The sequence below is a fragment of the uncultured Aquimarina sp. genome (genome assembly GCF_947495315.1).
GTDB lineage: Bacteria > Bacteroidota > Bacteroidia > Flavobacteriales > Flavobacteriaceae > Aquimarina.
Map to the genome: position 1 here is coordinate 1 of NZ_CANLYD010000015.1, position 57671 is coordinate 57671.

Annotated in this window: 53 protein-coding genes (1 of these 53 running past the window's edge); 27 read left to right on the plus strand and 26 right to left on the minus strand. The window is 32.9% G+C overall.

Going from position 1 to position 57671, the window contains the following annotated elements:
- The 5 genes from Q0910_RS21615 to Q0910_RS21635 form a co-directional block, all read left to right on the plus strand.
- Positions 1-522: RHS repeat domain-containing protein (locus Q0910_RS21615; RefSeq protein WP_299221338.1), on the plus strand; the 522-nt coding region annotated here is incomplete at its 5' end.
- 13 nt (positions 523-535) lie between these two features.
- Entirely contained in the window at positions 536-4714 is a 4179-nt protein-coding gene (locus Q0910_RS21620) for a DUF6443 domain-containing protein (RefSeq protein WP_299221341.1), read from the plus strand.
- Positions 4715-4718: 4 nt separating this feature from the next.
- Complete coding sequence (locus Q0910_RS21625; protein WP_299221343.1) at positions 4719-5033, plus strand: hypothetical protein; 315 nt, start codon at positions 4719-4721, stop codon at positions 5031-5033.
- Between the two features lie 325 nt (positions 5034-5358).
- Positions 5359-5922, plus strand: a complete 564-nt coding sequence (locus tag Q0910_RS21630) for a transposase (protein WP_299221345.1) — start codon at positions 5359-5361, stop codon at positions 5920-5922.
- A 129-nt stretch (positions 5923-6051) separates the two neighbouring features.
- Entirely contained in the window at positions 6052-6423 is a 372-nt protein-coding gene (locus Q0910_RS21635) for a hypothetical protein (RefSeq protein WP_299221347.1), read from the plus strand.
- Between the two features lie 279 nt (positions 6424-6702).
- Here Q0910_RS21635 and Q0910_RS21640 read toward each other — a convergent pair whose 3' ends face one another.
- The 3 genes from Q0910_RS21640 to Q0910_RS21650 form a co-directional block, all read right to left on the minus strand.
- Positions 6703-8862, minus strand: a complete 2160-nt coding sequence (locus tag Q0910_RS21640) for a prolyl oligopeptidase family serine peptidase (RefSeq protein ID WP_299221350.1) — start codon at positions 8860-8862, stop codon at positions 6703-6705.
- A gap of 54 nt (positions 8863-8916) precedes the next feature.
- Entirely contained in the window at positions 8917-9096 is a 180-nt protein-coding gene (locus Q0910_RS21645; RefSeq protein WP_299221353.1) for a hypothetical protein, read from the minus strand.
- 176 nt (positions 9097-9272) lie between these two features.
- Positions 9273-10988 (minus strand): helix-turn-helix domain-containing protein, encoded by a 1716-nt coding sequence (locus Q0910_RS21650; RefSeq protein WP_299221355.1) that lies wholly within the window; start codon positions 10986-10988, stop codon positions 9273-9275.
- A 526-nt stretch (positions 10989-11514) separates the two neighbouring features.
- Between Q0910_RS21650 and Q0910_RS21655 the strand changes: the two genes are divergently transcribed.
- The 17 genes from Q0910_RS21655 (at position 11515) to Q0910_RS21735 (ending at position 20613) form a co-directional block, all read left to right on the plus strand.
- Entirely contained in the window at positions 11515-12684 is a 1170-nt protein-coding gene (locus tag Q0910_RS21655; RefSeq protein ID WP_299221357.1) for an HlyD family efflux transporter periplasmic adaptor subunit, read from the plus strand.
- A gap of 95 nt (positions 12685-12779) precedes the next feature.
- The gene (locus Q0910_RS21660; protein ID WP_299221360.1) at positions 12780-14963 is read left to right on the plus strand and encodes a peptidase domain-containing ABC transporter; all 2184 of its coding nucleotides are present in this window, start codon (positions 12780-12782) and stop codon (positions 14961-14963) included.
- A gap of 61 nt (positions 14964-15024) precedes the next feature.
- Positions 15025-15357, plus strand: a complete 333-nt coding sequence (locus Q0910_RS21665; RefSeq protein ID WP_299221363.1) for a hypothetical protein — start codon at positions 15025-15027, stop codon at positions 15355-15357.
- Between the two features lie 17 nt (positions 15358-15374).
- Positions 15375-15536 (plus strand): hypothetical protein, encoded by a 162-nt coding sequence (locus tag Q0910_RS21670; RefSeq protein WP_299221366.1) that lies wholly within the window; start codon positions 15375-15377, stop codon positions 15534-15536.
- Positions 15537-15885: 349 nt separating this feature from the next.
- Complete coding sequence (locus tag Q0910_RS21675; protein ID WP_299221369.1) at positions 15886-16071, plus strand: hypothetical protein; 186 nt, start codon at positions 15886-15888, stop codon at positions 16069-16071.
- 39 nt (positions 16072-16110) lie between these two features.
- Complete coding sequence (locus Q0910_RS21680; protein ID WP_299221372.1) at positions 16111-16266, plus strand: hypothetical protein; 156 nt, start codon at positions 16111-16113, stop codon at positions 16264-16266.
- Between the two features lie 37 nt (positions 16267-16303).
- The gene (locus Q0910_RS21685) at positions 16304-16459 is read left to right on the plus strand and encodes a hypothetical protein (protein WP_299221372.1); all 156 of its coding nucleotides are present in this window, start codon (positions 16304-16306) and stop codon (positions 16457-16459) included.
- Positions 16460-16496: 37 nt separating this feature from the next.
- A complete protein-coding gene (locus tag Q0910_RS21690; RefSeq protein WP_299221372.1) occupies positions 16497-16652 on the plus strand; it encodes a hypothetical protein in 156 nt (51 codons plus the stop codon).
- A 37-nt stretch (positions 16653-16689) separates the two neighbouring features.
- Positions 16690-16845 carry a hypothetical protein gene (locus Q0910_RS21695; protein WP_299221372.1) on the plus strand — a complete coding sequence of 52 codons (156 nt, stop codon included), beginning with the start codon at positions 16690-16692 and terminating at the stop codon, positions 16843-16845.
- Between the two features lie 37 nt (positions 16846-16882).
- Entirely contained in the window at positions 16883-17038 is a 156-nt protein-coding gene (locus Q0910_RS21700) for a hypothetical protein (protein ID WP_299221372.1), read from the plus strand.
- Between the two features lie 37 nt (positions 17039-17075).
- Positions 17076-17231, plus strand: a complete 156-nt coding sequence (locus Q0910_RS21705; RefSeq protein ID WP_299221372.1) for a hypothetical protein — start codon at positions 17076-17078, stop codon at positions 17229-17231.
- Positions 17232-17413: 182 nt separating this feature from the next.
- Positions 17414-18622 carry a hypothetical protein gene (locus tag Q0910_RS21710; protein ID WP_299221375.1) on the plus strand — a complete coding sequence of 403 codons (1209 nt, stop codon included), beginning with the start codon at positions 17414-17416 and terminating at the stop codon, positions 18620-18622.
- A gap of 213 nt (positions 18623-18835) precedes the next feature.
- Entirely contained in the window at positions 18836-19000 is a 165-nt protein-coding gene (locus tag Q0910_RS21715; protein ID WP_299221377.1) for a hypothetical protein, read from the plus strand.
- A 118-nt stretch (positions 19001-19118) separates the two neighbouring features.
- Positions 19119-19307 carry a hypothetical protein gene (locus tag Q0910_RS21720; protein ID WP_299221382.1) on the plus strand — a complete coding sequence of 63 codons (189 nt, stop codon included), beginning with the start codon at positions 19119-19121 and terminating at the stop codon, positions 19305-19307.
- A 32-nt stretch (positions 19308-19339) separates the two neighbouring features.
- Positions 19340-19516, plus strand: coding sequence for a hypothetical protein (locus Q0910_RS21725; RefSeq protein ID WP_299221385.1), 177 nt, complete (start codon positions 19340-19342; stop codon positions 19514-19516).
- A gap of 148 nt (positions 19517-19664) precedes the next feature.
- A complete protein-coding gene (locus Q0910_RS21730) occupies positions 19665-20105 on the plus strand; it encodes a hypothetical protein (RefSeq protein ID WP_299221388.1) in 441 nt (146 codons plus the stop codon).
- Positions 20106-20130: 25 nt separating this feature from the next.
- Entirely contained in the window at positions 20131-20613 is a 483-nt protein-coding gene (locus Q0910_RS21735; protein WP_299221392.1) for a regulatory protein RecX, read from the plus strand.
- A gap of 72 nt (positions 20614-20685) precedes the next feature.
- On the opposite strand, the gene Q0910_RS21740 is transcribed toward Q0910_RS21735, so the two are convergent.
- Both Q0910_RS21740 and Q0910_RS21745 read right to left on the minus strand, forming a co-directional pair.
- Positions 20686-20916: a class I lanthipeptide gene (locus tag Q0910_RS21740; RefSeq protein ID WP_299221394.1), complete on the minus strand. Its 231-nt coding sequence runs from the start codon at positions 20914-20916 to the stop codon at positions 20686-20688.
- Positions 20917-21055: 139 nt separating this feature from the next.
- The gene (locus Q0910_RS21745) at positions 21056-22753 is read right to left on the minus strand and encodes a helix-turn-helix domain-containing protein (protein ID WP_299221397.1); all 1698 of its coding nucleotides are present in this window, start codon (positions 22751-22753) and stop codon (positions 21056-21058) included.
- Positions 22754-23079: 326 nt separating this feature from the next.
- Between Q0910_RS21745 and Q0910_RS21750 the strand changes: the two genes are divergently transcribed.
- A complete protein-coding gene (locus tag Q0910_RS21750; RefSeq protein WP_299221400.1) occupies positions 23080-23271 on the plus strand; it encodes a hypothetical protein in 192 nt (63 codons plus the stop codon).
- Positions 23272-23624: 353 nt separating this feature from the next.
- Here the strand turns inward: Q0910_RS21750 and Q0910_RS21755 are convergent, their stop codons facing one another.
- From Q0910_RS21755 to Q0910_RS21775, 5 genes are all read right to left on the minus strand, one after another.
- On the minus strand, positions 23625-25010 hold the full coding sequence (locus tag Q0910_RS21755) for a S41 family peptidase (protein WP_299221403.1): 1386 nt from the start codon (positions 25008-25010) through the stop codon (positions 23625-23627).
- Positions 25011-25179: 169 nt separating this feature from the next.
- Entirely contained in the window at positions 25180-26319 is a 1140-nt protein-coding gene (locus Q0910_RS21760; RefSeq protein WP_299221405.1) for a helix-turn-helix domain-containing protein, read from the minus strand.
- A gap of 77 nt (positions 26320-26396) precedes the next feature.
- On the minus strand, positions 26397-27257 hold the full coding sequence (locus Q0910_RS21765) for a cupin-like domain-containing protein (RefSeq protein WP_299221408.1): 861 nt from the start codon (positions 27255-27257) through the stop codon (positions 26397-26399).
- Positions 27258-27402: 145 nt separating this feature from the next.
- A complete protein-coding gene (gene bioB, locus Q0910_RS21770) occupies positions 27403-28509 on the minus strand; it encodes a biotin synthase BioB (protein ID WP_299221410.1) in 1107 nt (368 codons plus the stop codon).
- Between the two features lie 101 nt (positions 28510-28610).
- Positions 28611-29783: a beta-ketoacyl synthase N-terminal-like domain-containing protein gene (locus Q0910_RS21775; protein ID WP_299221413.1), complete on the minus strand. Its 1173-nt coding sequence runs from the start codon at positions 29781-29783 to the stop codon at positions 28611-28613.
- A gap of 187 nt (positions 29784-29970) precedes the next feature.
- On the opposite strand from Q0910_RS21775, the gene Q0910_RS21780 reads away from it, so the two are divergent.
- Entirely contained in the window at positions 29971-30408 is a 438-nt protein-coding gene (locus Q0910_RS21780; protein ID WP_299221416.1) for a cytochrome c oxidase assembly factor Coa1 family protein, read from the plus strand.
- 26 nt (positions 30409-30434) lie between these two features.
- Positions 30435-31457 (plus strand): hypothetical protein, encoded by a 1023-nt coding sequence (locus Q0910_RS21785; RefSeq protein WP_299221419.1) that lies wholly within the window; start codon positions 30435-30437, stop codon positions 31455-31457.
- Positions 31458-31522: 65 nt separating this feature from the next.
- Here the strand turns inward: Q0910_RS21785 and Q0910_RS21790 are convergent, their stop codons facing one another.
- The 9 genes from Q0910_RS21790 to Q0910_RS21830 form a co-directional block, all read right to left on the minus strand.
- Positions 31523-32293: a hypothetical protein gene (locus tag Q0910_RS21790; protein ID WP_299221422.1), complete on the minus strand. Its 771-nt coding sequence runs from the start codon at positions 32291-32293 to the stop codon at positions 31523-31525.
- Positions 32294-32427: 134 nt separating this feature from the next.
- The gene (gene bioA, locus Q0910_RS21795; RefSeq protein WP_299221424.1) at positions 32428-33693 is read right to left on the minus strand and encodes an adenosylmethionine--8-amino-7-oxononanoate transaminase; all 1266 of its coding nucleotides are present in this window, start codon (positions 33691-33693) and stop codon (positions 32428-32430) included.
- Positions 33690-34331 (minus strand): dethiobiotin synthase, encoded by a 642-nt coding sequence (gene bioD / locus Q0910_RS21800; protein ID WP_299221427.1) that lies wholly within the window; start codon positions 34329-34331, stop codon positions 33690-33692. Before bioD ends, bioA begins: the two co-directional genes overlap by 4 nt.
- A gap of 14 nt (positions 34332-34345) precedes the next feature.
- Positions 34346-35500 carry a pyridoxal phosphate-dependent aminotransferase family protein gene (locus Q0910_RS21805; protein ID WP_299221429.1) on the minus strand — a complete coding sequence of 385 codons (1155 nt, stop codon included), beginning with the start codon at positions 35498-35500 and terminating at the stop codon, positions 34346-34348.
- Positions 35501-35638: 138 nt separating this feature from the next.
- Positions 35639-36088, minus strand: a complete 450-nt coding sequence (locus tag Q0910_RS21810) for a KTSC domain-containing protein (RefSeq protein ID WP_299221431.1) — start codon at positions 36086-36088, stop codon at positions 35639-35641.
- A 116-nt stretch (positions 36089-36204) separates the two neighbouring features.
- Complete coding sequence (locus tag Q0910_RS21815) at positions 36205-37545, minus strand: DEAD/DEAH box helicase (protein WP_299221433.1); 1341 nt, start codon at positions 37543-37545, stop codon at positions 36205-36207.
- A gap of 39 nt (positions 37546-37584) precedes the next feature.
- On the minus strand, positions 37585-39075 hold the full coding sequence (locus Q0910_RS21820) for a reverse transcriptase family protein (RefSeq protein WP_299221434.1): 1491 nt from the start codon (positions 39073-39075) through the stop codon (positions 37585-37587).
- A 264-nt stretch (positions 39076-39339) separates the two neighbouring features.
- The gene (locus Q0910_RS21825; RefSeq protein ID WP_299221437.1) at positions 39340-40971 is read right to left on the minus strand and encodes an SWIM zinc finger family protein; all 1632 of its coding nucleotides are present in this window, start codon (positions 40969-40971) and stop codon (positions 39340-39342) included.
- A gap of 3 nt (positions 40972-40974) precedes the next feature.
- Positions 40975-44055 carry a WGR domain-containing protein gene (locus Q0910_RS21830; protein WP_299221440.1) on the minus strand — a complete coding sequence of 1027 codons (3081 nt, stop codon included), beginning with the start codon at positions 44053-44055 and terminating at the stop codon, positions 40975-40977.
- A 189-nt stretch (positions 44056-44244) separates the two neighbouring features.
- Here Q0910_RS21830 and Q0910_RS21835 point away from each other — a divergent pair, with 189 nt between their 5' ends.
- Positions 44245-44793, plus strand: coding sequence for a GNAT family N-acetyltransferase (locus tag Q0910_RS21835; protein WP_299221443.1), 549 nt, complete (start codon positions 44245-44247; stop codon positions 44791-44793).
- On the opposite strand, the gene Q0910_RS21840 is transcribed toward Q0910_RS21835, so the two are convergent.
- From Q0910_RS21840 to atpD, 4 genes are all read right to left on the minus strand, one after another.
- Entirely contained in the window at positions 44774-47623 is a 2850-nt protein-coding gene (locus Q0910_RS21840) for a prolyl oligopeptidase family serine peptidase (protein ID WP_299221445.1), read from the minus strand. The genes Q0910_RS21835 and Q0910_RS21840 overlap by 20 nt on opposite strands.
- A 175-nt stretch (positions 47624-47798) precedes the next feature.
- On the minus strand, positions 47799-48815 hold the full coding sequence (locus Q0910_RS21845; protein ID WP_299221447.1) for a hypothetical protein: 1017 nt from the start codon (positions 48813-48815) through the stop codon (positions 47799-47801).
- 250 nt (positions 48816-49065) lie between these two features.
- Positions 49066-49341, minus strand: coding sequence for a F0F1 ATP synthase subunit epsilon (locus Q0910_RS21850; protein WP_299221451.1), 276 nt, complete (start codon positions 49339-49341; stop codon positions 49066-49068).
- Positions 49342-49435: 94 nt separating this feature from the next.
- A complete protein-coding gene (gene atpD / locus Q0910_RS21855) occupies positions 49436-50944 on the minus strand; it encodes a F0F1 ATP synthase subunit beta (protein ID WP_299221453.1) in 1509 nt (502 codons plus the stop codon).
- A gap of 262 nt (positions 50945-51206) precedes the next feature.
- Here atpD and Q0910_RS21860 point away from each other — a divergent pair, with 262 nt between their 5' ends.
- Positions 51207-52481: a sterol desaturase family protein gene (locus tag Q0910_RS21860; RefSeq protein WP_299221455.1), complete on the plus strand. Its 1275-nt coding sequence runs from the start codon at positions 51207-51209 to the stop codon at positions 52479-52481.
- 55 nt (positions 52482-52536) lie between these two features.
- Here Q0910_RS21860 and Q0910_RS21865 read toward each other — a convergent pair whose 3' ends face one another.
- From Q0910_RS21865 to Q0910_RS21875, 3 genes are all read right to left on the minus strand, one after another.
- The gene (locus tag Q0910_RS21865) at positions 52537-54138 is read right to left on the minus strand and encodes a G-D-S-L family lipolytic protein (RefSeq protein ID WP_299221457.1); all 1602 of its coding nucleotides are present in this window, start codon (positions 54136-54138) and stop codon (positions 52537-52539) included.
- 3 nt (positions 54139-54141) lie between these two features.
- On the minus strand, positions 54142-56907 hold the full coding sequence (locus Q0910_RS21870) for a TonB-dependent receptor (protein WP_299221459.1): 2766 nt from the start codon (positions 56905-56907) through the stop codon (positions 54142-54144).
- Between the two features lie 279 nt (positions 56908-57186).
- Positions 57187-57671 carry the final stretch of a TonB-dependent receptor gene (locus tag Q0910_RS21875; protein WP_299221461.1) on the minus strand. 2239 nt of this gene lie beyond the right edge of the window, so only the last 485 of its 2724 coding nucleotides appear in the window; its start codon lies beyond the right edge, outside the window; it ends in the stop codon at positions 57187-57189.

The following is a 57671-nucleotide window of genomic DNA, read 5'->3' on the forward strand; positions in this document are numbered from 1 at the left end:
AGAACAGATTATAAATTATGGGGTAGTGAAAAACATGTATCTCCGGAATACATACACACGAGTAAAGGCAATGCAGCCCTGGAACCTCGTATGCGATACCATCAGTATGATACCAAAGGGAATCCGCTGGAAGTATCACAAACCAATGGAGCATCTAGTATTTATATCTGGGGATATGAAGGGAAATATCCTGTAGCCAAGATAGAAAATGCTACCTATAGTCAGATCACTTCTCGTTTAGCAACGATACAATCGCAATCCAACCAGGATGATGACAACACAATTGGATATGCAGGTAGAGAAGGTGCTCTGAGAGAAACCTTGGATCAGCTGAGAGAGGCAGTACCCAATGCACTGATTACTTCCTATACTTATGATCCGATGATTGGGGTCACCAGTATCACAGATCCAAAAGGATATACCATGTATTATGAGTACGATGGATTTAATCGATTAGTAAACGTAAAAGACGGAGATGGAAATATTCTATCGGAAAATGAATACCACTATAAAAACAACTAATACAGTGATGAAGATGAAAAATTTATTTTTAGTGATTACTGTACTAGTCAGTACAATAGTCAGTGCACAGACACAGTCAGAGAATTATATAAAGACTACCGCATATCAAAAAGAGGTAAAAGAAGGAGAACAGGATCAGGTACTGGAGAGCGATAAAATTGTATCGATAAACTATGCTGATGGACTGGGTAGAGCTAAGCAGTCCATAGCCGTTAGAGCAGGAGGACAAGACCAAAGCACTAATATTTTTGATTGGACTGATGATTGGACTATTGGAAATGGATCTACTCCCTTGTTTAATAGTACTGGAAGAACAGTAGATAATACCCGTGAATTTGGAACGAATCCATTTGGTGAGCAATCCTTACTATGGCGTTGCGGAAATAATGAAGATATACAAACCAATGCAGGGTGGAATTCGGATCATTTCACGATAGACAAATCCGTAGGGTATATGTATACCGTATGGATCAAACGTACAGGAACTGTTTCAGGAACAGCATACCACGGGATTTGGGATGTGAATTTTGTAAATGGAGCGAACAATGGAAATCCATATTTCTTACATGAAAAATTGCCTAATGCAAATACTTGGTATTTATTAGTTGGAATGATATATCCTCACGATTATGTAGGAGGGAATCCGTATGTTAGTGGTGTTTATGATATCAATGGGAACAAAGTAGCAAATGGAACCGATTTTAAATGGAAAAGTACCGCTAGTTCTATTAGGATAAGAGATTTTTATTATGATGGCACTGCTACAAACTCCTTTGCGTATTATTGGAATCCAAGGATGAGTATATTTGATGGTAATTTACAACCTATTAGTCAGCTGATTCAGCAATCCAAACCCAAAGACATCATCACCCATTATGAGTATGATCATCTTGGCAGACAGTCTAAAGAATATTTGCCGTACGCTTCTGAAGAGACACAGAATGGAGCGATATATGTCGATCCTTTGACAGAATTAAATAACTTTTATAATACCGCAAAGTATCAAAATACTACCAATCCCTATTCAGAGACTATTTTCGAGGAATCTCCATTAAATAGACCTTTAAAACAGGCTGCATCGGGATCAGATTGGATAGCAAAAGCTACAGGAGACGATCATACCATAAAACTAGATAGAAGAGCAAATACCACCGCTGATGGCATAGTCTATTTTAAAGTAAATTTTACAAATGGTAATACCGAAGCTCCTTCTTTAGTGAAAGTTAGTAATTATGCAAAAAATGAACTTTTGGTAAATATCACCAAAGATGAAAACTGGAAAAGCAGTGATGGTGATAATCACACTACCAGAGAATATACCGATAAATCTGGCAGAGTCATTCTAAAAAGAACGTACAATGCAGGTGTAGCTCATGATACCTATTATGTATATGATGATTTTGGAAATCTTACCTATGTAATCCCTCCTAAGATCACAGTGAGTAATGGGGTATCTACTACAGAACTCAATGAATTGGGATACCAATATAAATATGATAGCAGAAATCGATTAGTAGAAAAGAAGATACCAGGCAAAGGATGGGAGTATATCGTATATAATAAATTGGACCAGCCAGTGATGACACAGGATGCCAATCAGCGGCCAAAACGAGAATGGCTCTTTACCAAATATGATGCTTTGGGTAGAATAGTATTTACAGGACTACATATACATCCAAATTCAATTTCTAGAGCAGGAATGCAAAGCACAGCATATTCATCGAATTATAATCAATATGAGGTAAAACGAACTTCTCCACTTACAATAGCAGGAACTTCTGTTTATTATTCTAATGAAACTATTCCCGGAGGGATTAGTAAAATATTTACCATCAACTATTACGACAATTATACCTTTGATCAAGATGGAATGAATAAGCCTACTTCAGTGTATGGCATGGCTACTACTAATAACGTAAAGAGCTTACCAACGGGATCTAAAGTCCGAGTGTTAGGAACCAATAATTGGATTACTACCGTAAATGGGTATGATACCAAAGGGCAAGCAATCTGGACAGGAAGCCGTAACGACTATTTGGATACTACGGATAAGGTAGAAATACAACTTGATTTTACAGGAAAACCAGAGATCATGAAAACTACGCATACCAAAGGCAGCAACGCTGCAATAGTGACTATTGACACCTTTACCTACGATCATATGGGGAGATTAGTAACCCAAAAACAGCAAATCAATAACTTTGCAGAAGAGTTAATTGCGCATAATGTCTATGATGATTTAGGACAGTTAGAAAGTAAAAAAGTGGGCAATGCAGAACAAGCACCACTGCAGACGGTAGATTATAAATACAATGTGCGTGGTTGGCTTACCGATATCAATGATGTTAATACGATTGGAGATGACTTGTTTACGTTTAAAATCAACTATGATAATCCGACAATAGCTGGATCAAAGGCGCTATATAATGGTAATATTAGTGAAACCCATTGGAAAACAGCCAATGATCATACACTAAGAAACTATAAATATTCTTATGATGCTTTAAATCGTATTACTAATGCAACTAACGATAATAATCGTTATAACCTATATGATCTTACATATGATAAGAATGGTAATATCTTATCTCTAAAAAGAAAAGGAAACACCAATGCGGCAGCTACTAGCTTTGGCACTATGGATAACCTTATTTATACTTATACAGGTGGGGGTAACAAACTAAAAAGAGTTAAAGATTATACTACAAACCCTCAAGGGTTTAAAGACGGAATAGAAACCACGGAAGAATATATCTATGATCAGAACGGTAATATGACTGTGGATCGTAATAAAGGAATATCTAGTATTAGTTATAATCATTTAAACTTACCCAGCAGTGTTGCCATTTCTAATAGTGAAGGAACAGGAAATATTACTTATATTTACGATGCCACTGGAGCGAAACAAAAGAAAGTTGTCTCTGGAGGAAGTTCTTTAACAACAGAATACGCTGGCAATCAGGTGTATGAAAATGGAAAGCTTAAGTTCTTTAACCACGCAGAAGGATACATAGAACCTAATGGAGAAGGTGAGTTTGATTATGTATATCAATATAAAGACCATTTAGGGAATATCAGACTCTCATACTCAGATAAAGACAAGGATGGAAAAATCGATGTTTTACGAAATAACGTAGACGTTGATGGAGATAGTGACTATGCGCACGAAATCTTAGAGGAAAACTCGTATTATCCCTTTGGTATGAAACACAAAGGATATAATAGTCTTATTACGAGTACAAATCCTGCTCTTAAGTATAAGTTTAATGGTACAGAATTAAATGAGAGTTTAGGGCTTGACCTTTATGAGATGCCTCTCCGACAATATGATCCCACAATTGCTAGATGGACAGGTATCGATCCTGTTACGCATCACTCAATGTCTACCTATACTGGCTTTGATAATAATCCTGTATTCTGGGCGGATCCTAGTGGTGCAGATGCTTGGACTTATGTAGGTGATGGGAAATACAAGAATAATAGAACAAGCGAAACAACCGATGATTGGGAAAGAGCTGTTGGTGAAACTGAAAGTGGAAATAGTAACCAAGATAATTCTGGAGAATGTTGTAAGGATTTTTTAAAAAATGCCTTAGCTGGTTGGGATAGGCTTTTAAATGGCGGTGTGTCATCAGAGGTTCCTGTTGGAAGTCCTAAAATTTATCCTAAAGATAGAAATCCTGTTGGTAAAAATAGAACAGGTAATTATTTTGGAGATGCATTACTGAGGATAGCAGGAGGAGATATTATAATGGACGCTTTCAATGGTAATCAAAGAGCAAAAAACCAAGTAGTCCTCTCTGCTCCACTTGCCTTTTTACCATCAGGAAGAGGAAGCTTTAATACTAGGCTTTTACAAGGTGAAACGGCTACTTTATTTAGGAACTTCGGATGGGGAGAATTAAATTCAATAAAGAATGCTGGTGGTAATTTTTCAATTAGTTCTCGACATTTTCAAGGTAAGCAATTTTGGGTTGGAGAATCTGGACTAAATTTTTGGACAAGTACTAGTTTTGCAAAACCTTTCACAGCTAAAGTTACAGTACCAAAATCTTTTGTTACTCCAGGTAATAGCAATTACATATTCTTAGAGAGTACTATGACTATAGATGGTTATCCTGGAGGAACAGTTTTACCACAGAATTTAGATAGGTTTAATTCAAAAGCAACTATCGACTGGATTAAATATTAATTAAATGAATGAAATAATTTTAATTGTTGACATTATTTTTTTGGATAGAGCTAAAGAAGCTTTTAATTTTCCAATTTCTAATTCAATAAGAACTTCTTTTTGGATTGAAGATGCAGAAAATTCAACGTTTTCAGAGCTAATAGTAGAAAATGAAAACTTCTATTTAGATCAATATTATCACAATGTGAAAATCAAAATTGTTGAAAGAGAATTTTTATCTGAAAAGCTTCATAAAGGAGTTAAATTTAAAATCGGGATATTCCCAAATGCTATAGCAGAAGGACAAATAGACAGTATTGATATTGTAGGTAGTCCCTAGCTAGCGCCCGAATCTTTCGGGTGCTGTCAAAGCTTGGTAAGCAAGAGTAAATAATAAAAAGTAAAGACCAGTTACAATGTAAGTTGTAGCTGGTCTTTTTACTTTTTGTTACACAAAAGCAAAAAAATAGCTGTTTAAGACGAAGCAGGCATTATAAAAGAAAAAAAATCTAGGCAAATATTAGTTATATTTACGACGCCACCGGAGTCAAACTTAAAAAAGATCATCCCAGCGCCCAAATCCTTTCGGGTGCCAAGCAATAGTAAGTATATTCAAATTAGCCAAAAAAAGATAATGTATATCTTTTTGGTTACTTTTATGTCTTATGAGTAGGAAATACAAATTTCATAACAAATCAGGCTTGTATTTTGTGAGTTTTGCTACTGTGTATTGGATAGACATATTCACGAGACAAGTATATTTGGATGTCCTAGCAGAAAGCATTAGATACTGCAGAAAAGAAAAAGGAATGGAATTATATGCCTATTGTTTTATGCCTAGTCATATTCATATGGTTTTTAGGTCAACAAAAGAACAGCCTATGGAGTTGTTAAGAGACTTTAAGCGCTATACAGCTAACAAGGTTATAGAAGCAATAGTTAACAATCAACAAGAGAGTAGAAAAGAATGGCTTTTATGGATGTTTGAAAGAGCTGCCAAGAAACAGTCAAATGTAACCAAGTATCAATTTTGGCAACATCATAATAAGCCTGTAGAGTTGTGGAGTGAAAAAGTAATTCAGCAAAAAATAAATTATATCCATAACAATCCTGTTGAAAGTGGTTTTGTTACGGATCCTATACATTGGAAATATTCCAGTACCAGAAATTTCCAAGATGATCATACTATTTTAGAAATAGATGAAACGGGATTTAAAGAACTTGGGTAGTATATAAAATTTGCCATGTTCCGCACCCGAAAGGATTCGGGCGCTAGCGTGGGACACATGGAAATATTCAAAAGGAAGAGAAGAAAAATATAATTGACAGAATAAGAACTAGAATACAAAATTATAGAAATGGAAATCAATAAAATAAAACAATTTTTATTTGTAACATTAATATTTATAATATTAATGACATCTTGTAATAAAGATATTGAGAATGTTAGATTAGAAGGATATGTTTATGATATAGAAACCAAAACACCTCTATCAGGTATAACTTTGAAAATAGAAAACGCCTACTATGAGGGAGGCGATTACGATAGTTATAATCATTATAATTCTTATCAAATAATTACGGATGAGAAAGGATATTTTAAAGTTGATTTTAAGAAAAGTGCTTACATTCAGATTGATGTTGTCCAGGATGGATATGAAAAGTTTTTTCGAGCAATAGAAGTATATACCAATGACTTAAAAGAAGACGTTTTTTTAGAGAAAAATTAAAATATACCTGATCTCCCTCACCCCCGCTAGTCTGTGACTTCGTACCGTCAAAGATTGACAGGTAAGAGTAAATAATAAAAAGAGAAAGCAAAAAGCTACTACAATATGATAGTAGTTTACCTCCGCTCGGGCATAGTATACTACTGCTAGTTTGCAACTAATAGCATCAAAGCTTGGCCGGGTAACAGTAAAAATATAAATAGATAAAACCCAGTTACATTGATTTGTAGCTGGGTTTTGTTTGTTATTCGTACAATTTACAACAACACTATTTTTCAATTAGTTTTCTGGCTGATACTCTGGATGACCCGTTTGCCATAAAGCAAAAGATAAGATATTAGCAAACCTTGTAAATTCTATTAGTTTTGTATCATCTTGCGCATGACCTGCTTCTGAGTTAGCTAATAAAAAATTAGGCTTTTCCGAAGTATTTGCAGCTTGAATACGAGCACCAAACTTTACAGAAAACCAAGCGGGAACCCTTGGATCATTTAAACCTACAGTCAATAAGGTAGCCGGATAGTCTTCTTTATCTTTTATATGATGGTATGCATCCATTTCTAATAAATTTTTAAACCCTAATGAGTCTTTAATGGTACCAAATTCCTTAACATTATTCGCGCCATTAGCTCTCATTTCTGATCTAAGCATATTTAAAGAGCCAAATTCCACAATCGCCGTTCCAAATAAGTCCGGTCGTTCTGTAATAGCTCGACCAATCATAATACCGCCCGCACTACCACTCCATATAGCTAATTGATCTGGATTGGTATATTTACGATCAATCAAAAATTCCGCACAGTCAATGAAATCATTCCAGGTATTTGGTTTCGTAGCTTTATAACCTCCTTTATGCCAAGCATCTCCTTTTTCTCCTCCTCCTCGTACGTGAGCAATCGCATATACGCCACCTTCCATGACCCATAACAATCGTCTCAATGAAAATCCTGGTTTCATAGATATTCCATAAGAACCATAGCCATCCATCATCACACGATTTTTAGCATTCTTTACAAGATCCTTGTTATATATCAATGATAAAGGTATTTTTTCTCCATCTCGTGCTGTTACCTCTATCTCTTCTACGACTATATTATCTAATTTATCGTTATGCACATCCTCTTGTAAGCTTTGATTAATAAGCCCCTCTGACGTATAAAGGTATCTTTTATTATTGGTGATCCAACCTCTCGCATTGATCCATAATTCTGGATGTGTGACACCTAAAGAACTGATACTAATATTGCCATATACCTGAGGAAGTTGAACTGCTTCTATAGTTGCATTATCCAGTTTATATAAATCAGCTTTCACTCCATTAGTATTGGTCACAAAGTATAAACCCTCGCTGGTTAACTCAAAATCCGTAATAACTTTATCCTTATATTCCTCCACCAATACCTGCGGATTTTTAAAGTCGGGATTAATCAACGATGTCATACAGATCTTAAAATTAGGCGCATCTTTAGCAGTTCTATACACAACAGAATCTCCACTAATCTTAATACTTTTTACTTTATCAGATTTTGTAAACAATGGTTTCCATTCTTTAGAGCTAATATTATTTATTGACTTGTAATAAGCGTCGTAATAACTATAGGCTCCAGTCAATTTTCCCAATATGTATTGAGCATCTGGGTTTTCTATAGAAATTACTGGAAAATCTTCTTCGTTTATTGCTAATTCGGAATTAAGCTCTTTTGATAATATAACTTTTAGTATCTCTGGTTTATCTCCCAATCGATATACAACAGATTGCATATTTTTAAGAAAGCCTTTAGCCTTAGGATCGGTCACAGGATGATAGACATATACAAAGCCTTTATTATCCGGTAACCATTGTATTCCTCCGGCCGCAGAAGGCCAGGCATTTTCTAATATCTCTGGATGTACTTTACCAGAACTAACATCAACTATAAGTAATTCTGAAATTTCTTTCCCTTTAGAAGTTAAACTGACTACGACCTTCGATCCATCCCAATTAGGTCTAATGTAATTGATTACATATTCAATTCCAGAATCTGATCTAAAATCCTTTGGGTCATATAGTAACTGTTCCTTTTCGGAAAAAGATTCTTTATAATAAAGTCTTGGAACATTTTCATTTGATAATCTTTTTAAATAAAAATGTCTAGTATTCTCCAATACTCTAAGTTTAGAAATTACGAATTTCTTTTTTTGATCAGCATTGATTTGTTCCTTAATTAAAAACTGACGTCTATCAATCGAATTTAATAAGTTAGTGGCGATCAAATTTTGTTTATCTACCCAAGATTTTACCTCGGGATTGTTTAAATCCTCAGCATAACGATATGGATCATAAATTTTATGTCCATAGAGTTCTTCCATAGTAACTTTCGGAGTCAAATTATGGGTTTTCTGATTACATCCAACCATAACAAACGTGAGAAATAATAACCTAAACAATTTCTGATTCATATAAAATTTTTAATACGACTTTCTAAACTTAGAATTCCAGATTTAAAAATAGTATTAACCTCCTACAGTCCAAGTATCAGAAGCATCACCATCATCGTCATCATCATCATTCATTGGGTTAATATCCCCTATCATGTCTATGTAACTACCTCCTCGTATAGAAGACAAATTATTAAGTTTTGCAATGTTCATTTTTTCTAGTGTAAGCTTTCCTTTGATGTGTGATTTTTTCATGTGTATTCTTTTTAAAAGTGATTGTGGAACAAATGTATTTATTTAGAGCAGAAAAAAACTACTTCCTATCCGTTTGCTTGTCTGTTTTCAGGAATACAGAGTCTGTTTTTAAGGAATAGCTTTTTTAATTCATTGTTTAACAGACTTTTATTTCTCAGTCTCAAAAACAAGTCTAATCACTTATGAACTTCTTTTTTTTCTAATTGTTTAAGAAAAAAGGAAGGATAGATACCCGTAGTTTTATAAAAGGATTTAGAAAAAGCCTCTGTCGTATTAAAACCAATTTCATTTGCTATCGCCTTAATTGTATACTTCCTAAACTTAGTATCAGATTTTAGTCTTTCAACTACAAAATGAATCCTAAGGTCATTAATATAGTTACTAAAACTTTTTTGTTTATAGAAATTGATAGTCTTGGAGAGGTATTTAGAATTTGTCTTTAAATCTTTCGATAAAGAACTCACTGTAATATTAGGTTGTAAAAATTCCTGTTTCTCTTCAAAAATGCTTAGTTTTTTAAGAATATCAATAATAATTTCTTCGGAAATTCCTATATCCTGGACTTCTTTTTTAGGTTCAGGTTTTATAGCAACTTCTTCTATTTCTTTCGTTTGTTCAAACACTTCTTGAAACCTACGCTGATACGTTTTTTTCTTTTTATTATTAAAGTATAAAAATAATAGTAAGGCAAAAGAAAGAACCCCTAAAACAACAATGATAATATTCCTGTTTTGACTGTTCTGTTTTAGCGAATCTATAATAGCTTGTTTTTCTGATAACAGATTAGGAGTAGAATAATTCCTATTAATCTTTTGATAAACATTTTTAAAATTATTATCTAATATGCTATCGACCTTCAATAATCTATTTATATAAAAAAGCTGTTTTTCGACATCACCATTACTTTTGTAATATTTGATTAAGTCACTATAGGGATCTAATATATCAGGATAAAAATGCTTTCTGGCAAATACTGTAGAATCAACTTTACGATAATATTCGATAGCCTTTTTAATATTATTTTTTGCAAAAAAGACTTTCCCCAGATAAAGATCACTCCTAATTAAAGTTCCATCGCTCTTAATTTTATTGTAAAATAAATTCTGAAACTTATTTAAAGTATCGATGCTTGATTTATATTCTCTCTTGTAATAATCTGTTATACCAGAGGAAACTAACAATCTATCATATAAGATACTGTCTTTCGAATCCAATGATAGTCTAATTGCTTCATAATTAATATATGACGCAGAATCATATTTTTTGTTCTTATTATAGGAATCGCCAAGAGCGAAAAGAGATTTTATATATTCAACTTTATTTCTCTCATCATTTTGATAAAGCTTTTCATAGTAGTCCTTGTATGTTTTGAAAATTTTAAGAGCATCGCCATACTCTCCCAAATTATTCTTTAATAAGGCGATATAATAATCTATCTTAAACTTCTGATCTATATTATTATTTTTATGGGCAAGTCTGTTAGCTACTACTAATTCATCCATTGCCTTTTCATAACGACTTAAGGACCCTAAAACTCCTGCTTTATATAAGTGAGCCTCCGCAGGATATGTGTAATCTTCCAATTCTCTGGTTAGATCAATAATACTGTCAGTATATTTAAGTTTCTCTGATTTATCAACAATTTTAGCGAGCATATAGTATCCATCCGCTTGCTTGATGATGTTATTCTCTGTTTTTGCTTTAACAAGAAAGGCAGTTGCGTATCGTTTAGATATATCAATATCTTTTTTGTATTGATCGAATCCTTTAGACAATTCTAAATAACTCTTGGTAGTCAACGAGTCTTTAGATAATTCATCGTTTTGAGCATTTACATTCTGAAAAAAAACGAATACTATATATAAAACTATACTGAAGTAACTTTTTATCATTAAGTGAACGATATTTTCTTTATTAAAAAACTATTAGTAACACTTGCCAAACACCCTATAGCTCTTAGGTTTTATATAAAGATACCATCCATTATATACACCAACATACGTATGTATGCTATAAAGTAGTTGCAATATCAGTATATTTTTTCCCTTCTATTTTCTAAAAGGGGTTTACATACTGAGTTTGTAAGTTTTTTTGTTAGAAGGGGTATTAGTCTACATTTTTAGTAGGGTGCAAATATACTACTTTCCTTTTTCTGTAAAGTTTTCTTATCCTTTTTTTTAAATAACAATTAACCAGTTGTTTACATTAAAAAAACCTAGTCTGGATTCCGCGAATAGCGGGTCTGTTTTCCCGAATACAGATGTAGTTACCTTGTTATTAAGCTTTTACCGAAGTTATATTTGAGACATCAATAATTCATTTATTATGATCACACTACTCATAAAACTCGTTCATCATCTCGTAGAATTTATGATATACCTATATCAATTGATTTATTAATCTGCAAACACACAAAATATGAAACAACTATTTCCCAAAGAAATAATCGAAAATACAGTAGAAGTACACCAGTTTAAACATCAGAACAGCAGTAAAATAATTTATGGGTTAATTTTGGTTGCTATCCTGATCGTGCTGATTCTGTTACCTTTTATAAAAGTGGATATCTATACTACAGCTCGTGGCATGCTTAAGCCTAGTAAAGAACGTATTGCGATCACTCCACTACAATCTGGTAAGGTAGTATTTGTAAATCTACTAGATAACCAAATAGTAAAAAAAGGAGATACCCTATTAATGACCAATAAAAAAATCCTGGATCAGAAAATACAGTTTTCTACCTCTAAAATTGAAGAAATCCAACAGTTCATAGCCGATTGCGAATATATAATCAATACTTCTAATCCGCTTTTCCTAAAAATAAAATCAGCTCGCTATCAAAAAGAATACTTGTATTACACACAAAAAATAGGGGAATTACAAACACGTTACGAGAAAACCTTGATAGATTTTGAACGAGATCAGAAACTATATAAAAAAGGAGTAATTGCCAAAATTGAATTCGAGAATAGCGATTTTGAACATCAACTATCTATAACCAATCTAAAGCAATACAGAAAACAGCAAAAAAACACCTGGCAGACCATGCTTACGGATTATTCTGCTCAGATACGAGAGTTAGAAAGTAGTGTATCGCAAATAGTCCAAAACCAAAAAGAATATATGATCACCGCTCCTATTGACGGTATATTAAAGAGTGTAAAAGGTATAGAACCCGGAAGCATGATCATAAGTGGTGCTCCTATTGCCGAAATATCTCCAGATACGGGGTTAATTGTAGAATGCTATCTCTCTCCATCTGATATTGGACTGATAAGCAAAGCAAAGAATGTAAGTTTTCAGGTAGATGCATTTAACTACAATCAATGGGGATTGGCTACCGGAAAAATCCTGGACATCAGCAAAGATGTGGATATGGTCAATAATCAACCTGTTTTTAAAGTTCGCTGTGCGATAGATCAAAAACATCTGGAACTTAAAAATGGTTTTAAAGGAAATTTTAATAAAGGAATGACCTTAAGCGCCCGATTTCAGCTAACAGAACGAACTCTATTTGATCTACTCTACGATAAGGTAGATGATTGGTTGAATCCATCCAGTCCAACCATCGCACAAATTGAACAATAAAATAAAAAGCAGTAAGTAAAAAGGTATTGGCTATTACACATTTGATACGTAAGGCTTCCAATATCTTAATACTAACTACTAAAAATCTATATAAAATGGCTAAAATTAAAATCAAACAACACGATATTACAGATTGCGGAGCTGCTTGTCTGGCCTCTATATCTGCTCACTATAAATTAAAGCTTCCAATCGCTAGAATACGACAGTATGCAAGTACCGATCAAAAAGGGACGAATATACTGGGACTTATGGAAGCCGCTCAGAAAATTGGATTTACCGCAAAAGGTGTTCGGGGAGATTTTGAAAGTTTATCAAAAATTCCTAAACCGACAATCGCCCACGTGATTGTAAGAGGAAAACTGCAGCATTTTGTGGTGATCTATGAAGTAGCCAAAAAACACGTTCTTGTGATGGATCCTGGAAATGGGAGAATGCATAAAAAATCACACGAGGAATTCAAAAAAGAATGGACAGGTGTATTAGTACTTATATCTCCAAATGAAAATTTTGAAAAAGGAAATGAAAAAATCTCTTCCTATAAACGATTTTGGTATTTATTAAAACCTCATAAACTAGTAGTTTTCCAAGCATTAGTAGGTGCAGTTGTATATACGCTACTAGGGTTTTCTACTTCTATCTTTATACAAAAAATAACAGATTATGTCTTGGTAGGCGGAAATACCAAACTACTAAATCTTCTAGGTGTTATTATGCTAGGGTTATTGGCTCTGAAGTTTATTATTGGTGTTTTTAAGGATGTATTTCTAATTAAAACGGGCCAGCAAATCGATACCAGATTGATTCTAGGATATTATAAACACTTACTAAAACTACCGCAACAGTTCTTTGACACTATGAGAGTTGGCGAAATCACCTCTAGAATTGGAGATGCTGTCAAAATCAGAAATTTTATCAACGGTGTAGCGCTATCGCTTACTGTTAATGTAATGATACTCTTTTTCTCATTTGGATTAATGTTTTTCTATTACTGGAAACTTGCTTTAATCATGTTATGTGTAATACCATTATATGGGGGTATTTACTATATCATGAATAAATTAAATAGGAAAGTTGAACGTAAAGTGATGGAAAAAGGAGCGGATCTGCAAAGCCAACTAGTAGAATCTATAACCTCTGTTGGAACCATTAAACGTTTTGGTCTGGAAGAGTTTGCAAATATCAAAACCGAAACACGATTTATTGGTTTACTACAAACAGGATATAAATCTGCATTGAACTCTGTGTTCTCTAAAACATCAACAGGAATCATTGCTCAATTATTTGTCATTATTTTACTATGGTCAGGTTCCTTTTTTGTAATCGAAAGAGAAATTACCGCAGGAGAACTGATGTCTTTCTACGCTATTGTTGGATATTTTACCGGACCCGTGGCAAGCTTAGTTGGAGCTAACAAACAAATACAAAATGCACTGATCGCAGCGGATCGTCTTTTTGAAATCATGGATTTAGAGCGAGAGGAGACAGAAAATAAAATGAAACTAAACAGAGAAGCTGTAGGAAACATTTCTTTTACAGACGTTGCTTTTCGATATGGAAGCAGAAAAGAAGTTTTCAAAAAGTTTAACCTTACCATCAACAAAGGAGAATTGACAGCTATCGTAGGTGAAAGTGGTTCCGGGAAATCAACACTAATGTCGTTACTACAAAACATTTATCCAATCCGCAGTGGTATTATCAGTATTGGAGATAAAGATTTACGTTATATCGATAATAGTAGTCTCAGAGAAATAGTAGGTGTTGTACCCCAACAAATAGATCTTTTTGCCGGTAATGTTATAGAGAATATTGCTGTTGGTCAATTCAATCCTAATATGGAAGAGATTATTACTATCTGTAAAGATATTGGTATTTTAAAATTTATTGAAGATTTACCAAATGGTTTTAATACCTATCTAGGAGAAAACGGAGCATCCTTATCCGGCGGACAGAAACAGCGAATTGCTATTGCCAGAGCGCTGTATAAAAAACCTGAAATATTAGTACTTGATGAAGCAACATCTTCTCTAGATAGTGCCTCCGAAAACTATATACAAAAAACTATACAGAACCTTAGAATTGAAAACAAAACCATTATAGTCATTGCACACCGTTTAAGCACCGTAATCGAGGCCGATAAAATCGTAGTACTAGAAAAAGGAGAGGTATTAGAAGAAGGAAATCATCAAGACCTATATCGACGCAAAGAAAAGTATTATCAACTATGGCAGCAACAAATGCCAGCATTAGATTATATCAATAAAATAGATGCAGTAGCGTAATTATAGAAGGCTTTCCTAAATATAGAACTGCAACAAACTTTTAATAAAAAACACTCGAATCATGACAAAAATAGAACGACAAATAGAATTAATAGAACGATTAGATCGATTAATACGATTACAAGCAACTGGAAACCCACGACAGCTGGCCAGGAGACTTGATATATCAAAAGCTTCATTGTTTAGAGTTTTTGAAGTGATGAAACGACTAAATGCACCTATAGTTTTTGATATTGGACTACAAAGTTACATATATGAAGAACAGGTAAGTTTTAAGTTTGGTTTTTATACAAGAGATCTTCAAGGAGAAGAAGTCTTGGAAATCAGCGGAGGAAGTTTTCAAAGAGTTTTAATGGAACCTGGTTTTAACTATCCATATCTAAAAACGGTATAATTAATTCTAAAGAACTCATGAAGAAAAATGAAAAGGAAGTTAGATTACTTGATCAACAAATCGATCAACTTGTAAATGATCCGGAACTCCAATCAGTAATTTCTGATGTGATGATGTATTCAGAAGATTATGATATCGATATAAATGATACTACTGATGAAATATCTAATAGGTTTTAAAAAAATATTGAGTTTGATTCGTAAAATGGGAGTTTGTTTTGTACAGCTCCTTTTTTTTATGCCTCAAAAATATCCTCTATCGCATTATAAAAATTTAATCCTTTAAGTATTTCTCTTACCCATAAGATACTTTCGAAAATTCCTTGATGCATTAATACACCTATATCTAACAGTTCTAAAAATCAGTTTCGATCTCACAAAACATATAGGATTAACAAATTTTAACATTTTTAAATATACACTCTCAATTAATGAGATTCCCCAAACCTACTTTTACATTGTCAAAACGAAACAGGTGCACCAAAACAATTTGACAGCTCATACAAATATTAATCATAAAATTTTAAAGATGAAAAATTTAGAAAATTTTGGAGTTCAGGAATTAAACAATCTTGAGTTACATTCAATTGAAGGTGGAAATTGGTTAACTGATGCCGCTGACGCTATATCCGATGCTGCTGATGCTGTAGTAGAAGCTGTTGGAGATGCAGTAGATGCTGTAGAAGGTTTCTTTGACGGATTAACCGGAAACTAGAATATCACATTAAATAATAACTTATAAAATTAAAAAATCATGAAAGAATTAAATCTAAACGAATTAGTACAGATCAACGGTGGAAGTGAAGAAACTTATAACGCAGGACACGCTGCAGGAGAGGCTATACACGATGCGGTTGTAGACGCAGTAGACGCTGTAGTAGGTTTCTTTGACGGATTATTCGGAAACTAAAATATCACATAAATAATAACTTATAAAATTAAAAATCATGAAAGAATTAAATCTAAACGAATTAGTACAGATCAACGGTGGAAGTGAAGAAACTTATAACGCAGGACACGCTGCTGGAGAAGCTATACACGATGCAGTTGTAGATGCAGTAGACGCTGTAGTAGGTTTCTTTGACGGACTATTCGGAAACTAAAATATCACATAAATAATAACATATAAAATTAAAAATCATGAAAGAATTAAATCTAAACGAATTAGTACAGATCAACGGTGGAAGTGAAGAAACTTATAACGCAGGACACGCTGCTGGAGAAGCTATACACGATGCAGTTGTAGATGCAGTAGACGCTGTAGTAGGTTTCTTTGACGGATTGTTCGGAAACTAAAATATCACATAAATAATAACATATAAAATTAAAAATCATGAAAGAATTAAATCTAAACGAATTAGTACAGATCAACGGTGGAAGTGAAGAAACTTATAACGCAGGACACGCTGCAGGAGAAGCTATACACGATGCGGTTGTAGATGCAGTAGACGCTGTAGTAGGTTTCTTTGATGGATTATTCGGAAACTAAAATATCACATAAATAATAACTTATAAAATTAAAAATCATGAAAGAATTAAATCTAAACGAATTAGTACAGATCAACGGTGGAAGTGAAGAAACTTATAACGCAGGACACGCTGCAGGAGAAGCTATACACGATGCGGTTGTAGATGCAGTAGACGCTGTAGTAGGTTTCTTTGATGGATTATTCGGAAACTAAAATATCACATAAATAATAACTTATAAAATTAAAAATCATGAAAGAATTAAATCTAAACGAATTAGTACAGATCAACGGTGGAAGTGAAGAAACTTATAACGCAGGACACGCTGCTGGAGAAGCTATACACGATGCAGTTGTAGATGCAGTAGACGCTGTAGTAGGTTTCTTTGACGGATTGTTCGGAAACTAAAAACAAACTTTTAGAACCTCACAGTTTTAGGAGTTCCTTAAAATAGTTTGCAACACTTTATAAGAGCTTTGCAAAATATCAAAAAAAAGTGAGCAAGTATATTGCTCACTTTTTTGATTCCTAAATTTTCTTATGCTACACTATGAAATATGACAGGTCAGAAAATTCGTAAAATGAAAATGATGAAAATCAAAAAAAAACATATCTTAATAACTATGCTTCTACTCGTCCTATTATTAATTGGTGGTGTTTATTTTTTAATGAATAATTATAAAAAACAGGATCAACTTACTATTTCCAATGCGCCAAATAATATTTCGATTCCCTTTCGATATTCTTCCGGCGGTCATATGCTGATTGATGTAAAAATTGACAGCTCGAAAAAGACATATCCTTTTATTCTAGATACCGGAGCATCAAACTACTTATTTTATAATTTCCCTGAAGAAAAAATCGAAAAGTCAATAGGAAGAGGAATAAGTATGGATCCCAATGGAAAAATATTCTTCCCTAAAATCTTCAACATTCCTTTTTTAGAAATTTCGGGTATAAAACTAGAAAACATTGCATTCAATAAATCTCCTACTCAATTCAGTTGCACAGAAACTATTTATGGAATTATAGGCAAAAACATTATGCGTCATTTTGCCTGGCAGTTTGATTTTCAACATAATAGAATTTATATTGCAAAGGAATCAAAACTTTTACCGAAACATCAAGAAGAGGGAATTCAACTAAAATTAAGAGAAAATAAATTTAGTCATCACCTATACATTCCTATTTATTTGTCAGACAACACTAAAACCAGGCTAATACTGGATACAGGTATGAGTGATATTTTAAAACTATCTACGAAAGAAATAGCATCATTGCAGTTTGCTAAAAAAATAAATATTCTCGGAGAAGGCAGCAGAGGTTTAGGAGGTAAAAGTAATTCAAAGCAATATTTAGTAAATCTAGAAAACCTTTATCTCGGAAAAAACAAAGCATTTTTAATTCCTACTATCACTACCAAGATAAGTGAGAAATCATCTTTCAAAGCTCTTGGGTTAGGGTTTTTAAAAAACTTTGTAGTTACCATTGACTGGAGTACCGCATCTTTAACCTTATATCAAAAAACAAAAAATCTAGAATTGACTGAAAAAAATTTTGGATTAAGTTTCGGATTTGAAGAAGAGATTTACATAAAATCAGTAATCGAAGGAAGTAAAGCGCACATACTGGGAATTACTCCTAATATGAAAGGATTCTTGATTAATGACAAACCTATTAAAACTGTTACTCAATTTTGTGAGTTCAAAAGTGTTAAAAAACAACTAGATAGTTTAAAACTAACCTTTAAGGACACAAATAAAGAATATATTCTTTCTCGAGAACTTTACAATTACTAAAATTAGCGAATAACGTCTTCATCTAAATAGAAAATATAGAACCTCACATATCTATTCTATTTTAAATAATTATTCAAAAAAAGCATTTTTTTATCAGAGTCTCAACTAATGAGACTGTGGCTTTGTATTCTTGTATTGTAAATGAAACAACACTTATAAGTAACTCTATTTCAATACAAAACATGCATATTCACATATTTAAAACCTAATATCATGAAAACATCAAATTTGTTTACAGAACTTTCGATTAACGAGCTTACAATGTTCAGAGGAGGAAATCCTACTTCATCTGAAGACAACACAGAAGGATTACCAATTGTTCCCTTTGGAGACCCTAGCGATTGGGATGATTACTTTCCACAAAACCCGCAACCTTAAAAATAAATGAGTTGTTATAGCCATATATAGTATCAAAATATTACAAGAATTTATGGCTCAACTTCCAGAGTTTTCAGATCTAATAATCATTTTATCAATAATTTTTAATTATATACTCATGAAAAATTTAGCAGCATTATCAAATCAAGAAATTACAACTATTAATGGAGGAAATCATAGTTCTAACGTTTGGGACAATGGATCAGGTGGCGGATGCACCGACACACCAGGATTTCCGGGTCCTATAATCATTTTAGGCCCTACTACTGGACCTACATTTCCTGATCCAGATGTATTCTCAATGTAATCAATTTATCAATAACACTAATTTCGCACAATATGAAAAATCTAATAGCATTAAAAACTCAAGAAATTAAAAACATCAATGGTGGCAATCATAATCCAAGTGTAATGGATGATGGTAATGGTGGAGGTTGCACTGGAGGACCTATTATCATTATTGGCCCAACAACCGGCCCTACATTTCCTGATCCAGACACTATTTTCGGATTATAAGGAGTACATCTTTATGATGCTACCTAAAAATTCCTTCTATCCTTATACATAGAAGGAATTTTTATACATCAATAAACTTCCCATTTTTTTAACCCAACTATTTAGTGTCGATATGGAAAAAAATTATCAGAATATGCTGTGTAAAATCATGAAAAATTTTGAAGGAATGTCTAAAATAGACAGCTTCGATCTTATTCATAAAATGGAGATTTTATTATACTATGCTAATAGTCCCCTTAACATCGACGAGGTAAAGAACATAATAAGCTCAGAAGTTCAGAGTGAAGAGATTGATCCTTTTTATTTTAGCATACTTCCCAATGGAAATTTCTGCGAATTTATCGGAAGTAATGGAGTTCTTCATATCTACAAAGAAGTGAATCGGTTTTTACCGGATTGGTCCATTTTTAACACCTATCACTATAAATCAAAATATTTACCGTTGGAACTTAAAAAACTCACTCGAAGAAACCTGCTTCAAAGCTTCGAAGGAAAACCTTATCAAGAAAAGATCAAGGATTTTTTAAGAATGAATAAGGTTACTAAAAAAGATATGATCACAAATAAAATGCTATTATTAAACATATAATATCCTATTATGTATTTTTACGGTGATGTATCAAAAAACACCAGAAGCAATAACCGTTACGGAAGCCTTAAAAAAAATGGAGCACTATTGTGCCTATCAAGAACGCTGTCATAAAGATATCAAGAATAAGTTAAGCACTATGAAACTGATTCCGGAGGCAAAAGAAAAGATCATCTTACATCTTCTGGAACATAATTTTCTTAACGAAGAACGCTTTGCTAAAAGTTTTGCCAGAGGAAAATTCAGAATTAAGAAATGGGGTAAACAAAAAATTGTTAGAGAATTAAAATTTAGACAAATCTCTGAGTATTGCATCAAAATGGCTTTAAAAGAAATCCCAGAGAACGAATATTTAGAAACTTTTCATGAACTCGCCGAAAAAAAATTTTCTGCTATCTCTGAAACAAATGCGTTTAAGAAAAGAAAAAAACTAATTGATTATCTCCTCTATAGAGGATGGGAAAACCAATTAGTTTTTGAGAAGGTTAATGAGCTTCAAAATAATTAATAAAACAGTAATTCTTTTATTAGTATTGAAAACTAATTTTTTTGAAGTTTTATTTACAAAAAAAATATACGGTTATAAGTTGCAATTACATTTTGTTTGCCCTTGTGTAGGTCTATCTCCCACAGTAGTTGGACCAACTATTGTAACTGTGCAGTCATTATCTGAAGGCATACAGAAATCTGTATACACAGGTCCATTCATAGTACAGTTATTACTACCTCCTTTAATTGCTGCTGAATTTGATAATTTTGCGATCGTCAATTTATCAAAACTCAATTTCCTTTTAATTTGCTTTCTTTTCATACTGTTCTTTTGTTTTTGATTGCTTCCAATACAAACATAAAGATTATTTCTTGTCAGTATGTGAATTGATTCAAAACAGCACTCGTTTTTCCGGAAAATCGAATTTCAATAATTTGATTATGAGTTTTTTAAATAATAACTAATCTTGTTCGTGTTTTTCTAATTGCTTTATAAAATATGAGGGGTGGATCCCATTTTTTTTGTAAAACGCTTTAGAAAACACCTCTGTACTATTAAATCCTATTTCATTTGCAATTGCTCTTATAGAGTACTTTTTAAATTTTCTGTCTGTCTTTAATTTATCTATTACATATTCAATTCTTAGTTCGTTAATATAGGTATTGAAGTTTTTCTTCTTATACCTATTAATTACTTTAGATAAGTACTTAGAATTGGTATCAAAACTTTTAGCTAAGCTATTCGTAGTTATATTTCGCCTTAAGAACTCTGATTTAGATTCAAACTCTTCCAACCTCTGCAAGATTTCTTTGATTAAAGTTTCATCGATTCCGATTGTGTCTTTTTCCGCGATTATTAAATCTTCCTTATTTGAATTTTCATCTGAATTTGTTGCGCTGTATAATTCATTAAACCTTTTCTTATACTTTTTATTTTTTACATAATTAGATCCTAAAACCACAATAGAAATTACACATAGGATTATTATTGATCCCATCCAAAACAGAGAAAATCGATTTTCTTTTTCCAGTGAATTAATAATCTGTTGTTTTTCGGCTATCAACTTTGGTGTATCGTAGTTTTGAATTACATTTTTAATTAAATATTTGTAATTGCTATTTAAAACACTATCCACTTTTAGTAATCTTTCGATGTATTTTAGTTGATTATCTGTATCATTTATTTCTTTATAATGATTGATCAAGATTTCATAACTCTTTCTACTCTCAGGAATTATCTGTGGACTTTTCTGGAAAATAACATCTACCAACTTATGCTCTTCTATAGCACTCTCTAACATACCAATGGCAGCATATGACTTTCCTAAATAATAATGTGCCTGACCAAGATTAGCCAAATCATGAGTCTTCTTCAATAAATCAATGGCTTTTACTAAACTATCCTTAGCAAGGGTATATTTTTCTTTACTAAATTGGTTTATTCCTTCATTCAGAATAAAATAGCGTTGAAAATCAGAACGTTCTAATTCCAAAGATTCTTTATAACCTAAACTATTTATTACAGAAGCAGAATCCAATATTTTATTAAAATTGTATGATTCTGAAAGTGCAAAAAGTAACTCCAAATATTGCTCTGGCGCATCTTTTTTATATTTAGAAAAAAAAGGATAACAATCTCTTAAATTTACCAAGGCCGTTTCATTCTCTCCCATCCATCCTTTTAATATTCCAATACTCTTTTTACTGGAATATTGAAGACCTATATTATCATATTTCTTTGCTTCCTCGTTTACCTTAAGAAAATAATCAAAGGCATTTTTAAAATCTCCATCATTAAAGTATACTACTGCCTTCTGTCTATATGAATAAATTGGGTATTGGGATGAGTTCTTATTTTTAGTAAATGAGATAATAGTATCACTATACTTATGAGAAATAGCACTTTCGCTAATCAATGACATGAAATAATAGCCATGTATAATATTGATGCTATTATCTTCTTTTTTTGCTTTTAGAAGATATTTCTTAGCATACTTCTTTGCTATGACAGTATCCTTTTCATTTTCATAAAACTTTTTTGTCAAATACTGATAACTCTCCTCGTGGTTACTGAAATCTTGTTGCCCTTGAAAAGCAATGATACTGTTAGTATATAAAAGAAAAAAGAAAATTTTAAATAACAATATCTTATAATTCATTTCTAAAACACATTTTAATAAAAACTAAACCTTATCCGCACTATTAAACGGTAGGCAAAGATATTATTATTTGTTTTTTTCAATTTGCATATTAAAACAGAAGAAAACATCTAAAAATCAGAATCTTGACAAAACAAACAAGCAATCGATATTCTTAGAATGTCTAGTCGATTTTCCGGAATATCGTCATATAGCACTTGTTAATAGATTATCTCTTATTCTATATTTACATCAATCAAAACAAATATTATGTTACAAATCGACATATAGCTTGAGTGTCTATAATTAATTCAAGAATTCATTCATTTTTTTCAAGTATTTAAATTATGAAAAAAACAATTTTAAGTTTAGGAAAAGTTTTAACCAAAACACAACAAAAAAATATCTCTGGAAGCGGAAATCAAACTCATCAACAATGCAGATGTAATGGGGCTGGGGTAATTATTAATCAACCCTGCGAAGGTGTTGGAATAGGCTGCGGAATATTTGATTATGAACCAGAAATATTATCGCTTTAGATTAAAAAGCGATTCAACCTTTATAGTACAAACCACCAAGAAATTATAGACATAAATCCTGAGTGTCTATAAATGTTCAGGAGATAAGAATAAACAAATATTAAGATATGTTAAAACAAATTTCTGGATTAGGGAAAACACTGAAAAGCAAAGAATTAAAAACAATCAATGGTGGAGGAGGTCCAGGCGCAAATACTTGTCGTACCGACATGGATTGTAACTTTGGCGAAGGAAGATGCAATGGCCTTTACTGTATTTACGAAATGGTATAATTCTTTTACTAATAATCCCGCAATCAGTAATTGCGGGATTATTTTTTAATCAGATATATTTAATTTTTAGAAATAAAGCAATCAGTTATGATTACCCAATAATTCAACCGCTCTATCTATTCCACTATCCTTTTCCTCATTAAAATCATCGTTAGAAAATAAAGGAATTCTATTCTCCTCACTTGGTCCAATCCCAATCGCTTCATAAACTACACCTTGAGCATCACTATATACTTCGTTAGACAATCCGATTGATGCTCCATTTGGCAGTACATGAACCAAAATATCCGAAAAAACACCATTTGTATTATCTCCTACAATAGTTACATAAGGCAAATCTTTCATACAAAGTGTAAAAATTTCTGCAGCACTAGCTGTTAATGGGCTTGTTAGCAATACAATATCATCTGTAAACTGAAAATCTCCTTTAGGAGTTACAGATATAGAGGTGCTTTCTGTAAAACTATTTCCTAATCTAGCTTTTTTAGAAAAAGCAGGCCGTTCTTGATCTACAAATCGCGATGCTATTTCTACAGATACCATATCATATCCTCCTCCATTAAAACGAGTATCGATAATCAATTTAGACACTCCCGAATTCTTAAAATCATTCATCATTCTGTCTAAAACACTATTCAGCGTTTGTAACTCCATACTTTCATCAGCGCTATAACCTGCCATACCAAGAATATTAATATATCCAATATCACTATTGAGTATACCCCAAGCAATATTTTCGCTTTCATCTATCTCAAACTCTCCTCCAAAATACTTTAGCCCTATTACCTCTAATCGCTGATCGTAAAGTCTATCATAATCTTCTCCCGAATCAATTATTAAATCTCCACTTAAGCTTAGATTTAGTCGTTCCAATAAACTTGGTAAGCCTGAATCTATACCAATATTATTTTCTTCATCATCTATAATGACATGACCATCATTGAGCAATAATACAAGTTCTCCTATAGTTTCATAAAAATTCTGAGAAGTTACTTGTTCGCGCAAATTTTCGTATTGTGACCAATCCACATTTCTTGTTTCGAAAAAAGCATAATAGTCATTGAAGATATTCCAGAAATGATCAAAATTCACTTTTGGATCCTCTGTTTGGGAAATTTGATCTGGTAAACAAAACTCATTTTGATTTTCTAGTCTTGTAAATTTAATATCCGAAGCTATTAGTTCTGAAACACCTATTAATTCATTAACATTAACTACATCAAATTGAAAACCTGCAAATTCTTCTTCGTTAAAATTATTATCGGCAATTGAACACCCATAGGTATTCACATTATACAGGATATCCTGATCATCTGTAAATTCAATTATATACCCTTTATCAGGGGCCAACCAAAATCCATTTTTAGTCCCTTCTACAACTATCGGCGTATCATCATCCGATTGACACCCTATTAAAAACACTAAAACGAATCCTAAAAAACACTTTTTTAAAAAATCTAAAATCATACTATTAAGTTTTAAGAATTACATCACTATTGACAATTAAAAAATCAATCAGTTGCATGAAGTTATAAAGAAAGATAAAGGTCTATAGATCTAAATAGATAAACACAGCTTCTGATTGGAGTCAAAACTAGACAGTAACTAGAGAATCAATGTTCCGAAATATGAAGATTTAAAAAATCAGCACCTTTTTCTGATTAATTTTAAACTGGTTTGGAGTTAATCCAGTTTCCTTTTTAAAAGAAGTATAAAATGTAGTTTTAGACTTGAAACCCGCTTCTAATCCTATTGCCAATAAGCTATACTTATCAAACTCCTCATTGAGTATCATATCTTTTACCTCTTTTACACGATATGAATTAATATATGCTGTAAAATTCTTTTTAGTAACATCATTTACAATTTGAGAAAGATAACCAGAGCTTATATTTAAAGTTTCTGCAATCATTTCTTGATTTAAATTTGGGTTGCGATAGATATAATCTTTTTGTAATAAGTTTTCTAGTTTTTGGAAATATACATTGTTTTTAGAAAATGAATGTTGAGAAACTGAAATCTCGGGTTTTTTACTCTTTACATCATTATCATCAACACTAATAATACTCTTTTGTGTATTAGTAAGTTTTAATGAATAAATTCCATTATATACAATCCAAAAAATAAATAAAGATGCCCCAGAACATATTATAGAGATACCAATTTTATAATCTATCCCGAAAATCATATCAATAATATCTACCATAATCCAAGAAGCAACTAATAAAACTTCCCAGACACATAACCTTTTTAACCATTTACTATTTTGATGATCTATAAATTTTTTGTTTTTGAGAATACTATATGCCCAAATTGCAATCACAAAATTAAAGGAATAATAACCAAATTCCTGGATATTAAAAACCCAACCATAAACTAACTCTTTATATTCCCAGGAATACGCATACCATCCATAAACGTATTCTAGATTAAAAACAATATTTATGATCACAGAGAATAAAAATGGGATGTATAACAGAAAAAGTTTCTTGCTTTCTAGTAGATTATGATCAATTGATTTTAGTATGTAAAAAAAGAAAAAAACCGGAAACAAAAATATCCATTCTATATCGTATAAAATCAAGAATTTGGGATATTGCTGATATATCTCTAACGTATCTAGATATACATTAAACATTAAGAAAGCCAAAATTAAAATTGAATATCCTAAATATTTATTCGTTTGACTTTTAAAATATGGGGAAAACAAAATCGCAAAACCAAAAAGAAATCCTTGAGAAGCACTTATTACCAAAATAATATTCACAAATTCCATGCATAGAGATTATATGATCTTCTGTTTATAAAGACAAAAAGAAATCAAAAAAGTTGCAAGGTTTCTCCAATTATAAATTACACCTTCCTATTGGTTCTCTTAACAGCTACTTCATTTTTATAATCCATCCATTTCTGACCACCAATTCTACGCATAGCGTTATCAAAATAACGCATAAAGAAAATATTGTATGCTGCTTTGTTCATATTTCCTAATCTAGTAGCCATTGCACGAATACTCATAGAAAATCCTGGTGTAAGATATGTCATCTGATGCCAATATCCTTCTGGCATATAAAGTGTTTCGCCGTGTGTAAGATTCGCTATATATCCTTTAGCTTTTTTAAGGGCAGGCCATTTTTCTAAATCAGGATTTGTAAAATCAATGTCCTGATGTGCAATGAGCGCATGAGGAACTTTATATAAATATTTAGTTTCTGATGGAGGAAATAATATGCATTGTTTCTCTCCATGAAAGTGAAAATGAAGAATATTACCTAAATCAATATCGTAATGCATAAATACTTTAGAACCCTGGCCTCCAAAAAAAAGATATGGCATTTTTTTTAGCAACCTTAAACCGATATTAGGATATTTATAATCTTCTCTAAGTTCTGGTACCTCTTTTAATAAATTATATAGAAAGATTCTATAATTTGTAGGTTTCGAATTCAAAAGGTTTACATACTCGCTCATTTTCATGCTTGTATGTGGTTCGTTAAATTTAAATTCTGAATTTATCGGCCTATCATCAAATAAAGGTACCTCTTTGTCACCGGCTACCTTATTAATATACTCTAGGTTCCATTTCTTATAAGCTGGCCAATCTTCTATTAATTTCTCAATAACCACTGGTTTCTGTGGTATAAAATATTCTTTAAGAAATTCTTCTTTGGTGATTGACTCAACTCTTGGTATTTGCTCTAAATTTAATTCCACTGACTATGAAAGCCCGTTATGGGCACTTATTAAAAAATTAATTAATACCATTTGGTATAAAAAATAGTTAACATCACGGTTTGTTAAATTTAAAGTTCGCAAAACAATATCAAGATTTTGTATTATCAAAAATTTCTACTATTGTTTATCGATCTCTATAAACAGTTTCTTTAGCTTTCTGCTTGGCAAGTTCATTTTTTTCAATGGTATGATCGGGTCTTGACCATTTAGGCTTTTCTCCTTTTGCTTCATACTTAGAATCTTCTGCTTCTATTGTATCAGGTTGAGCTTTTTTAACAAATGGTTTTTGAGGATTTAATCCTAATTTTTTAAACATTTCCATATCCTCATTTACATCAGGATTAGGAGTTGTTAATAATTTATCTCCTGCAAAAATTGAATTTGCGCCAGCAAAAAAGCACATTGCTTGTCCTTCTCTACTCATTTCTGTTCTTCCTGCGGACAATCTTACTTGTGTTTGCGGCATTACAATTCTAGTTGTTGCAACCATTCTAATCATATCCCAAATTTCTACAGGCGTCTGATCTTCCATTGGTGTACCATCAACAGCAACTAGTGCATTAATCGGTACCGATTCTGGTTGTGGATTCAATTTAGCTAAAGCCACTAACATTCCTGCTCTGTCTTCCGCCTTCTCGCCCATTCCTATAATACCACCACTACATACGGTTACATTAGTTTTTCGGACATTATCAATAGTCTCCAAACGATCTTCATAACCTCTGGTAGAAATTACTTTTTTATAATATTCCTCTGATGTGTCTAAATTATGGTTATAAGCATACAATCCAGCTTCTGCAAGTCGTTGAGCCTGATTTTCTGTAATCATTCCTAACGTACAACAAACTTCCATTTCTAATTTATTGATCGTACGTACCATTTCTAATACATTATCGAACTCCGGACCATCTTTTACATTACGCCAAGCTGCTCCCATACATACTCTGGAGCTTCCTGAAGATTTAGCACGTAATGCTTGTGCTTTTACTTGTTGTACACTCATCAAATCATTGCCTTCAATATCTGTATGATATCTTGCCGCTTGTGGACAATACCCACAATCTTCGGGACATCCACCTGTTTTAATAGATAACAGGGTAGATACCTGCACAGTATTAGGGTCGTGATATTCTCGATGAATTGTTGCTGCTTCATAAAGCAACTCCATTAATGGTTTATTATAGATGTCTAGTATTTCCTGCGATGTCCAATCGTGTCTAATAACGCTCATAAATTAATGGTATGTGAATTTTCAAAAGTAATTGTTTAAAATCAAAAAACACAAATTAGCTTTATCAAATTCGAGAGTTTTAATAACAATCTATCTTTGTTCTAATTCTTTTTTTCTGGCAGCTCTAATAAAATACTAACTGCATTTCCTCCAAATCCAACAGCATTGACTATAATTTTACTCAACTTTTTAGGAGTTTTTTTATACTCTATAAAAGGGACTGGTATAAACTCTTGATGTTTCATCATTAAAATAGCTAGTTCCATACTTAAAATTCCACTAGCACCAAATGTGTGGCCAATTTTCCATTTATTGGTTGTTAACGCTGGAATATGCTCTCCAAAAACAGTTTTAATGGCATTATACTCTGCTTGGTCACCCTTCACAGTTCCTGGCGCATGCAATACTATTGCATCAACTTCTTCTAAATCGGTGGCGTCTAGAGCCATTTTCATAGATCTCTGAAAACAATCCGCTTCTGTAGATATAGATATGTTATGCGTTAATGCTTCTGTAGCGTAGCCAATACCTGAGATTAATGCCAGCGCATTTTCCTTAATTCCATTTTCTAAACAAGCAATACCTGCTCCTTCTCCTAAAAACATAGAATTTCTGGTTTTATTCCAATTCATTGCCTGACAAGGATAGGCTTCTGTTCTACCTGAAGCATAAATCTTTAAAGCTTTCATCTGGGCAATCGTAAAAGGAGTCAGTGGAGCTTCACTTCCCCCCACTAAAAACTTATCACTTAAACCGGATTGAAGCCACGCGATCCCATTCAGCACTGCGTGCAAAGCAGTAGAACAGGTTATAGAATGACTTATGTCTGGACCTTTAGATCTTAAATCCTGTGCAATCCAAGAAGATATATTACCCAAAGTAGTCGTGGGCGAACTTAAGGTAGAAGATTGATTGGTCTCTAAAAATTCTTTATAATATTCCTCGAAAAGACCTGTTGCTCCTCTAGAAGAGCCCACATTAATTCCAAAATTAAATTCACCTCCCCAATTTGCGTCTTTTATAGCGTTTCTTGCAGCAAAAACTGCAAATAAAACAGAATCATCCAAAGAAGCATACTGAGAATTCTCCTCTTTAAGTTTTTCAATTTCTTGTCTTGATATTTCGTTTAATTTAGCCACCGGAGCTTGATTACCCATAAAATCTTCAAAGGTGATCTGATGTGATGATTCTTTGTATAAATCCCAAATCTCATTGGAGGTAATTCCTAATGGAGAAATAGACGAAATTCCAGTTATAGATACAGGGTTTTGCAACACTAAATTTTTGAGCAAATGTAGGGGTTTGTTCTGGCATGTTCAACTGTAAATTCACAATAGATAAAAAGAATATGAGTATAAGAATAGCATCACCAAATTACCTCTTAATTTCTAAATTAGCATATCCATTGTAACAAAAAGAGTGAAATTTATACATATAGAGTAAGAAAAAGTACCCTATATTATGGAAGAACATACACCACAAAAAAGTTGGTTTAGTAGAAATTGGCCTTGGGTAGTTCCTTTAGGAGGCTGTCTTACATTAATCATCATATTTTTTGTCTTTTTAGGCTCCGTTATATTTGGAGTCTCCCAAGCATTTACAAACTCGACGCCTTATCAGGATGCACTTGTGAAAGCACAAGAGGATGAATATATTGTTCAAATGTTAGGAGAACCAATAGAAACTAATGGTATTATGAGTGGTAGCTTACTGTTCGAAAACAATGAAGGTTCTGTTGATATTTCTATACCTATAAAAGGCCCAGAAGGAGAAGCGAGAATCTATATTGTAGGTATAAAACAAAATGACAAATGGACATATTCTGAACTCTACGTAATTATTGACGAAACCAATGAACAGGTTGATTTATTGTGGGGAGAAGGTCAAAAAAATGAATAAACTTTTTTAATTTAAAAGAGTAATTTATGACTAAAAGGTTAAACATAGCTCATTCAATTAGTGTATTTGGATTTCCTGTATTGATCATTACTTTAATGATTGCAATTGCGAAATCAAAATTATTTGAATTAAACCCAGAAGTTTTATCGATAGGAGTTACTGCTGATCTTCTTTTTACGGTTCCTTTTATTTATTTTCTATTAATTAGAAAAAAGAACATCCCAAAAATCACGATCTTATCATTATTCATTTTAGGAATTGTAATAACAACCTTTATTATCCCAAAAGAAAATCAATTATTTTTAAATCAAATTAAAACTTGGTTCCTACCTTTTTTAGAAATTGGTGTTTTTACATTTATCCTATTTAGAGTAAGAAAAGTTCTAAAGTCATATAGCGCTAATAAAAACGAGAACAATGATTTTTTCTCTACTTTAAAAGTTACTTGCGAAGAAATATTACCTAAAAAGATAGCTATCTTACTTACTATGGAAATAGCTGTTTTCTATTATGGTTTTATCTCCTGGAAGAAAACCGAATTACATAGTAACGAGTTTTCTTATTATAAGAACAGCGGCACCATCTCTCTTTTAATGGCATTAATTGCAATAATTGTAATAGAAACATATGTGCTACATATTCTTCTTGGTAAATGGAGTGCAGTAGCTGCTTGGATAGTAACCGGATTAAGTATTTATTCTGGAATTCAGATTTTCGGGTTTTTAAAATCAATGTTTAAAAGACCTTTTTCAATTGAAACGAATACAATTCATCTACGATATGGAATTTTAAGCGAAGCCATAATAGACATCAATAACATAAAATCTATTAAGATTTCTTCAAAACCTATTGAATTTAATGATACTACCCGAAAACTATCTCCGTTAGGAGAATTAGAAAGTCATAATATGGTTATCAATGTGAAGAAAGAAAATTCTATAATCGGACTTTATGGAATTAAAAGAAAATTTAAAACTCTAGTGTTTTATATTGATAAGAAAGAAGAATTCAAAGCTCAATTGGATAAAAAAATTTCGTCATTAGAATAAAAAAAAAGAGATCAGCGACTTACTAATCTCTTTTATAAATGTTTTTTTAAGACGACTAAACTACTCTATTGCTTGTAGCTATAATTTACACTATAAACAGAAGTCGGTTCTTGATCTACAATCACTGTAATAGTACCAGAACTAGGATAATTATCAGCATCATAAACATAATCAATCTTTACTTCTCCTTCTACTTCTCCAGCTTCATTTTTGTAAACGATAGACTTAATATTATTTAACGGAAACAATGCACGAGCTCTCAAGATTTCAGAGCTTTGCGGCATCATACTAAAATTTAACTGAACTCTATCCAATACTTCAATTAGACCAGCTGCTTCAAATGTATAGAAATAAGGATTTGGAGTAGCATCATACGCTATTGTAGCAGTAAACTCTTCTATCACCTCTTCAAAAACACCAGTTGTCTCATTAAATTCATAACTTTCTTCAAACACTTTTACAGAAATTGGGTTCCCACTGTTATCGTATTCTAACACATCTCCTGTTTCAAAAACATCATAAGGATCCTGGTACAATTCACTTAAGCTAAAAGGTTCACTTCCACCTGAAACCGTTGATAATTCATTATTTTCATATACCAAAACACCTGTATCGATTCCATTAGAAGCACTGGTTACTCTATTATTAGCGTCATAGTTAACTGTAAACGCATAATCTTCTTCATCGATCTGTGCTGAATCAAATTCGACTCTTTCAATTAATTTTTTGGCGGTATCACCACCATTAGCATTATCAAATTCATCTGTTACAGAATCGCTGTCGCAACTTGCCAAAAGGGTTATTGAAATTGTGGATAAAAATAAAAATCTTTTCATAGTAAATTAAATTGGGTTTTTGTTCATTTTATTAACTCGGCAATATACTATGCCTATTCTTAATAGTATCAAAAACTTGATATTTGTTACCGTATAATTCCCGGTATTTTTTGAATTATTTCGTAACCTTTTGTTTATAAAGAAGATAAAAGCATCAGGATCGTATCATAAATTTTATTCAATTGATCCTTTGTTATCACATATGGCGGTAATATATAGATGGTTTTACCCAAAGGACGAAGACAAACTCCATGTCGCATGAAATGATCGAAGATCTCATATCTTTTTTTACCATAGCGATCCATTTCTATATTGAGATCCAAAGCATATATAACTCCTTTTTGTCGTGTAGTTCTTACTTTGGGATGGTTCTTTATTTTAGTGTCAAAATCTGCATGAGATTTTATAATAGTTTCAATATTTTTCTGAATCTCCTCAGAACCTAAAAGTTCGATTCCTGCAATAGCCACAGAACATGCTATTGGATTAGCAGAGTAGGTATGCGCATGAAAAAAAGCTTTACCAATAGAATCATCTAAAAACGCATTATATATTTCCTGTGTGCAACTAGTTACAGCCATTGGAACAAAACCTGCTGTCAAAGCTTTAGACATAGATATAATATCCGGCTTCGTTTCTATATACTCTGAAGCAAAGTTTTTTCCGGTTTTACCAAAACCTGTCATTACCTCATCTGCAATAGTAATGATATTGTTTGCAACACAAATCTGAAGGATTTCATTTAGATAGGCTGCTTCAAACATATGCATGGCATTTGCTCCCTGAACCAGTGGTTCATAAATAAAAGCCGCCACATCATATGTAGAAATGATCTCTAATAATTCCTTTATTACCTCATCAAAATTTTCCTTATTAGGAGTTGGGATTCGCTGTACATCAATAAAAAAGTCTTCAAAAGGACCGTTATATACTGACAATCCAGATGCAGACATAGCTCCAAAAGTATCTCCATGAAAACCATCATTAAAAGCAATAATCGTATTTCTCTTTTCGCCTTTATTAAAATGATACTGAAGCGCCATTTTAATTCCCACCTCATTTGCAGTGGATCCGTTATCTGAGAAGAATATTTTTTCTTGATTCTGCGGTAATATTTTGATCAATTCTTCAGAAAGATGAATTGCTGGTTCATGTGTAAATCCAGCAAAAACAATCTGATCCAGATTGCGCATTTGCTTATTTACCTTTTCTATAATATATGGATTGCAATGCCCATACATCGCAGTATACCAAGAAGCAATTCCGTCTATATATTCTTTCCCCTCATCATCAAATAATAAAGCTCCTTCTGCCTTTATTATTGGTAAAGAATCTGGATGAATTTTGTGTTGTGTAAGCGGATGCCAAAGATATTTTTTATCCCTTTCCTTTAAAGTCATAGCGCTTCTAATTTATCTCTAAACAACGATGCATATTCCTTAATTACCATCGTATCAAAGTAAGGTTCATTATCGATTCTACCGATAATACTAGCTTTAGTCATTTTTTTGATAATACTCTCTGTAGTTACATGTTCATCTCCACTAAAAATAATAGCTGGATCAAATCCTTTCTCTTGTAATAACTTTATTGTCAGCAATGTGTGATTAATACTTCCCAAATAATGTCTAGAAACTACTATCACTTTATAATCAGAGTTTATAAGATCTAAAATAGTATCTTCTTCATTTAGTGGAACCAATAATCCTCCTGCTCCTTCAATAACGATATCATTCTTCGTTTTTGGAACCTTAATGGTATCGATATTGATTGCAATTCCATCAATCTCAGCCGCCGCGTGAGGACTCATTGGCGTTTCTAATGCATAACTGTTGGAGTGAAATTTGGAATTAGAATTACTTACTAATTCCTTTACTTTATCAGTATCAGAATATGATAAATCTCCTGCCTGAACGGGTTTAAAATAATCAGCTTGTAATGCTTCAACAACAATTGCCGAAGCTACTGTTTTGCCTACATCCGTTCCTATTCCTGTGATAAATATTTTTTTCGAATTTGTCATAGCCCTGTCAGACATGATAATGTGTCTTTTTAATTTTGAACAAAGGTAGCTAACAACTCTAGAACTTCTGCTATTTCTTCTTTTGTATTATAAGAATGTAAACAAAAACGCAAACGTTCCTTTCCTTCAGAAACAGTAGGAGAGAGGATAGGTTTTACATTAAATCCATTTTCTTGAAGATGTAATGCTACCGCTTTTACTTTCTCATTACCCGAAATTACGCAACAATGGATCGAAGAATTACTTTTTATAAAAAGTGATTTTAAATTAGTTGACGCTAATTTCTGATTAAAAAAACGGATATTACTTCTTAGTCTTTCAATTTCTATGGTAGTTCTCAATTCTTCATAGGCTGCTTCAATAACCACAAGTGAATGAGGTGGTAAGCCTGTTGTGTATATAAAACTTCTGGCGAAATTCACCAAATAACTTTTCAATTCAGACGATCCTAAAATTACTGACCCATGGCAACCCAGTGCTTTTCCAAAAGTATGTATCCTTGCAAATACACTATCTTCTAGCCCCAATTCCTGAATTAAACCGGTCCCTTTAGTGCCAAAAACTCCCGTAGCGTGAGCTTCATCTACTATAAAATGGCACTTGTTTTCTTTACATAATTTAGCAAAAGCTATTAAATCAGGAATATCTCCATCCATGGAAAAGACTGACTCGGTAACTATATACACTTCTTGATTAACGTCATCTACATTCCGACTTCGCTCAATGTGACGGCTAAGATCCGCTAAGTCATTATGAAGAAACTTATACGATTTAGCATTGCTCATCGTAATTCCATCTCGTATAGAAGCATGAATAAGTTCATCATACAAGATAATATCTCCTCTTTGCGGTACTGATGAAAAAAAACCTATGTTAGCATCATAACCTGAATTAAAAATCAATGCTGATTCCGCATTATGAAACTCGGTAAGGATTGTTTCGGTTTCTGTATATAATTGATGATTTCCAGATAGCAAACGAGAACCAGTAGCACCGTTTTGAAAACTTCCTTTTACTTCTAATGCCTTATTTGATGTATCAAAAATTATTTTACTAGAAGCAAAACCTAAATAATCATTTGATTGGAAATCAACAAGACTATTAGTTCTACCCAATTTACGAAGTGCACTACTTTGTTCTCTATCCGTGAGCTTTTTTTGAAGTTTTTTTGGGAAGCTTTGCATAATGACAAAAATACATAATACTATTTAACCCAGATAATTTGGATTCACTTACTATCTTCATAATAGAACAAAAAAACTGCTAATGTTTATCTAGAATATAACGTTACAATTGCAACTTAATATATCGTTTTTCGTGTACTAAGCAGTTATCAAATCTTTCTTTGATTTCCTATATAGGTATGAATTAAAAATACTTCTTTTTGCAAATCTAAATTGCCTATCAGAATTAATTAATTTCATATATACATTCTTAGGAACTCCAAAATATTCATACGTAGTACCGTCTAAAAATGAAACCTCTAACAACAATCCTTTGTGCTGAAAATCTGCTATACCTGATTCGGCTAAAGTTTTATTATATGCTTCTTGATTAGCTGCTTTTGTTTCTGGTGCTATGCTTACCAAAAAATGATATCCATCTATGATTTTTCGACTTTTTTCTTCTGCCTCTTCACGCATTGGATTTCCTTCAAGAAATTTATCTGGATGCCATTCTTTTACTAAATTTCTATACGTAGTTTTTAGTGTTTTAAGATCTATTTCTTTTTCGACAGAAAATAACTTCTTGTATTCATTAACACGCTTCATAAACAGGGTTTTTCTAAATCAGGCGCGAAACTACGTGTTTTAATTTTAAAATAGCTGTTTTTCCTTATAAAGACCTTTATATTCTTATAAGTCTCAATGAGATATCTAAAAAAGGGTTACCTCTTTTTCTTTTTAGAGGTTTCTACCTTCAAAGAGGTAATATTTGTTTTTTCTACCAGATGATTCGCTAATATTTTCTCGATCAATTCCTCTTTTGTTAAGTGATGAAAAACAGTTTTAATTTTATCTTTAAACTCCGCCGATACATCATGATTAGGTTTGGTTTTAAATATTTTTTTAGCCCATAAAAGTGTATTATTCTCTTCTATACTCTGAGCATCTGCTTTTTTAAACTCCTTAAAAGTAATTCCTAATTCTTCTGTAAACTCTTCTAAATCTCCAATTTCTTCTTTTTGTAATACAGTTAAGGATAATCCTTTGGCTCCTGCTCTTGCAGTTCTACCACTACGATGTACATAGGTCTCATACACATCAGGCAGATGATAATTCACTACATATGATATCTCTTTTACATCAATTCCTCTGGCTGCTAAATCTGTGGCAACAAGAATGTTTATATGACCCTCTCTAAATTGCTCCATTATTCTATCACGTATGGGTTGTGACAAACTTCCATGAAGTGCTCCGGAAGAAAACTTATTGATTGCCAGGTTTTTGGCTAGTTTATTAACCGCTGCTTTTGTTTTACAAAAAATAATCCCTCGTTCACCTTCTCTAGCACTAAGAAAATGCATCAGGACTTCTAATTTCTCTATAGGCTCTACCACCACATATTGATGATCAATCCCTTGATGCCCTACGGTTTCCATATCTGCACTAACCTGAATCACGTGCTTGGACATATAATTTTGGATCAGCTGTTTTATAGTCCCTGGCATTGTCGCGGTGAACAAAATAGTTCTTCTCTTCTTTGGCAAAACAGCAACGATTTCATCTAATCCTTCTTTTAGAGAATTAATCATTTCATCTGCCTCATCAAGAATCAGATAATCAGCACTTTTTATATCAATCTTATCTCGTTTTATTAAATCAATTAAACGTCCTGGAGTTGCAACCACAATATGAGTAGTTTCTTTTAAACGTTCTATTTGTGGTTTAATAGGGATTCCTCCGCATATCGAAGCTATAGATATAGCGGGTACATACTTAGAAAAGGAAACTAAGTTGTTATAAATCTGTTGTCCTAGTTCTCTAGTCGGAGCCAGTATCACTGCCTGGATTTTTGGAATATCCAAATCAATCAATTGTAGTAAAGGTAACCCAAAAGCTGCAGTCTTTCCAGTTCCAGTCTTTGCTAATCCGACGAAATCATCTTTCTTTTGTAATAAAATAGGAATTGATTTTTCTTGAATATCTGTAGGAGCAGAAAAGTTCAAGTCTGCTAAACTCTTTTGTAAAGGAGCAGCAACTCCTAAAGTAAGAAACTGATTTGACATAAAAATATTTTCGGCAAAGATAGGTCTATAATCCTATTTTCATCCTTTATTAAAGAACGATCTTATCTTACCCAGCAATCCTTTTGGCTTAGCAACCGTTTTCACATATTGCTTTCTGTGATTGTCTTTATAATTATATCGTTCTAAAATTACGGTCACTTGTTCTTTATACTTTTTACCTTTTTCTGAGTCAATTTGATTGATAAAATTAGCATACCCATGAATCTGGGATAGTAGATCTGCTTTGCCTGTCCATACCTTTCCTTCGAGTCCGTCTTTTTCTATCTGGTATAGTAGTGCTCTGAATCGTTTTAAGGATTTCTTCTCTATATTCGGTTTTTCATTAACCACTACTCCCGTAACTTCTTGTCGAACTCCTTTTTTCATCACCCTTAGCTTATCAGGATGTAGGGTGAAATTTTCTTCTTTTACAATACGACGAGAATATTTAAGAATCGTAGTAATCTGTTCATATTGCTCATGTGTAGCAGAAAATGTAAGATCATCTACATAGCGCGTATAGGTAAACCCATATTTAGCTGCTAAGCCTGCCAGTCTATAATCTAATTTTTTACATAAAATATTAGTGATAGCTGGACTACAAGGAGATCCCTGTGGTAAAAATCGTTCACCTCGTTGCGCATAATATTCTTCTCCCAGTACAGATACTTCTAGAATCTTAGGTTCTGAACATAGCAATGCAAAAATCGTTGCTACCTGATCTGAATATCCCAAAGCTTTAAATACACCTCTAATTCTGGAATATACAATAGAAGGAAAAAAGTTTTTTAGATCTTGATTGATGACCACATCTTTTGCTACATGTGGCACCGCATTTGTTTTTATAGACCTACCTATCACACATCCATGTGCATTAGGATGCATCGCAACTTTATTAAGTATATGCTCCAATATCCAATGCTGTGCTGCTTTTAACTTAGGCTGCGGTGCTGAAATATGTCTAAATCCTCCTGTTTTCTTCGGAATCTGAAATCGTATATAGTGGTTTACTTTCGCATTTTTTCTAGAGAATGCTAAAAATCGAAGTTGCCCAATGGTAATTCCCATAGCTTTAGCTACTTCTTCTGCAGTCTGCAATATCGGCAATCCCCCTTGTCGTAATCTATCTTGCTGAGATGTCTTATCATGTAAAGTATGTGAGTACCCTTCTCCCAGAAAGATAATATCTTTTTCTTTAGATTGTTTCCATCGATCTGCTTTCTCCTCTCGCAGTTTTTCTCTACGTTCTTTGGTTTCTTTCTGACTTTGTTTAGAGGCTGCTTTACGCTCTTTATGTTTTTGCGCCAGAAAAGCTTCTGGATTTTCTACTAATCGTTTTTCTTTGAGTAGTTTTTGTAATTGCTTTGACAGTTCAGTTTCTTCTTTGAAATATTGATTTACGGTATCGAAATCGACCTGACCATCATTCCAAAACCCGAGACGCTTCATCTCTTCCAGAATATATTGGCTTTTAGATGATTCTTTTATTTTATCATAAATCTCTTGCTTCCTGGTTGCAGCATCTGCCATAGTTTATGGTATAAAAAAGGTAGCGATAAGATGTGTTTTTTGTCCCTTCGTACAATTCTAAAGACTGGATTGAACAACTCCAGTGAAATAGGTACTAGTGTACTATTTCACTTCGTAGAAGTCTAACCGGAAATGGTACACTAGTACCTATTTCACAAGTTAAGTTCGAGCCAGTGATGCGTTTAGTGTCTGTATGCAGGATTGGCGATCCACCAATCAAAATGCAAGGTTTTCTCTCTTATCACTACCTGTTACAAATATAATTTATTTATCCTCAAAAGCAATCCTTAGTGCTAATATATGGGCACAAGGACCTTTTGTCATTTTATTATTATAATAATAGGAACAGGAGCAATTGCCATCTACAATCCTAAGGTCTTTATCTACCTTTACCATAGGAGTATATGTTTTTTCTACTGTTCCCGTAATCGTTATCTTTTCCTTATCTTCTGTATGTTTTATATCTCTTACTCCATCATCTTTTTGGGTAATCATATAAGCCTCTTTATCTGTTTCGCTAGAAAAACGCAGCGAATCAATATCTATTCCTTCTCGTTTTAATTCTCTAGCACGATATACTTTGTTCTTTAGATCATAAATCACCTTACCTGCCTGTGTAAAAGTAGTAAGTGCTTTATTAACAGTTGTGATGTCCATACCCACATCTGTCGCTAGTTCCTTTTCTGTACGGAACCAATTTTTACGCAATCCTAAATATACTGTCTGTAAAGCAGAAGAAGAAACCTGACCTCTAGGTGCTAACAGATCTAATTGACTTACCTGTGTCCAATCATTTGCTGTCCATCCTGATAACCCTAATGTAAAATACATATCATTAGTAAGATGTGCTGTATAAAATGAAGGCATTCCTGTACCCAGAAGATGTACAGTGAACTTATCTGTTATGGGTAATAATCGTTCTAATAATTGAATTCTTCTCCGTCCCCATACTCGTATTTCTTTTTCTGTATCGCCTTCATATAACGATCGCGGACATGCTACCTCAATATTCCAAGGTTCGAAAACAGCTACAATAGGTTGTCCTGGTTTTAGAATATATTTAATGGAGCGTGGACTTTTTCTTTCTTTATTTCGTTTTAAAATAAAAATAAAATTAGCAATATCTGCAGCTTCTAACTCAAAAGAGATTTTCTCACTTGTCATAGCAGAACTCACCTGAAGAAACCCACGTACCCAGCTATCTGGCAAATCGATCTTTACTTCTTTATAATTTTCTTCTCCCGTAGTCTGTACATCAAATCCAGAGGGATCTATCTTAAAATCTGTTTCTTTATAACTCCGTATCTTCTGAAACTCATTATACAAACTCTCAGAATAATCAATATTTGTGGTGCCACACTTAAAATCACTAATATTCGTAAATACTTCATAATCACATGATAATTTACCATATACAGACTCATCTTTACTAAAACATTCAAAAAACACCTGATCAGGATGCACAGTAATTACAGGATCTAATACAAACCATGCAGCATAATCTCTGGTATACAAGTATTTAAAGTATTTTTGTTGTGCTTTATAAAATGGTTTAGTGATTATTTCTCGCTGCTCCCGTAATCCTTTTAATTTTCGTTGCAATTCGTTAATCTCAGAATTGGTTTTCTCTAGTTTCTGATTTGCTTCTGTAAGCCATACTTCTTCCTGACTTTTTAACCACTCCAGATACTGTGTATTATCTTTTGGTTGAAATTTAAAATCTGCCACAACTACATCATGCAATGCAGAAATAGCTTCTCTAAACGGAATTTTTTTATGCAATGTTCCTATAAAATAAGTCGGCTCTCTTAATACATCGGGGGCAAAAGCAACATTAGTTGATGCCACTCCATTTTGCACATTACTCTTTCCTCCATATTTATAATTAAACTTCATGTGCTAAACAGTTTTGATGATTAATGGAGTTTCTAAAGATGGATATACTTCGTGGATGGCTAGCATAATATCGATGCACTTACTTTTATCCTTGATGGTTTTAGTAGCGATTATAGAATTCAGAATTCTTACAGTCATTCTGGCTATCATTTCGTTTTTTATAGCTTCTTTTTCCAGAAATGCATATACTCTTGTTTTTGCTGCATTATTGGTATTGATATTAAATAATACCGTTTTAAAAAATGCTTCTAACTTAAGAATTACTTCTGGAGCATCTTTTGCATAAGTATCCAGGTAGTTCGTTGTAAAAAACTGCATCGTTTTAGTAGGATGTTCTTGCAACTTTAATAGTAATTGTAATCCATCTTCTGCTCTAAAATGTGTAGTTATAATTTTTCTGCCGAAAGACTCAACATCGTTTTTAGTATGATCACATACATATAACAAAGTATCTACAGTCCAATTTTCTGGTTTGATGTGTTTCTCAAAATATGCAAACGCCCATACTCTAGCATCTTTCCAATTAGTATTAAATATCCTAAGCGCTTCTTCTAATTCATAGTTAATTCGCGAAGGATTACTTTTAAAATATATCTCTAGTGTATCCCTAATTACCCTAACATCGCTAGTTGCTAATGAAACCAATTGTAACATCGTTAACTCCTGAAGTTGTACCTTTTTCTGAAATAATGGAGTTCCTAATTTCTGCGCAAACTCATATTTAGATAGGATTAGGGTAATAACTCCTTCTTCGCTTACTTCATTTAAATCTTTGCCATAAAATCGTATCAATAATTCATGACTACTTTTATGTATACCCTCATATGATTCTTGCTCAACTAATATCTGTAATAATTTTTGTAGAAGTCCTTTTTTAAAACCCGTATCCAATCCGATCAATCTTCCTACAGCTGGTTGTATTGCCTCTCTAACCTCTGTATATGGAGAAAAACAGTATTCCTTAATAACTTGATGATTTTCTAGTAAATACTGATCAGGAAAATCGGCTAATAACGCTACTCCTGTTTTTCTCAATAGTTCTTCATCAGCATCCAGATAATCTCCTAAAAATTCTTTAACCAAGTCATAAGAAGGAATGGCATTGACCTTACTTAATGTCGCTGCAAAAAGCCTATTCGTAACGGCGGTACTCTCTGCCAACTGTAATATCTTTTTTTTAGAAACTTCTTTTAGTAATACTCCAAATTGAGTATCCGAAATTAGTTCATTTACTTGTAATAAAAATTCATATTGAAATTGATTTGGCACCTCAAACAATAGTGCTAATTGATCAATATGCAAGGGAAGATTATAAACAACCTTTGTTTTATATAATTCTGACAGATAGTTCAGTATTTTTGGTTTACCTATTAAAATCAATGCTACTGGAAAATCTGAACTACTAAAGTAATCTTTCTCATATTTCTGCAACCACTGCAATCCTAAAGTTGTTGCTCTCTTACTATTGGATTTTAATAATGAAAGTATAATATTTTGTTCTGGTTGAGTGCTTTCGTATTGTCTTTCTAAAACTTCTAACACAGTATCTACAACTCTTGCGTCATAATGAGCGATTAATTTCTTAAAAATAGCTGGTTCAATAACATCCAGAAAATTAGGTTTGTCTTGTATAATTCTTAAAGAAAAAGAGATCGCTTCATTGCTCTTAGCATGTGCAAGGATGTAAAGCACTTCTTGTGGCTTTGAATTCCATACTTCTGGTAACGCTTCTTCTCTTGGTAATTGAGAAGTACTCATTATTTCTCCAGTATAATACCATTTCTTACGAGAACGCTGAAACCTTTCAGAATTACCATGCAAAACATACATCAAAGCAGGAAAATCACAATATTTAGGATACTGCTGTTGTACATTTTCATATCTTCTAGTATCGTTATTATAGGTATATAAATATTGCGTTTCTTCTTTTTTATTATCTGTAGCATCATCTAAACTACACAACAATGCAACTGCTAAATCTACATAATTATTAGTATTGGATTGACCTAAAAAATACGTTGTCTTATATGCGGCATTACCAAAATATTCCCTAGTTTTTCCAGAAAAAGCAATTCTAGGATTTGCTTTTTTCTTTTCTTCATCAGCTGATATCCAATTCCAGTTTTTATCATAGGTTCCATAACCATTATACCCAGGTTTACTAATAGAAATACGTTTGCTTAGCAATGCATAGAAAGTAACATCATTAGTTACCTCAGCAGATTTAAAAATATATCGAATAGATTTAAAAGTATCAATCCTTATAGGCAATCTATTGATAAAAGTATGCAGAATCTTTCGCAACTCAGGATCCTGATGAGATACTACATACAGGTAATATAAACATAATGGGTTCTCAATTTTTTCTTGTAAAAAATAAATAGCTAATTCATTAGAAAGTTCTTGTTTGTTTTCAAGTGTGCTAATCAATTGAACAGGAAGTTCTTTTTTAGCAAGATCTACGATTGTTTTTTGATGTTGATCTTCTTTTGTAGTATTCTTTAATACATATGATACAGCAATTCTTCCTATCTTATCAGTAAATCCTTTTTGATTAAAAACATCAGTAACAGCATCCACAAAGGATGTGTCTTCTAGTTTTGCCAATGCCCAGATAGCTGCATATTGTTCAAATTCATCCTGTGAAGATATAAAATGAGAAGTATACTGTAGAGCTTCCTTCAACCCTAATACTCCTGCTCTCCAAATGATTCTGGACACCTTCCAATCTCTGGTATAATTTCCTGAAGTAGCATCTTTCAGGTATTTTAGAATGACTTCGTTTCTAGCAATATTTACATTATCATCTTGTTTAATATCCTGTCTTCTAACAGCCCCCTCTTTACCTTCTTCCGCATATCCTTTGTCCTCTTTACTTTTTACCAATTTATCAAAGACAACCGTAGCTTCTTCATATGATACCGGAAAAACAGTTTTAGTTCCTTCTCTAAGGTTGCTACCTCGTCTTCCATATCTAAAATTCACCACATATAATTCCGCATCTACTTCGCATAGATCGGCTTCATATACTTTATCTGATTTTGCATCCTTAAAGAAGAGTGATTTACTTTTTAGTAATTTCAATGTGAGTTGGATTTTAAAGAATTAAAAATCTCGTTTTTAAATGATATTTCAAAAATTAATCAGTACTATTTTGAAAAGTATTTTATTTTTATTTGAACACTTGTATATCACCTTCTGTTTTTGATATATAAAATTAGCAAACTACTAAAATCATATCTTTACTTTCTTCTAAATACTAAAGTTAAAAAGATGGCTATTCAACATTTAAAATATACAATTGCTACATCAGACAACGAGCTCGAACAAATCATTCAACTTCAACAAAAAAACCTAGCTGCTTCAATTTCTCAAAGCGAAAAAGAAAAAGAAGGTTTTGTTACTGTAGAACATGATTTCGATATCCTAAAAAAGATGAATGACCAACAGCCACATGTAATTGCAAAGGATGGAGATATTGTTGTTGGTTACACGCTTTGTATGACAGCAGATTTTGGGAATGATATTCCTGTGCTTAGACCTATGTTTACAAAAACAGAGAATTCATTGGATCAAACTAAAACGTATATCGTTATGGGTCAAGTTTGCATTGATAAAGAATACCGCGGTCAAGGAATATTTAGAGGTTTATACCAAAAAATGAAACTAGAGTTACAGGAAAAATATGATCTTCTAATCACAGAAGTAGCTGCTAACAATTTGCGATCACTGCAAGCTCATAAAGCCATCGGTTTCAAAAATCTGCTTGTATATAAAAGTGATGAAATTGATTGGCATCTTATCAGTTGGAACTGGGAATAGTTTTTCCTGTTTCCAAAGGTTTTTCTTCTAAGTCGTATCCCAGATTTTTCCCTTTTTCAACTCTAGAAACACCGTTTATCATCCACTTTGGAACTGGTTTTCCCTGTAAATAATGATCAAAAAATTGCATCATTCTAATGGAAAGATCTTGTCTGTTTTTTTCTTTTCTTAAGTTATGCGCTTCATCATTGTATACTAAAAGCCAAGCTGGCTTCTGTAGCCTGCGCATACCCATAAACATTTCTATACCCTGATAGTAAGGAACTGCTCCATCTTTATCATTATGCATCATTAAGAGTGGTGTTTCTATTTTAGGAATTCCAAACAATGGAGAGTTTTCTATATATAGATCAAAACCTTCCCATAAATTCTTTCCTATTCTACTTTGAGTTCTCTCATACTGAAACGCTCTACTCAATCCGGATTGCCAACGGATTCCACCATATGCAGAGGTCATATTACTTACAGGAGCTCCAGCCATAGCAGCTTTAAACTTATTCGTTACCGTTACTAAATAGGCTACCTGATATCCTCCCCAACTCTGACCTTGAATCCCCATGTTTTCACTATCCACATAGCCCAATTTTTCTAAAGCCTCAACTCCAGAAACTACACAGTTATATGCGCTAGGACCTGGTTTACCATCTTCATAAACAATATCCGGCACAAACATGATATAACCGTTACTTACCAAATAAGAAGGGTTTACAATAGAAGCGCTAGGTCTTGGAGTATAATAATTCCTATAACTATCAGATCGTTTTTCATAAAAGTATGTAATCAAAGGATATTTTTTTGATGGATCGAAGTCTTCCGGTTTATAGATAATTCCGTCTAGCTTTTTACCATCATAAGCTTTCCAACTAAAAAGCTCTGCTGTTCCCCATTTAAAATCTTTTTTCTGAGGGTTTGCATCTGTAATTTGAGTAGCGTTTTGAAAATTATTGTTTGTATAATGTAGATCCTGAAATGTATTAAAGTTTTGTTTTCGAAACGTGAATACTTCTCCTTTTTGAGCCTTTTGATATTTGTTTAAAAAGAACTCTGTAGGCTTTATTTTTTCTACCAATTTATCACCTCTTAATACATACAATCCTGAAGCTTTAGTCTTCATATCAAAGCTCGTAACCAATAATTCTTCATTACTATAAGATGCATTATTTTGATTTTCTGAATCTAATTTTTGAGTTCTATATTCTATTTTATTTTTTCTTCCTTTAACTGTAATATTAATTGGTTTTTTTTCTCCTGACATTGAAACTTTCCAAACATCAAATTTGTCATAAATCAATGCATTTCCATTTTTATCAAACCCTCCAAAACCATGAGGATACGGTAACATAGGATGATCATCATCTTCATCATAAAAAGCTACCTTAACTTTCTTAGTAAGATTAGTTTTTCTTAATGTCGATAATTCTAATGAAAACCAATGTTTTTTAAATATATCATAATACAATACATACTTTCCATCAGGCGACAAATAAGGCTGTAAAGCAGTTTTCGTAAGACCCAATCGTTTTTGACCCGTATATGTATCTATTACATAAAAATCTCTGGTCCAAGGCAAATACCAAGAACGCTGGATGTCATAAGGAGTCCCTGTAGCTCCTAATATAAATCTTTGTTCTCTGTTCTTATCGAAAAGAAGATCTTCAAATGTTTCATCCTGTATATGAACTACAGATTTTTTTTCGGTATTATAATAAGAAATAAATGCTCTGTTTTTTAATTCTTCAAACCTTGCATTTTGCTCAGGTTGTATCATTTTGTCTTTCCAATTCCAAACATCTACTTGTGGAACTTCGTCTTCTAAAAGTGTAGTGTCTTTTTGATACTCAACTTTTGGCTTTGAATAAAAATAAAGTCTATTACCGCTTTCCGAAAAAAATGCGGTCTGACCTGCACCTAACTCCCAATTTTTTCTAAGATTTTTTCCTATAGTATCTACTAAATTTAGTAGCTTTTTATCTTTATAATAGAATAACTGGTACTGTAATGAATCTATGTGAGTAGAGTCTTTTGCGGCGATATAGGAAAATTGCTTCCCTGTTCTATCGACTGATAATTTATCATAAATATAATTAGTAGTATCTATTACTATCTTAGATCTAGAAACGATATCATATTCGAAGACTCCTAGATCTTTTTCTTTCTTCTTTTGGTTTTTCTTTGTATAATAGAATTTCCTGCCTTCCTTTGAAAGAACAAAATCCTTGATTTGAAAAATAGTATCTTTCTCTTTAGTCTTTAGGTTATATACTAATGCATAATTCTGCTTAAACGCCTTTCCTAACTTGGTTTTAACAGTATCTTTTTCCTTAGTTTTTAGAGAATCTTCTTTCTTTTTTTCTGGTTTCTTATTCTTAAATTTTTCTATAACTAACCAATCATTAGACTCTTCAGGAATCTTGTAGAAACTTGCTCTTACAATAGAATCATATATTTTATTATTTTTTACATCGTAGATAAACAGATCATCCTTTGATTGTTCTTCTTTCTTTACTTTTTTCTTTTTCTCTTTTCGAATATTCTCGTAGTTAGGTTTACGTTGGAAAATCACAAAATTTTCGTCTTGAGTGATTGAAGAATTATACCCGTTAAAAAAAGTGAATTTTTTGTTATTTTCTGTATTGTAAATTTCTATGTATCCATCTCCTCTTTTTGTAGAAGTTGTAATCACAGAAACTATCAGCTTTCCTTTATTGGATATTTTAGTATCTGTAATACTTTTCCAGAGATCATAATCTTCATGACTTAAAGATTGTTTCTGAGCAAAAATTAATGTTGTAAAACTGAAAAAAATTAGAGTAACTATATTCTTAATCATTACGTTGAGCTATGTCTATGATCGAAATGTATAAAACGTTTTACCCATAAATAATCGTTTAACATAATTTTATATAAAATTCTTATTATTATTTAGTTTGATATTAATTTACCATATAAAAAAGGAGCTAAATACTCAATATAGCTCCCTTTTATCAATTTACCATATAAATCAACTAATCTAGACCAAGATATGGGTTATAAACATATGTTTTGCTGAAATTTCCTAACCCATTAAAATACTCATCAACTAAGTGAGCTGGGTAGTATGCCAATCCTCCCGCCAATAATCCTTGGTTTCCTCCATCGTTTTTATCATCCCAATTCCAGGGTGCATTTGCGGAACCGTTACCATATGATTTCTGAAATGATTTTGCGTTACTAAATAAGTTAGCATTTAATCGCTGATCCCACATTCCACCATTTTCGAATATATTGACTAGTTTGTATTTTACATTTCTATCATAGATATCCGAAGGATATTCGCTGATCGTTTTACTTGGATAATACACTATATAATCGCTTCCACCCGGTTGTTGTTTTACATGTGCCTTAATACCATGACCTTTGGCCTCTGCAGATGTTTTAAATCGATTAATTCCGTTATGATTTTGTGTAGTCAAAGTGCCATCTATATCTTCATTTCCATTAGTCAAACCAGAATTAGATGCTTTATAAGAATAAAAGTCAGAATGAAATACAGTTACTATTCCAATTGCTTTCCCATAAGTAGAGTTATCCTTCTTTACAACAGTTAGTACTCCTTCCAGATCATTTTCATGTTCGTCGATACGATATAAAAACCATATATCTGTCCAATCTCTCGGATGAAAGAATGCATAGGTAATGAAATAATGAGTCGCTGTTTCTACTACAGAATAGTATCCTACTGCCTTTCCTTTTCTGGAAGAACTCGCAATATTGTTCCAGTTATTCTTAGCATTAAAATCACCATCAAAATCATATCTTGTGATGTAGTCTGCTTTTCCATTTAATCCATGAGAACCTGTTCTATCCACATCCTGATAATGTACCGGTGCATGATAAAAAGCAAGATCTAAATGAAAATTAGCATTTTTTTGAGTTGGTTCCTCTTTTACTTCCAGCACTTCATCGTTGTAACTATCTTCGCTAACTTCACAACTTATTATTAAAAAGGATAATAGCATTGATAATTTAATAGAGTTTTTCATAATGTTAGTATGTTAGGTTATTAATTGCTTAAAGTTAACACACTTGTTTCAGGCTAAGTTTAGCTTAATCTTAAGGCTTTATTATACTAACATTGACAAAAGGTTATCTATTTTATAGATTGATCATGATATATCATTTACTATGACCGTTAAGTTGTTTTGTTAAATGAATAATACGCTCTTTTAAACAAAAAAAATCCCAAATTCCTTAATTGGAACTTGAGATTTTATAATGGTAGAAGTAATTGGATTAATCTGCTAAAACAATCACTTTATTGTCTTTCATTTCGATAGTTCCAGAGTTTATAGGAAGTAATGTCACTCCATTTTCTTTAGAAAACTTCTCTGCTACTTCTTCTTCCAGATTCATATCTCCATATACTTTTACATTTCCTTTTCCTAATAAAGAAACGATTGGTGCGTGATTATCTAACATCTGAAACTCTCCGTTAACACCTGGTACCGCAACTGAAGTTACCTCACCACTAAATAAAACTGCTTCCGGAGTTACTATTTCTAAATACATATTTTTATAAGTATTGAGTATTGAGTAATTAGTATTAAGTTAATAATAAGAGAAAAAACACTCTCATTACTGATTACTAACTTCTCAGTACTATTTATGCTTCAGCTAACATTTTCTCACCCGCTTCGATAGCCTCTTCGATTGTTCCTTTAAGGTTAAACGCTGCTTCTGGTAAGTGATCTAATTCACCATCCATAATCATTGTAAATGCTTTAATAGTATCTTTAATATCTACTAAACATCCTGGAATACCTGTAAACTGCTCTGCTACGTGGAATGGTTGAGATAAGAAACGTTGTACACGACGTGCACGTCCTACCGCTAATTTATCTTCTTCAGATAATTCTTCCATACCTAGGATAGCGATGATATCTTGTAATTCTTTATAACGCTGTAAAAGCTCTTTTACTCTTTGTGCACAATTGTAGTGCTCATCTCCTAAAATATCGGCTGTAAGAATTCTTGAAGTAGAATCTAATGGATCTACCGCTGGATAAATACCAAGCTCAGCAATCTTACGAGATAATACGGTTGTTGCATCTAAGTGAGCAAATGTTGTTGCTGGTGCTGGATCTGTTAAATCATCCGCAGGTACATAAACCGCCTGTACAGATGTAATAGATCCTTTCTTAGTAGAAGTAATACGCTCCTGCATCACACCCATTTCTGTTGCCAAAGTAGGCTGATATCCTACCGCAGATGGCATACGTCCTAGAAGTGCTGATACCTCAGAACCTGCTTGTGTAAAACGGAAGATGTTATCTACAAAGAAAAGTACATCTTTCCCTTGTCCATCTCCAGCTCCATCGCGGAAATATTCTGCTATCGTAAGACCAGAAAGTGCTACACGAGCACGTGCTCCTGGTGGCTCATTCATCTGTCCGAATACGAAAGTTGCTTTAGATTCTTTCATTACTTCTTTATCTACTTTAGAAAGATCCCATCCTCCTTCTTCCATAGAATGCATAAAGTCATCACCATACTTGATAATTCCTGACTCTAGCATCTCACGAAGTAAATCATTTCCTTCACGAGTTCTTTCTCCTACTCCTGCGAATACAGAAAGACCACCGTGACCTTTTGCAATATTGTTAATCAACTCCTGAATTAAAACTGTTTTACCTACTCCTGCACCACCAAATAATCCAATCTTACCACCTTTTGCATAAGGCTCAATAAGATCAATTACTTTAATACCTGTAAATAAAACTTCTGTAGAAGTTGATAAATCTTCAAATTTAGGCGCTTGACGGTGAATTGAAAGACCATTATCTCCTGCTTTAGGAAGATCTCCAAGACCATCAATTGCATCACCGATCACATTAAATAGACGTCCGTACACATCTCCTCCGATTGGCATCTGGATAGTAGATCCTGTTGCAACAGCTTCTACACCTCTGCTTAATCCATCACTGGAATCCATCGCAATGGTACGCACAGTATCCTCACCAATGTGAGACTGAATCTCTAACACCAACTTGGTACCGTCTGCTCTATTAATTTCTAACGAATCGTAAATTTTTGGTAATTCAGTACCGGCAGCGAATGCTACGTCTATAACCGGACCTACAATTTGTGATACTTTACCCGTAACTTGAGACATTATATAACTATTTAATGTTTAGTATTTAACTATTTAAAAGACCCTTTTTTCGAATGTACCGAATACGACCTTTTTTCAGGCTGCAAATATAGGCTTTTAAAATGAAAAAAATACTGTCTTTTATTTTGTTTTTTTTATGCGAAAATCTGAAGCTTATTTCCTGTACAAAAAGTATTGATTTTAGGAAGCTTTATTTGATTTTGAAATCTTTAAATTGTACTTTTCTTACAAATTCCTTTTTGTTTTTATTTAAAGAGTACCTATGGAAACATATGCTATTGCATTAAGCTATGCCATCCCAGGATTTATTGTTCTTATTCTTTTAGAATATTTGATAAGCAGATGGAAGAGAACCCCTGTAAATGAGGGGATGGACACGATTTCTAGCATTAGTTCAGGGATAACTAATACATTAAAGAGTCTAATGGGGTTAACTGTCATCATTATAAGTTATGAATGGATGGTAGATCGCATTGCTTTAATAGAAATTAAATCCTCCTTCCTAATTTATTTTCTAACTTTTATTGGGTTAGACTTTGTAGGATATTGGTCTCATCGATTTAATCATACAGTAAATGTGTTTTGGAACAGACATATTATACATCACAGTAGTGAAGAATTTAATTTGGCTTGTGCATTGCGACAAAACATTTCTGCCATAGTGTCCATATATTTCTTTCTTTACATTCCTATTGCCTTCATCGGTATTCCAGCGGAAATTGTTGCGTTTGTGGCTCCTATTCACTTTTTCGCACAGTTCTGGTATCATACAAGATTAATTGACAAAATGGGCGTTTTGGAACACATAATAGTAACTCCTTCTCACCATAGAGTTCATCATGCAATAAACGATGAGTATCTGGATAAAAACTATTCAGAAATATTTATCTTTTGGGATAAGTTATTTGGAACATTTCAAAAAGAGTTGCCAGATCAACCACCGGTGTATGGAGTAAAAAAGCCTGTGAATACCTGGAATCCTTTCTTTATTAATTTCATGCATATATGGGGAATCCTAAAAGACTCTATAAGAACAAAAAGGCCCTGGGATAAAATTAGGGTATGGTTTATGCCGACGGGATGGAGGCCCGACGATGTAACAAAGAAATATCCTATTGCGGTTACCACAGATCCTTATAATCGAGAAAAATACAAAACAGAAAGTTCGTTATTATTAAAGATATGGTCCTGGACACAGTTAGTCATAACTATTGCCCTTATGTATTACTTACTAATAAGTGTTGGTAAGCTTCCTTTTATTCAAATTGTTAACTACTCCATTTTTTTAATGACCTCCATATTTGCATACACCTCTTTAATGGATCGACACATTATTTCCATTTACGTAGAGATTATCAAACTTGTTTTAGGGATTTATTTTATTATCCAAGGAGATAGTTGGTTTGGAATAGATGACCTTATATCAGGAGGAACTTATATTGTATATACATATATCATCCTTTCATTTATAGTGTCAGTTTATTTTCAGCTTATTGAAAGAAAATATGTAACTGGAACTTATAAACAAATGGTATAAAAAACCGGCAATAAAATATTTTATTGCCGGTTTTACGTATTGTATATATTATTGATTATGGCAACATAGGTGAATAAAACGTTGGATAATCCACCGCTTTTACCATTGGTAAATTAGAACCATAGGTAGTATTAATTGCTTCCATAGTTTTATTTGCAATAAAGGCATATCCTCTTGCCGTTGGATGCACTCCATCTAACGAAAATAATCCTCCAAACACTAGATTACCTTGCAATAAGAATTCATCAAATGTAGTACCACCATCTGAAGCTTCAACTAATAACGCATTAGCATCCACAAAAGCTAATCCCGCTTGTTGTGCTGCAGCAGAAATAGTAGTATTAAATGCTGCAGTTGCAATAGCTATATCCTCTTGTTCTTCTGGTGTCAACACCCACTTATCAGCTAATGGAACAGCAACTCCATTTACAGATAATGGATTACCCGGATCTGCTAAAGTTCCTATAAAACTGCTTGATGTTAATACTAAAAGATCGGCCTCAGTAGCTTGTCTCATAGGAACTAGACCAGCATTTATTGCTGTCAAATCAGTTAAATTCTCATCAAAAATAACTACCGCATTTCCTGCTCCAGCGTTAAAAGTTATTTTTCTTCTAGCCATTTCAGCGGTTGCCAATTCTAAGGAAGTCATATCCGATGTAGGTGGAAAAAGAGCTCCTAAAGTTAGTGGATTAGCAGTTAAAAAAGCTAATGCTGCATCTAGTCCACCATTATAGGCTGCGTAAGCACTGTTTACAGCTCCTGCAGTAGCAGCATCTAGCGGAACCGGATTGTGTGGCACTGTTGTAAAATGAGCGATGGAAGTCACATCAGGGATATTAGCTACTACACCTTTTGCGCCACCAGATGTTAAGGTAGCCACAAGACCATTATACGCTTGATTAAACATTCCGGTGTCTGTTATTGGATCTGTACCATCTCCTCCTGTCAATGCATATCCTAATACATCATTATTACCAATCCATAATGAGAAAAATGTAGGATTCTGATCCATGGCATCTTCTAATACAGATGAAGTAGCGCTAGAAGCTATACGTACATAATAAGGGTTCACAAGTGGAGGATCAGCTGCTAAACCTGCGGGATTGCCATATCCATTAGCTAATAAATGAAAACTTTTAGCTCCCGGAATTCCCATATTATTAAAGCTTGATCCTAGATTTGTAGTAGCTTCGGTTGTAGGTGATTCTGGTGAGAAATCTAACATATCAGGAACAACCCCTAAAGGATAAGGGCCAGAATTAAAGTCATCATCGGGATCAACATCACTATAAAAATAAAATCTAGGTCCGAAACTACCATTAGTCATTGGCATTCCGCCAAAAAGGAATCCACCTATATTATCGTTCATAAGAGGTTGGGAAAAAGAACCTCCGCCAGCAAGGGCAAACTGTTGCGCTAAAATATTAGGCATTGAATTTTCTTGCCCAGCAATAAATAATGCTCCATCTGTAAAACCAGCAGTTAGAGAGTTTCCTAATGCTACATAAGTCGAAAAATCAGCAGTTCCAGAAGTGATCACTACCTCTTCGGTTGTTGTCAAATCGTCATCTGATTCACAAGCTACAAATCCAAAAACCAGTAGGGTTAATAGCCATTTATATTGAATATTCATATTTCTTAAAATATTTTGCATTAATTATAAGTTGTTTATAGATATACCTATATAGTATTGAGAACCAATAAATCCAGTACCAAAAGCAGTAAAATACTCGTCTCCTAATATATTGGTAGCACCTGCCTTAATTATAGCCTTTAATTTTGGGATCGTGTAATTAATTTGTGCATTAACAACATTAAAAGAAGGCACATCTCCATCTCCAAAAGAAGCTTCCCAGAAATAGGCATCACTCCAAGTCCAACTAGTATTAAATCCAAAGTTTTTTACCAAATTGGTATGCCCAAAAGAGGCTTTCACCTTATGTTCCGGGGTATTAAAAGTTGTTCTAAAATCAGGGTCTTCACTTTTGTCAAAATCTAGTTTTGTAAATGTATAATTTACTCCTACATCAAAATTTCCTAATATCTTAGTATCCACACCAACAGTTCCTCCATATGATTTAATATCTGCATCAGAATTAGTATACGCCTGATATATTTCGGTATCTCCATTTTGTAAAGCAGCAAGAGATAGGGCTCCATCACCAACTTCTCCATAGAGGGGAACTAATACATTTTCTGTCGAAATAAAATCTGTGTAAAAATTATAATAACCACTCAAGTCAATAACAAACTTTTTGACCTTTCCTCGGTATCCCACCTCGAAAGCAATAACCTTTTCAGGCTCTACTAAGTCCACATTAGAGACCGTTGGAGCACCATTTAATACGGAATTTAATGAAAATGAGTTTTCGTAAGCTTGTCTACCAACTACACTAGCGGTATTGCTACCAGTTAATATTTGACCATCACCGCTTAGATCAAAAGTTCTAACATCTCGATCTAAGTTCTCTGAGGCTGATCCTACAAGAATAGCTCTACCCACATTTAATCCAATAAACAAATCCTGAGTTGTTGGGTTTCTAAAACCAGTCTGCGCAGAAAAACGAATATTATGATTTCTGTCAGCACCAGCCGTATAACCTAAAGATAATCTTGGAGAAAAGTTTCCGTCAAATAATTCTGACTTATCATATCTAATAGAGCCTGTGATTTTTAACCTATCGTCTACTAATTTCTTTTGCACTTGTGTGTATACTCCAAATTCTGAGTAACGAATAGGTCCATCAAAATCTGTAAAAATAGTTCCTGAAGAATTCAATTTATATTCCCTAAAGGATCCCCCAACCTGAATATCAGCAAAACTTTCTGTAAGATGACTAAAGTTATAATTAACATCAACGTGTTTTAGTTGACTAGCATCCTGAAATTTAGATCCCGTAGCAAGATCAGGATCTGAGGTTACTGTTCTAAATGCGCTTTCAAATTCTGGAGTACCAGGAAGCAACCTTCCAGTATCGGCAGTTTGTCTTGCAATCAAGTGAGCTTGTTCTGGTAACTGACCTGCAAGAGTTGCCTGTGCGAAAGTACCAGCATATTCACCAAACCAGGTTTGATCATCTTTCCATGATCTGTTTATGTTAATTCCTGTAAACCTAGAATCATAAGAATCTCCTGCATCTTCATCAGTAATATAACCTCTAATAAAAAAGTTATTGTTTTTAATTTCTAATTTATGTTGTTGTAAGAAGAAATTACGAATAGAATATCTATTTGCTCCTTGATAAATTGTAGTTCCTCGTCCAACTTTTCCTAAGTATATAATTTCTAAGTCATCTGCAAAAGGACGATAGTGCAATGCTGCGTCAAACTTTATACTTTCTGCATTGTAATTATTTAAATCACTCTCTAAATAACCTGTTCTACTTACTTCTTCATTAGGTAGTAAATTCTCTGCTCCAGCTGGTAATACCCCAAGATTTACCAAAGCCACACCAACTCCTCTAATATTCGTACTTACTTCATCTCCATAAACATTAAGCCCATCATAATTAGGATCTAATCTCGTCCCTGTAATAATATCATCCGACACACTAACTTCACTTGTAGCAAACCAATCTGTTCCTCTTAAGTATGAGAAATTTACTTTTGCTGCGAACTTATCTGAGAACGCGTGGGCCATCCTAATCCCATAATCATAGTATTCATTATCACCAGCAGCATCCTGAGAAGTAATACCACCTTTAAAATAAGCACTTATTCCTTGATGATCAAATGGGTTTTTACTCGTCATAAACAAGATCCCATTAAAAGCATTTGCTCCATACAACGCAGAAGATGCTCCTGGAAGCAACTCTATACTATTCACATCTAATTCCGTCATCCCTAATAAATTACCCAGAACAAAATTTAATGCAGGTGCAGCATTATCCATTCCATCAACTAACTGTACAAATCTAGTATTAGCAAAATCTGCAAATCCTCTAGTATTTACAGATTTAAAGGTTAGACTATTCGCATTAATATCAACTCCTTTTAAATTTTCTAAACCATCATAAAAATCTGCGGCTGGTGTATTTTTTATTTTCTTTATTCCGAAGCGCTCTACACTTACCGGAGATTCAAATACACGTTCAGGTGTTCTTGAAGCAGAAATAATAACTTCATCCAATTCCGTTCCTTCTTTTAAGGTAATCCTTAAATCACTTGAGCTAGCCGTAATATTTACTGTAGCAGACTCAAAACCAACACTACTTACGATAATAGTAAAAGGAGGTGTCTCCTCCAGTGTTAAAGTAAATAATCCGTCAAAATCGGTAACTGTACCTACCGAAGCCCCTTGTAATGCAATGTTAGCCCCTGGAATTGGTTGATTGTTATTATCAACCACCGTTCCACTAATTGTTGTTTGTGCAGTAGAAATAACACCTATAAAAAGCATCATTCCTAACGTAATTGTCCTCATATCCTAGATTAGTTTTTATGTTATGACAACAATATACGTTTTTTTACTAATTCTTTAAAAAAAAGTTAAAAAGCTGTGTTTTTATCAAACACAACTCTTATATATTGAAAATTCATTTAACTATTACACAAACTGCCTGTTTTTATTTAAAACCAAAAATGCTAATAAAATGATCCATTGCTTGAAAAATATTGGATTTTTAGATAAAAAAAACCTGTTTGAAATTGTTTTCAAACAGATTCAGATATTATTAATTTTTAAACTTTATAATTTATTGATTTACAGGTTATTTATCGACAATCCTATATAGTATTGTGATCCTACAAAACCAGTACCAAGAGCAGTAAAATATTCATCTCCTCCAATATTAGTAGCTCCAACTTTAAGTATTGATTTTAGTTTTGGTATTCTATAATTCAACTGTGCGTCTATTACAGTAAAAGAAGGAACTTCTGCGGAACCAAAAGCATCATTCCAGATAAAACTATCGCTCCATCTTGCACTTGTATTGAAACCCAAATTCTGAAAAACATTTCTATTCCCAAAAGTTAATTTCACTTTATGTTCAGGTGTATTAAATTCTGATTGAAAAGTACTTTCATCATCTAGATCTAGATCTTCCTTAGCATACGTATAGTTCACTCCAAAATCGAAATTACCAAATACCTTACCATCTACACCAACAATTGCTCCATAAGAATTCACGTCTTCTGTAGAGTTGGTCGAAATATTATATATCTTAAAATCCCCATTTGCAATTGCCT

Excerpts from the sequence above, each read along its gene's own strand:
- Q0910_RS21720 (WP_299221382.1), top strand. The coding sequence starts at position 19,119 with ATGAAAAATTTAGCAGCATTATCAAATCAAGAAATTACAACTATTAAT.
- atpD (WP_299221453.1), bottom strand. The coding sequence starts at position 50,944 with ATGTCTCAAGTTACGGGTAAAGTATCACAAATTGTAGGTCCGGTTATA.
- Q0910_RS21645 (WP_299221353.1), bottom strand. The coding sequence starts at position 9,096 with ATGAAAAAATCACACATCAAAGGAAAGCTTACACTAGAAAAAATGAAC.
- Q0910_RS21810 (WP_299221431.1), bottom strand. The coding sequence starts at position 36,088 with ATGAAGCGTGTTAATGAATACAAGAAGTTATTTTCTGTCGAAAAAGAA.
- Q0910_RS21690 (WP_299221372.1), top strand. The coding sequence starts at position 16,497 with ATGAAAGAATTAAATCTAAACGAATTAGTACAGATCAACGGTGGAAGT.
- Q0910_RS21635 (WP_299221347.1), top strand. The coding sequence starts at position 6,052 with ATGGAAATCAATAAAATAAAACAATTTTTATTTGTAACATTAATATTT.
- Q0910_RS21640 (WP_299221350.1), bottom strand. The coding sequence starts at position 8,862 with ATGAATCAGAAATTGTTTAGGTTATTATTTCTCACGTTTGTTATGGTT.
- Q0910_RS21760 (WP_299221405.1), bottom strand. The coding sequence starts at position 26,319 with ATGGAATTTGTGAATATTATTTTGGTAATAAGTGCTTCTCAAGGATTT.
- Q0910_RS21680 (WP_299221372.1), top strand. The coding sequence starts at position 16,111 with ATGAAAGAATTAAATCTAAACGAATTAGTACAGATCAACGGTGGAAGT.
- bioA (WP_299221424.1), bottom strand. The coding sequence starts at position 33,693 with ATGACTTTAAAGGAAAGGGATAAAAAATATCTTTGGCATCCGCTTACA.
- Q0910_RS21865 (WP_299221457.1), bottom strand. The coding sequence starts at position 54,138 with ATGCAAAATATTTTAAGAAATATGAATATTCAATATAAATGGCTATTA.
- Q0910_RS21780 (WP_299221416.1), top strand. The coding sequence starts at position 29,971 with ATGGAAGAACATACACCACAAAAAAGTTGGTTTAGTAGAAATTGGCCT.
- Q0910_RS21715 (WP_299221377.1), top strand. The coding sequence starts at position 18,836 with ATGAAAACATCAAATTTGTTTACAGAACTTTCGATTAACGAGCTTACA.
- Q0910_RS21805 (WP_299221429.1), bottom strand. The coding sequence starts at position 35,500 with ATGCAAAGCTTCCCAAAAAAACTTCAAAAAAAGCTCACGGATAGAGAA.
- Q0910_RS21835 (WP_299221443.1), top strand. The coding sequence starts at position 44,245 with ATGGCTATTCAACATTTAAAATATACAATTGCTACATCAGACAACGAG.
- Q0910_RS21695 (WP_299221372.1), top strand. The coding sequence starts at position 16,690 with ATGAAAGAATTAAATCTAAACGAATTAGTACAGATCAACGGTGGAAGT.
- Q0910_RS21730 (WP_299221388.1), top strand. The coding sequence starts at position 19,665 with ATGAAAAATTTTGAAGGAATGTCTAAAATAGACAGCTTCGATCTTATT.
- Q0910_RS21630 (WP_299221345.1), top strand. The coding sequence starts at position 5,359 with ATGAGTAGGAAATACAAATTTCATAACAAATCAGGCTTGTATTTTGTG.
- Q0910_RS21870 (WP_299221459.1), bottom strand. The coding sequence starts at position 56,907 with ATGAGGACAATTACGTTAGGAATGATGCTTTTTATAGGTGTTATTTCT.
- Q0910_RS21705 (WP_299221372.1), top strand. The coding sequence starts at position 17,076 with ATGAAAGAATTAAATCTAAACGAATTAGTACAGATCAACGGTGGAAGT.
- Q0910_RS21745 (WP_299221397.1), bottom strand. The coding sequence starts at position 22,753 with ATGAATTATAAGATATTGTTATTTAAAATTTTCTTTTTTCTTTTATAT.
- Q0910_RS21625 (WP_299221343.1), top strand. The coding sequence starts at position 4,719 with ATGAATGAAATAATTTTAATTGTTGACATTATTTTTTTGGATAGAGCT.
- Q0910_RS21815 (WP_299221433.1), bottom strand. The coding sequence starts at position 37,545 with ATGTCAAATCAGTTTCTTACTTTAGGAGTTGCTGCTCCTTTACAAAAG.
- Q0910_RS21660 (WP_299221360.1), top strand. The coding sequence starts at position 12,780 with ATGGCTAAAATTAAAATCAAACAACACGATATTACAGATTGCGGAGCT.
- Q0910_RS21825 (WP_299221437.1), bottom strand. The coding sequence starts at position 40,971 with ATGAAGTTTAATTATAAATATGGAGGAAAGAGTAATGTGCAAAATGGA.
- Q0910_RS21725 (WP_299221385.1), top strand. The coding sequence starts at position 19,340 with ATGAAAAATCTAATAGCATTAAAAACTCAAGAAATTAAAAACATCAAT.
- Q0910_RS21670 (WP_299221366.1), top strand. The coding sequence starts at position 15,375 with ATGAAGAAAAATGAAAAGGAAGTTAGATTACTTGATCAACAAATCGAT.
- Q0910_RS21750 (WP_299221400.1), top strand. The coding sequence starts at position 23,080 with ATGAAAAAAACAATTTTAAGTTTAGGAAAAGTTTTAACCAAAACACAA.
- Q0910_RS21845 (WP_299221447.1), bottom strand. The coding sequence starts at position 48,815 with ATGAAAAACTCTATTAAATTATCAATGCTATTATCCTTTTTAATAATA.
- Q0910_RS21735 (WP_299221392.1), top strand. The coding sequence starts at position 20,131 with ATGTATCAAAAAACACCAGAAGCAATAACCGTTACGGAAGCCTTAAAA.
- Q0910_RS21740 (WP_299221394.1), bottom strand. The coding sequence starts at position 20,916 with ATGAAAAGAAAGCAAATTAAAAGGAAATTGAGTTTTGATAAATTGACG.
- Q0910_RS21710 (WP_299221375.1), top strand. The coding sequence starts at position 17,414 with ATGAAAATCAAAAAAAAACATATCTTAATAACTATGCTTCTACTCGTC.
- Q0910_RS21860 (WP_299221455.1), top strand. The coding sequence starts at position 51,207 with ATGGAAACATATGCTATTGCATTAAGCTATGCCATCCCAGGATTTATT.
- Q0910_RS21790 (WP_299221422.1), bottom strand. The coding sequence starts at position 32,293 with ATGAAAAGATTTTTATTTTTATCCACAATTTCAATAACCCTTTTGGCA.
- Q0910_RS21675 (WP_299221369.1), top strand. The coding sequence starts at position 15,886 with ATGAAAAATTTAGAAAATTTTGGAGTTCAGGAATTAAACAATCTTGAG.
- bioB (WP_299221410.1), bottom strand. The coding sequence starts at position 28,509 with ATGAGCGTTATTAGACACGATTGGACATCGCAGGAAATACTAGACATC.
- bioD (WP_299221427.1), bottom strand. The coding sequence starts at position 34,331 with ATGTCTGACAGGGCTATGACAAATTCGAAAAAAATATTTATCACAGGA.
- Q0910_RS21755 (WP_299221403.1), bottom strand. The coding sequence starts at position 25,010 with ATGATTTTAGATTTTTTAAAAAAGTGTTTTTTAGGATTCGTTTTAGTG.
- Q0910_RS21700 (WP_299221372.1), top strand. The coding sequence starts at position 16,883 with ATGAAAGAATTAAATCTAAACGAATTAGTACAGATCAACGGTGGAAGT.
- Q0910_RS21850 (WP_299221451.1), bottom strand. The coding sequence starts at position 49,341 with ATGTATTTAGAAATAGTAACTCCGGAAGCAGTTTTATTTAGTGGTGAG.
- Q0910_RS21685 (WP_299221372.1), top strand. The coding sequence starts at position 16,304 with ATGAAAGAATTAAATCTAAACGAATTAGTACAGATCAACGGTGGAAGT.
- Q0910_RS21620 (WP_299221341.1), top strand. The coding sequence starts at position 536 with ATGAAAAATTTATTTTTAGTGATTACTGTACTAGTCAGTACAATAGTC.
- Q0910_RS21650 (WP_299221355.1), bottom strand. The coding sequence starts at position 10,988 with ATGATAAAAAGTTACTTCAGTATAGTTTTATATATAGTATTCGTTTTT.
- Q0910_RS21820 (WP_299221434.1), bottom strand. The coding sequence starts at position 39,075 with ATGGCAGATGCTGCAACCAGGAAGCAAGAGATTTATGATAAAATAAAA.
- Q0910_RS21665 (WP_299221363.1), top strand. The coding sequence starts at position 15,025 with ATGACAAAAATAGAACGACAAATAGAATTAATAGAACGATTAGATCGA.
- Q0910_RS21785 (WP_299221419.1), top strand. The coding sequence starts at position 30,435 with ATGACTAAAAGGTTAAACATAGCTCATTCAATTAGTGTATTTGGATTT.
- Q0910_RS21840 (WP_299221445.1), bottom strand. The coding sequence starts at position 47,623 with ATGATTAAGAATATAGTTACTCTAATTTTTTTCAGTTTTACAACATTA.
- Q0910_RS21655 (WP_299221357.1), top strand. The coding sequence starts at position 11,515 with ATGAAACAACTATTTCCCAAAGAAATAATCGAAAATACAGTAGAAGTA.